Source organism: Candidatus Scalindua japonica (genome assembly GCF_002443295.1).
GTDB lineage: Bacteria > Planctomycetota > Brocadiia > Brocadiales > Scalinduaceae > Scalindua > Scalindua japonica.
Genome location: NZ_BAOS01000034.1, coordinates 1 through 57,671, shown reverse-complemented (window position 1 = coordinate 57,671; position 57,671 = coordinate 1). Strand labels below are relative to the sequence as shown.

At 38.2% G+C, this 57,671-nt stretch carries 51 protein-coding genes and 1 pseudogene (1 of these 52 running past the window's edge); 14 read left to right on the top strand and 38 right to left on the bottom strand.

Features of this window, described 5'->3' with window-relative positions; genetic code table 11:
• The 7 genes and pseudogenes from SCALIN_RS18230 to SCALIN_RS18205 form a co-directional block, all read right to left on the bottom strand.
• On the bottom strand, nt 1-7 hold the start of the coding sequence (locus SCALIN_RS18230) for a hypothetical protein (RefSeq protein WP_096895887.1). It extends 398 nt beyond the left edge of the window; 7 of the gene's 405 nt are visible here — the first part of the coding sequence; the start codon lies at nt 5-7; its stop codon lies off the left edge, out of view.
• On the bottom strand, nt 4-903 hold the full coding sequence (locus SCALIN_RS18225) for a protein kinase domain-containing protein (RefSeq protein ID WP_133112029.1): 900 nt from the start codon (nt 901-903) through the stop codon (nt 4-6). Before SCALIN_RS18225 ends, SCALIN_RS18230 begins: the two co-directional genes overlap by 4 nt.
• Nucleotides 904-913: 10 nt before the next feature.
• Nucleotides 914-1,054 carry a hypothetical protein gene (locus tag SCALIN_RS22400; RefSeq protein WP_162532399.1) on the bottom strand — a complete coding sequence of 47 codons (141 nt, stop codon included), beginning with the start codon at nt 1,052-1,054 and terminating at the stop codon, nt 914-916.
• A 32-nt stretch (nt 1,055-1,086) separates the two neighbouring features.
• On the bottom strand, nt 1,087-3,579 hold the full coding sequence (gene hsdR, locus SCALIN_RS18220) for an EcoAI/FtnUII family type I restriction enzme subunit R (protein WP_096895885.1): 2,493 nt from the start codon (nt 3,577-3,579) through the stop codon (nt 1,087-1,089).
• Between the two features lie 145 nt (nt 3,580-3,724).
• Nucleotides 3,725-4,576 (bottom strand): ATP-binding protein, encoded by an 852-nt coding sequence (locus tag SCALIN_RS18215; protein WP_096895884.1) that lies wholly within the window; start codon nt 4,574-4,576, stop codon nt 3,725-3,727.
• Nucleotides 4,573-5,583, bottom strand: coding sequence for a restriction endonuclease subunit S (locus SCALIN_RS23675; RefSeq protein WP_230406655.1), 1,011 nt, complete (start codon nt 5,581-5,583; stop codon nt 4,573-4,575). The genes SCALIN_RS18215 and SCALIN_RS23675 overlap by 4 nt, the downstream gene beginning before the upstream one ends.
• Nucleotides 5,584-5,760: 177 nt before the next feature.
• Nucleotides 5,761-7,243, bottom strand: a pseudogene (locus tag SCALIN_RS18205) (class I SAM-dependent DNA methyltransferase).
• 809 nt (nt 7,244-8,052) lie between these two features.
• On the opposite strand from SCALIN_RS18205, the gene SCALIN_RS18195 reads away from it, so the two are divergent.
• On the top strand, nt 8,053-8,433 hold the full coding sequence (locus tag SCALIN_RS18195) for a GxxExxY protein (protein WP_096895881.1): 381 nt from the start codon (nt 8,053-8,055) through the stop codon (nt 8,431-8,433).
• Between the two features lie 82 nt (nt 8,434-8,515).
• Here the strand turns inward: SCALIN_RS18195 and SCALIN_RS18190 are convergent, their stop codons facing one another.
• From SCALIN_RS18190 to SCALIN_RS23500, 3 genes are all read right to left on the bottom strand, one after another.
• A complete protein-coding gene (locus tag SCALIN_RS18190; protein ID WP_096895880.1) occupies nt 8,516-9,019 on the bottom strand; it encodes a PIN domain-containing protein in 504 nt (167 codons plus the stop codon).
• Nucleotides 9,016-9,219 (bottom strand): ribbon-helix-helix domain-containing protein, encoded by a 204-nt coding sequence (locus tag SCALIN_RS18185; protein ID WP_034403946.1) that lies wholly within the window; start codon nt 9,217-9,219, stop codon nt 9,016-9,018. Before SCALIN_RS18185 ends, SCALIN_RS18190 begins: the two co-directional genes overlap by 4 nt.
• Nucleotides 9,220-9,313: 94 nt before the next feature.
• Nucleotides 9,314-9,448 carry a hypothetical protein gene (locus SCALIN_RS23500; RefSeq protein ID WP_261341043.1) on the bottom strand — a complete coding sequence of 45 codons (135 nt, stop codon included), beginning with the start codon at nt 9,446-9,448 and terminating at the stop codon, nt 9,314-9,316.
• Between the two features lie 9 nt (nt 9,449-9,457).
• Here SCALIN_RS23500 and SCALIN_RS18180 point away from each other — a divergent pair, with 9 nt between their 5' ends.
• Both SCALIN_RS18180 and SCALIN_RS18175 read left to right on the top strand, forming a co-directional pair.
• Complete coding sequence (locus SCALIN_RS18180; protein ID WP_096895879.1) at nt 9,458-9,712, top strand: helix-turn-helix transcriptional regulator; 255 nt, start codon at nt 9,458-9,460, stop codon at nt 9,710-9,712.
• Nucleotides 9,713-9,765: 53 nt separating this feature from the next.
• Nucleotides 9,766-10,815 carry a tyrosine-type recombinase/integrase gene (locus SCALIN_RS18175; RefSeq protein WP_096895878.1) on the top strand — a complete coding sequence of 350 codons (1,050 nt, stop codon included), beginning with the start codon at nt 9,766-9,768 and terminating at the stop codon, nt 10,813-10,815.
• 173 nt (nt 10,816-10,988) lie between these two features.
• Here the strand turns inward: SCALIN_RS18175 and SCALIN_RS18170 are convergent, their stop codons facing one another.
• The 9 genes from SCALIN_RS18170 to SCALIN_RS18130 form a co-directional block, all read right to left on the bottom strand.
• On the bottom strand, nt 10,989-11,321 hold the full coding sequence (locus tag SCALIN_RS18170) for a site-specific integrase (protein ID WP_338140392.1): 333 nt from the start codon (nt 11,319-11,321) through the stop codon (nt 10,989-10,991).
• Nucleotides 11,322-11,353: 32 nt separating this feature from the next.
• Nucleotides 11,354-12,904: an IS1634 family transposase gene (locus tag SCALIN_RS18165; protein ID WP_096895876.1), complete on the bottom strand. Its 1,551-nt coding sequence runs from the start codon at nt 12,902-12,904 to the stop codon at nt 11,354-11,356.
• An 80-nt stretch (nt 12,905-12,984) separates the two neighbouring features.
• Nucleotides 12,985-13,740 carry a tyrosine-type recombinase/integrase gene (locus SCALIN_RS18160; RefSeq protein WP_096895875.1) on the bottom strand — a complete coding sequence of 252 codons (756 nt, stop codon included), beginning with the start codon at nt 13,738-13,740 and terminating at the stop codon, nt 12,985-12,987.
• Complete coding sequence (locus SCALIN_RS18155; protein WP_096895874.1) at nt 13,737-14,057, bottom strand: helix-turn-helix domain-containing protein; 321 nt, start codon at nt 14,055-14,057, stop codon at nt 13,737-13,739. Before SCALIN_RS18155 ends, SCALIN_RS18160 begins: the two co-directional genes overlap by 4 nt.
• A gap of 333 nt (nt 14,058-14,390) precedes the next feature.
• Nucleotides 14,391-15,377 (bottom strand): protein rep, encoded by a 987-nt coding sequence (locus tag SCALIN_RS18150; RefSeq protein WP_096895873.1) that lies wholly within the window; start codon nt 15,375-15,377, stop codon nt 14,391-14,393.
• A gap of 658 nt (nt 15,378-16,035) precedes the next feature.
• A complete protein-coding gene (locus SCALIN_RS18145) occupies nt 16,036-18,834 on the bottom strand; it encodes a TM0106 family RecB-like putative nuclease (RefSeq protein WP_096895872.1) in 2,799 nt (932 codons plus the stop codon).
• Between the two features lie 636 nt (nt 18,835-19,470).
• A complete protein-coding gene (locus tag SCALIN_RS18140; protein ID WP_096895871.1) occupies nt 19,471-19,896 on the bottom strand; it encodes a hypothetical protein in 426 nt (141 codons plus the stop codon).
• Nucleotides 19,896-20,294 carry a hypothetical protein gene (locus SCALIN_RS18135; RefSeq protein WP_133112027.1) on the bottom strand — a complete coding sequence of 133 codons (399 nt, stop codon included), beginning with the start codon at nt 20,292-20,294 and terminating at the stop codon, nt 19,896-19,898. The genes SCALIN_RS18140 and SCALIN_RS18135 overlap by 1 nt, the downstream gene beginning before the upstream one ends.
• Nucleotides 20,295-20,326: 32 nt before the next feature.
• Nucleotides 20,327-20,734, bottom strand: a complete 408-nt coding sequence (locus SCALIN_RS18130) for a DUF6941 family protein (RefSeq protein WP_096895869.1) — start codon at nt 20,732-20,734, stop codon at nt 20,327-20,329.
• Nucleotides 20,735-21,653: 919 nt separating this feature from the next.
• Here SCALIN_RS18130 and SCALIN_RS18125 point away from each other — a divergent pair.
• The 3 genes from SCALIN_RS18125 (at nt 21,654) to SCALIN_RS18115 (ending at nt 23,783) form a co-directional block, all read left to right on the top strand.
• On the top strand, nt 21,654-22,784 hold the full coding sequence (locus SCALIN_RS18125; protein WP_096895868.1) for a M24 family metallopeptidase: 1,131 nt from the start codon (nt 21,654-21,656) through the stop codon (nt 22,782-22,784).
• Nucleotides 22,785-22,853: 69 nt separating this feature from the next.
• Entirely contained in the window at nt 22,854-23,312 is a 459-nt protein-coding gene (locus tag SCALIN_RS18120) for a cytochrome c (RefSeq protein WP_096895867.1), read from the top strand.
• 18 nt (nt 23,313-23,330) lie between these two features.
• Nucleotides 23,331-23,783, top strand: a complete 453-nt coding sequence (locus tag SCALIN_RS18115) for a hypothetical protein (protein ID WP_133112025.1) — start codon at nt 23,331-23,333, stop codon at nt 23,781-23,783.
• Nucleotides 23,784-23,842: 59 nt separating this feature from the next.
• On the opposite strand, the gene SCALIN_RS18110 is transcribed toward SCALIN_RS18115, so the two are convergent.
• The 5 genes from SCALIN_RS18110 to cimA all read right to left on the bottom strand — a co-directional run bounded on the left by SCALIN_RS18110 (nt 23,843) and on the right by cimA (nt 30,565).
• Entirely contained in the window at nt 23,843-24,082 is a 240-nt protein-coding gene (locus SCALIN_RS18110; RefSeq protein ID WP_096895865.1) for a hypothetical protein, read from the bottom strand.
• Nucleotides 24,083-24,169: 87 nt separating this feature from the next.
• Nucleotides 24,170-24,586: a PilZ domain-containing protein gene (locus SCALIN_RS18105; protein ID WP_133112023.1), complete on the bottom strand. Its 417-nt coding sequence runs from the start codon at nt 24,584-24,586 to the stop codon at nt 24,170-24,172.
• Between the two features lie 242 nt (nt 24,587-24,828).
• Complete coding sequence (locus SCALIN_RS18100) at nt 24,829-26,229, bottom strand: SUMF1/EgtB/PvdO family nonheme iron enzyme (RefSeq protein ID WP_096895863.1); 1,401 nt, start codon at nt 26,227-26,229, stop codon at nt 24,829-24,831.
• A 69-nt stretch (nt 26,230-26,298) separates the two neighbouring features.
• Nucleotides 26,299-28,995: a valine--tRNA ligase gene (locus SCALIN_RS18095; protein WP_096895862.1), complete on the bottom strand. Its 2,697-nt coding sequence runs from the start codon at nt 28,993-28,995 to the stop codon at nt 26,299-26,301.
• Complete coding sequence (gene cimA / locus SCALIN_RS18090; RefSeq protein ID WP_096895861.1) at nt 28,985-30,565, bottom strand: citramalate synthase; 1,581 nt, start codon at nt 30,563-30,565, stop codon at nt 28,985-28,987. The genes SCALIN_RS18095 and cimA overlap by 11 nt, the downstream gene beginning before the upstream one ends.
• Nucleotides 30,566-30,860: 295 nt before the next feature.
• Between cimA and SCALIN_RS18085 the strand changes: the two genes are divergently transcribed.
• The 4 genes from SCALIN_RS18085 (at nt 30,861) to amrA (ending at nt 34,912) form a co-directional block, all read left to right on the top strand.
• Nucleotides 30,861-31,931 carry a radical SAM/SPASM domain-containing protein gene (locus tag SCALIN_RS18085; RefSeq protein ID WP_096895947.1) on the top strand — a complete coding sequence of 357 codons (1,071 nt, stop codon included), beginning with the start codon at nt 30,861-30,863 and terminating at the stop codon, nt 31,929-31,931.
• Nucleotides 31,932-31,940: 9 nt separating this feature from the next.
• Nucleotides 31,941-32,564 (top strand): YqaA family protein, encoded by a 624-nt coding sequence (locus SCALIN_RS18080; RefSeq protein ID WP_096895860.1) that lies wholly within the window; start codon nt 31,941-31,943, stop codon nt 32,562-32,564.
• A gap of 52 nt (nt 32,565-32,616) precedes the next feature.
• The gene (gene amrB, locus SCALIN_RS18075; protein WP_096895859.1) at nt 32,617-34,167 is read left to right on the top strand and encodes an AmmeMemoRadiSam system protein B; all 1,551 of its coding nucleotides are present in this window, start codon (nt 32,617-32,619) and stop codon (nt 34,165-34,167) included.
• 181 nt (nt 34,168-34,348) lie between these two features.
• A complete protein-coding gene (gene amrA, locus SCALIN_RS18070; protein WP_096895858.1) occupies nt 34,349-34,912 on the top strand; it encodes an AmmeMemoRadiSam system protein A in 564 nt (187 codons plus the stop codon).
• Between the two features lie 124 nt (nt 34,913-35,036).
• Here amrA and SCALIN_RS18065 read toward each other — a convergent pair whose 3' ends face one another.
• The 12 genes from SCALIN_RS18065 to SCALIN_RS18010 all read right to left on the bottom strand — a co-directional run bounded on the left by SCALIN_RS18065 (nt 35,037) and on the right by SCALIN_RS18010 (nt 50,435).
• Nucleotides 35,037-35,663, bottom strand: coding sequence for a class I SAM-dependent methyltransferase (locus tag SCALIN_RS18065; RefSeq protein WP_096895857.1), 627 nt, complete (start codon nt 35,661-35,663; stop codon nt 35,037-35,039).
• On the bottom strand, nt 35,650-36,003 hold the full coding sequence (locus SCALIN_RS24145; protein ID WP_096895856.1) for a VanZ family protein: 354 nt from the start codon (nt 36,001-36,003) through the stop codon (nt 35,650-35,652). The genes SCALIN_RS18065 and SCALIN_RS24145 overlap by 14 nt, the downstream gene beginning before the upstream one ends.
• Before the next feature lie 150 nt (nt 36,004-36,153).
• The gene (locus SCALIN_RS18055) at nt 36,154-37,065 is read right to left on the bottom strand and encodes a sugar phosphate isomerase/epimerase family protein (protein WP_096895855.1); all 912 of its coding nucleotides are present in this window, start codon (nt 37,063-37,065) and stop codon (nt 36,154-36,156) included.
• A 340-nt stretch (nt 37,066-37,405) separates the two neighbouring features.
• Nucleotides 37,406-38,662 carry a universal stress protein gene (locus tag SCALIN_RS18050; RefSeq protein WP_162532398.1) on the bottom strand — a complete coding sequence of 419 codons (1,257 nt, stop codon included), beginning with the start codon at nt 38,660-38,662 and terminating at the stop codon, nt 37,406-37,408.
• Between the two features lie 22 nt (nt 38,663-38,684).
• A complete protein-coding gene (locus SCALIN_RS18045; RefSeq protein ID WP_096895853.1) occupies nt 38,685-39,329 on the bottom strand; it encodes a c-type cytochrome in 645 nt (214 codons plus the stop codon).
• Between the two features lie 10 nt (nt 39,330-39,339).
• Nucleotides 39,340-40,821, bottom strand: coding sequence for a c-type cytochrome (locus tag SCALIN_RS18040; RefSeq protein ID WP_133112021.1), 1,482 nt, complete (start codon nt 40,819-40,821; stop codon nt 39,340-39,342).
• A gap of 39 nt (nt 40,822-40,860) precedes the next feature.
• Complete coding sequence (locus tag SCALIN_RS18035) at nt 40,861-42,588, bottom strand: ethylbenzene dehydrogenase-related protein (RefSeq protein WP_096895851.1); 1,728 nt, start codon at nt 42,586-42,588, stop codon at nt 40,861-40,863.
• 19 nt (nt 42,589-42,607) lie between these two features.
• On the bottom strand, nt 42,608-43,381 hold the full coding sequence (locus tag SCALIN_RS18030) for a c-type cytochrome (RefSeq protein ID WP_096895850.1): 774 nt from the start codon (nt 43,379-43,381) through the stop codon (nt 42,608-42,610).
• Nucleotides 43,382-43,444: 63 nt separating this feature from the next.
• Nucleotides 43,445-44,392, bottom strand: coding sequence for a c-type cytochrome (locus SCALIN_RS18025; protein ID WP_096895849.1), 948 nt, complete (start codon nt 44,390-44,392; stop codon nt 43,445-43,447).
• Between the two features lie 65 nt (nt 44,393-44,457).
• Nucleotides 44,458-46,446: a cytochrome ubiquinol oxidase subunit I gene (locus SCALIN_RS18020; RefSeq protein WP_162532397.1), complete on the bottom strand. Its 1,989-nt coding sequence runs from the start codon at nt 46,444-46,446 to the stop codon at nt 44,458-44,460.
• 89 nt (nt 46,447-46,535) lie between these two features.
• On the bottom strand, nt 46,536-47,291 hold the full coding sequence (locus tag SCALIN_RS18015) for a carboxypeptidase regulatory-like domain-containing protein (RefSeq protein WP_162532396.1): 756 nt from the start codon (nt 47,289-47,291) through the stop codon (nt 46,536-46,538).
• 288 nt (nt 47,292-47,579) lie between these two features.
• Complete coding sequence (locus tag SCALIN_RS18010) at nt 47,580-50,435, bottom strand: c-type cytochrome (RefSeq protein WP_096895846.1); 2,856 nt, start codon at nt 50,433-50,435, stop codon at nt 47,580-47,582.
• Between the two features lie 509 nt (nt 50,436-50,944).
• Here SCALIN_RS18010 and SCALIN_RS18005 point away from each other — a divergent pair.
• Both SCALIN_RS18005 and SCALIN_RS18000 read left to right on the top strand, forming a co-directional pair.
• On the top strand, nt 50,945-52,696 hold the full coding sequence (locus tag SCALIN_RS18005) for a radical SAM/SPASM domain-containing protein (RefSeq protein WP_096895845.1): 1,752 nt from the start codon (nt 50,945-50,947) through the stop codon (nt 52,694-52,696).
• Nucleotides 52,697-53,158: 462 nt separating this feature from the next.
• Nucleotides 53,159-53,647: a hypothetical protein gene (locus tag SCALIN_RS18000; RefSeq protein ID WP_096895844.1), complete on the top strand. Its 489-nt coding sequence runs from the start codon at nt 53,159-53,161 to the stop codon at nt 53,645-53,647.
• A gap of 278 nt (nt 53,648-53,925) precedes the next feature.
• Here SCALIN_RS18000 and SCALIN_RS17995 read toward each other — a convergent pair whose 3' ends face one another.
• Nucleotides 53,926-54,624 carry an Lcl C-terminal domain-containing protein gene (locus SCALIN_RS17995; RefSeq protein WP_096895843.1) on the bottom strand — a complete coding sequence of 233 codons (699 nt, stop codon included), beginning with the start codon at nt 54,622-54,624 and terminating at the stop codon, nt 53,926-53,928.
• Between the two features lie 245 nt (nt 54,625-54,869).
• Complete coding sequence (locus SCALIN_RS22395) at nt 54,870-55,064, bottom strand: hypothetical protein (RefSeq protein WP_162532395.1); 195 nt, start codon at nt 55,062-55,064, stop codon at nt 54,870-54,872.
• 621 nt (nt 55,065-55,685) lie between these two features.
• Between SCALIN_RS22395 and SCALIN_RS17985 the strand changes: the two genes are divergently transcribed.
• Nucleotides 55,686-57,257, top strand: coding sequence for a hypothetical protein (locus SCALIN_RS17985; RefSeq protein ID WP_096895842.1), 1,572 nt, complete (start codon nt 55,686-55,688; stop codon nt 57,255-57,257).
• 222 nt (nt 57,258-57,479) lie between these two features.
• Nucleotides 57,480-57,671: hypothetical protein (locus SCALIN_RS17980; protein WP_133112019.1), on the top strand; the 192-nt coding region annotated here is incomplete at its 3' end.

Here is a 57,671-nt window from a genome sequence, read left to right as displayed (position 1 = left end):
TTCTCATAAGTAATTCATTTCCGCATATTTTGCAAGTTTGTTAAATATACTTATATATCTTTGTAAATCAAACTGACCGTAGGACCTTATAAAAGTCTTTGGATTACCCCTCTTATCCGGGTCTGGATGACATAATTCATTAATAATTGAAATTGTTTCGGCAAGAGTTTTTGTGAGATATTTTGACAATTCCGCTTCTAATGCAATCATAGAATCTTGAAAGGCGTTAATTATTAAAGGTAAATCATGAGTAAAATCCTTGCCTAAAGGAATCTTATTATTTGCTTTCTTTAAGTTTAGTGTAATGCTTTGGGTTGCCGACATTTGAAGAAAATACGAAAAGAAAAGACTACCGAGATGATACATATCTATGCTAAATCTTTTAGTGAAATCGTTTGAATATTTTATCTTATAAAATTGTTCGAAAGGTGCATAACCCCTGTCTCCTGGCATACACAACTCGTCATTTGCTGATTCAATCACAAGATCGGAAGCACGGCCTAGATCGGAAATCTTTTCTTTTTCACTTTCAAAAATTAATATATTTGATGGTTTCAAGTCTTGATGTGCTACATTAGAAATATGAAGTTGTTGAATTCCGGTTGCAGCATTCTGAAGTGAACGAAAGCACCATGCCATATCAATGTTGTTTAGATTGCTTAACTGTGACCGAATATCTGTTTTTGCTTTTTCAAAAATAAGGTAATACACTATGGCATCTAAACCCGCAAATCCTGGAACCTGAGTACTTCCCGAAGCAACGGGAAGTGATACTTTTGACAATTTTCTTTTTTTGCACTTTTCTAGTATGTCACGTTCAGCAATAAAAGCTTTAGTCATATTGCTAATTTCTTGTATTGGGTCGGGAGTATGAAGTGCACTCGAAAAGTCAAATGCTTTCAAGAAATACTCTTTATTCTTTTTTTCTACTAGATACTGTTCTGAAAAAAAAACCACCTGTTGCTTGTGCTTGTGGATTAATCCTTTTTACAACCTCATATCCATCAGTTAGTGTTAGTCCTGCTAAACTATCCACTGGCCTTGAATTTGTCATTTTTTTCCTCTTTCATTCGTATCTTAAAATAATTACGCCGCTCTAATTTGATATAAATACTTTTGAAATTCAATGAATGTATTCTTTATTGTTTCAACACCGCCGAGTGCCTCCGCAGCATCTGTAATGGATTGATATTTCAATTCCAGCAAGCTTGGTAATTTATCTTGGTCGAGTTCGCTGACGCCGGTGTCAATATATTTGTTCAAAACAAAATCCAGAAAATCTTTTTGCTTGTAATTTAGTCCTTCAAAAATTTGTGAACTGGCATTCACTACCCGTTCTTCTCTGGTAATGGGCTTGATCGCAAAGGACACATATTCGAGCACATCAAACAAATCACTTTTTTCCGCATTTATCAGTTTTTGCAGATTGTCTAATTCATCTTTACCATATCCGGCTTCTTCCAGTTTTTCCAGGAATGATTTTCGAGTTGCCGGGACAGACCAGATTCTTCTCAGCTCTTCTTCATCCTTAAAAAAATTAGGTAATTCACCGTAAAGACTTTCCAGAAATTCTTCGGCTGATATGGGTCTGCCGTCAGCACTCCAGAAAGAAGTAGCAATCATGTGTTGTATTTCACGCTCTTTTCCATCTCTCAGCTTAATTTTAACTTTCTTTATGCAGACACAAGGTCTTTCTCCGCATTTTTCACAAGGCTGTGGCGGTTCTTTTTCACAAATACAAGGTCGCTGACCACAAACTTTGCAAGGTTTTGGTTCAGGGGATGGTGTTCCAATACACTCGCATACTATTTTACCACAAACCTCACAAGGCAGGGCTTCGCCATCCCAGCCATCATCCTGAAAATGATGATAGGCATCCACAAAATCGTAAATAGTAAAAAACTCTTTGCCATCAAATAATCTCGTACCACGTCCTATAATCTGTTTAAACTCTATCATTGAATTTACCGGACGCATTAAAACAATGTTGCGAATATTTCTGGCATCAACACCTGTTGATAGTTTTTGGGAAGTGGTTAATACCGTTGGAATTGTTTTCTCATTATCCTGGAATTCCCGCAAAAACTGTTCTCCTATTTCACCATCGTTTGCAGTTACACGAACACAATAGTTCGTCTCTTTGTTTTTTTTATATTGATTTACCAAATCTCGAACTGCGGCTGCGTGAATTTGTGTGGCGCAGAAAATAATGGTTTTTTCGTTCTGATTGGATTCGTCCATATAAATCTGAACCCGCTTCGCCTCCCGCTCTTTTATTTCAATAATTTTATTAAAATCTGGTTCTTCGTATATCTTTCCTTCTTCAATCTCTCCTTCAATAATATTGTCATCACTGGTGTATATATAATCGTCCAGCGTTGTCCGGATGCGTTTTACCTTGAATGGCGTAAGGAATCCATCGTTAATACCTTCTTTGAGTGAATAGATATAAACAGGTTCCCCAAAGTATTTATAAGTATCAACATTGTCTTTTCGTTTGGGCGTAGCAGTAAGCCCCAACTGTACGGCTGGTGAAAAATATTCTAAAATCCCTCTCCAGTTTCCTTCGTCATTGGCTCCCCCTCTGTGACACTCATCTATCACTATGAAATCAAAATAATCTTTAGGGTATTCCCCAAAGTTATAATTTGAAGCTTCATATTCTCCTTCTGTTTCAGCTACTTTACTTAATTGATAATCGACAGTTGATAATTGAGAATTATTTTCGTATTCGTTGTAAATTATCGATTTTCCATTATCAATTGATTCTGACATGAAGGATTGAAAAATGGTAAAGAAGATACTGCCGTTGGTTGGCACTTTCCCTCTCTTCCTGATATCTTTGGGTTTTATGCGAACCATAGCATCTTCGGGAAATGCTGAAAATGCGTTAAATGCCTGGTCAGCTAAAAAGTTGCGGTCGGCTAAAAACAGTATTCTTGGCCTTCTCTGTCCGTCACGATTTAAGTTCCAACGGGTTTGAAATAGTTTCCATGCAATTTGAAAAGCAATTGCCGTTTTTCCTGTTCCTGTGGCAAGGGTTAATAAAATTCTGTCTCTGTTTTGTGCCACTGCTTCGAGTGTGTTTTTAATCGCAATTTCCTGATAGTAACGTAATTGCCAGGTTCCGCTTTTGTCTTCAAAAGGAATGTTTGCAAATCTATCACGCCAGTCGTTCTGGTCGGCATAAGTTTTATCCCAAAGTTCTTGAGGAGAAAGAAAATCGGTTACCAAACTCTCTACACCAGTTTTCATACAGATTTGGTAAATCTCTTTACCGTTAGTGGAGTACGTGGTTTCTAAATTTAGTTTGGAAGCATACTGTTTTGCCTGTACCACGCCTTCACCCACTTCCAATTCATCACTTTTAGCTTCAACAACCGCGAGTTTAATGCCTTTGTAAACAAGAATATAATCAGCAATAAGCGGTTTTTTTCTCCCGCCCCCCACTTGTATCCTGCCGTCTGTAATCTTACAAACATCCCGTTCACGGAGTATTTTAGAACCCTCGATCACGCCCCATCCACAGGTTTTAAGTTTAGGGTCTATTAATTCTGCTCTTGTTTCCGCTTCGTTCATAAAGACTACCCTTACACTTTTTTTAGAACCGATATTGCAAATAATTTTCCTTCATCATCACATGACAATCACATAAGATTTTGTTGATAATACAGGAGTTATGTTCTTAAAATCTCCTTTCAATCACATTACCATCACATAAGATTTATGCCCAAAATGGCAAATAACTTGCATATTTTCTTGATTTACTATCAGGATCATCTTCTTTTATTGCCCCGTCAAGTAATGCGTCCTTAATAATTCTAGATGCAATAGAATAATTATGGTCTTCAATTTTAAATCTTTCTCTTAATGATTGGTTTGTCATTTTCTCGTTAGAAACATATTTTAAACAAGCATGCTGATAACAAGCCCTAATCTTTTCTTTTTTATCTAAGCTGTTAAGTGTCTTATAGCCATACATGGTGACTCTTGTTTGATTTTCAGCAACAATTACATTTATAGCCGGTAATTGATAAAGCTCGTTAAAGAAAATAACCTTGTCTAATCCACTTCCTTTTTCTTCACAGAATCCAATTCTACGCATTAAATCAGCTAGTTTTTCATTACGTGATACATAAGCATCAATAAATCTATCCGGAGTAACCAATGGAATTCCAGAATTTGAGATTTCAATTCTATCAGTAAAAATTTCTACCATTGGAAACCCTTTTACTGTGAGGTCTTGATGTATTAACGCATTTGCAACAAGTTCCCTCTCTTTAAAATCTATTTTGGGGTTTATACGTGTGACAAGCCAATGTTCTAAATCTTCATTCCCTTTTTTATGTGATTTTGCTTTAAACGCAGTTCCTTTAATAAGTTGTGTTTGGTCCTCAACCCCAAAAACCAAATACCCAAACGGTTTATTTTGAATGCATGCCCCATTAGCCAGGGCTGAAATCTGTTCACCAATTTCTTCGGGTGAATGAAAATTTAGCTTAAACTCTATCCATTCACTTTCATGGAGCTCCTTCACAAGCTCGTTCAATAATTCTATCAACTGTTTTTTATTCATAGGGCAATCTCTTTTTCGGTTAGTTCACCATTAAAGGCTTTTTGTAATACTGATTTTTTCAACTCTTCCAAATCATCTGCTTTTTGCTGGTAGATGGCTTCCAGTTTTTTTGTTTCGGCTGAAAGGGTGTCAAGCTTTTTGACTATGGTTTGTTGTTCTGTAATACTCGGTAATGCAATTTGCATTTCTTGTATCATTCCTAATTTTAAAAAACGAGTGTTCGCTCCAACTGACTTTTTTTTAAATTCCTTCAAACTATTCAACAACTGAAAATACAAATAGCGATAAAGTACTTTATTCTCCTTGTTAACGGTAATTACATACGTTCTTTGATAAGCATTAAATTTCCCTTTGTGATGTTTTACATTAAAATCGCCACTTGCATTATTTCCTGCCAAAAGGATTGCTTCTAAATCAAAGGCATAATTGTCAATCGCAAATATCTCACGAGAGCAAGTAAAGAATGGATACTTACCGTTTTCAACTGCAGCATTCGCGTTTAGTTTTCCTGTTTTAATATCAACCAAATTGCTTAATGGTTTCTTTTCAGCTTTTATTGATTGCAGATAACTCTCAAAAAGTTCTTTGGCGTTTTTAAGGTTTTGTTCGGCATTGGCTTTTGCTTTGGCTATGGCGGCAAAGGCTTTGTCTAAAATGGCTACTATGCTTTTTTGCACGGAGAGTGGGGGTACTAAATGAAAAAATGTTCTTTGCTTGGTAATAGGAACCTGATTTCTTGTAGCTTGTCTCATTACTTCTGTATACTGATTGACAAAAAAATCAGAAATCATATAGAGAGCTAAATAATCAGGAAACAAAAAAAATTTATTACATCTATAATATGTCAGTGTTGTACTTAGAATGACAAAGTCTAAATTTGTTTTCAAAATTGCGACAGGACCAACCGTAGCATTATGTGCAAATAAAACATCATCATGTTTCGCCACTCCCTTTTTAAAAGTTTTTGCCCTTTTATGAGTTAGATATTTTGTTTTAGTAAAATCAATCTCATTGTCAACTATACAATTGGCTGAAAGATAAGGGACTCCACCTTCTACAAACTCATCTTCTTAGGATATAATCCTCCATGATTCCCATCTAAATGACTTAGAATAATACCTTTATCTAACATTTCTTGAAGATTATATCGCTTCCAATTATTCATTAATTTAATATTCTCTACTCTAACCATCTATCAACTTATAAATGTTATGTAAAATATCAATACTTTCTTTATCAAGAGCTTTCATCTCTTTCAAAATCTCTTTTGGATTTCGTAAAGGCGATTCTTCAGGCGTATTGGGATTCTTAGCAGAAAGATCAAAGGTGGATTGGTCAATCTCCTTTATATTTACTGTCCAGGAGTTTTCGCTTTCGGCCTTTGTTTTTTGCAGTTCTATAAAATCGGCTAAATCGTTTTCGTTTAAAGCATTTGTTTTGCCAAGGTTTCTACCTAAATTGAGTTGATAGAATCAGGTTTTTTTAGTGGAGTTTCCTTTTTCAAAAAAGAGCACAACTGTTTTTACTCCTGCACCTGTAAATGTTCCACCAGGCAAATCCAACACTGTATGTAAATTACAATTGGTCAATAGTTCTTTACGCAACGCAATAGAGGCATTATCAGTATTGCTTAAAAAGGTATTTTTGATTATTACGCCTGCTTTTCCACCAGCTTTGAGTATTTTAATAAAGTGCTGTAAAAACAGGGAAGCGGTTTCGCCTGTTTTTATCGGGAAGTTTTGTTGCACTTCGGCTCTCTCTTTTCCCCCCAAAAGGGGGATTTGCCAAAACAATATCGTAACGGTCTTTTTCCTGAATATCAGCAAGGTTCTCTGCAAGTGTATTCGTATGTATAATATTTGGTGCTTCAACTCCGTGTAATATCATATTCATAATGCCAATAATATATGCCAACGATTTTTTCTCTTTGCCGTAAAAAGTGTTTTTCTGTAACCTTTCTGTATCGGCGGTGGTCAGCTTAGAGACGGAAGATGTTCCGTCTTTACCCTTATTCTTCAAATATTCAAAGGATTCACACAAGAAGCCTGCAGAACCAACCGCACCATCATAAATTTTGTTGCCAATTTCGGGAGCCACCACTTTAACAATGGTTTTAATCAACGGTCGAGGAGTGTAATATTCGCCACCATTTCGTCCTGCATTCCCCATATTTTTAATTTTCGCTTCGTACAGATGACTCATCTCGTGCTTTTCTTTGTGTGTTCTAAACCGAAGTTGATCAATATTGTTTATCACTTCACGCAGGTTATAACCGCTTTGAATTCTGTTTTTCAGTTCGCTGAATATCTCACCAATCTTGTATTCAATAGTATCTGCATGCTCCGCATCTGTTTTAATTTTCTTCAGATAGGGAAAAAGTTTACCGTTTACAAAATCCACAAGGTCATCGCCTGTTAAAGCGTTATGGTCAATCTTGCCACTCTTTAATTTAGGAGCTGCCCATTTTGTCCATTGAAATTCGGGAGAAATGATATTGGTATAGATTTTTCCCGTTAGTTCGGCTGCGGTTGCTTTGTCTTTTTCCAGATCGTCCAGATATTTGAGAAACAAGACCCAGGAAGTCTGTTCCACGTAATCCAGTTCGCTGCTACACCCTGCGTCTTTCCAAAGCGTATCGTCAATATTTTTAAAAGTTTGTTCAAACACGTAAAAGCCCTTTTTGGATTAAAAGAATTTATCTGTTATTAAGTTTCCTCATTGTCAATGTATAGAAACAGGATTCTATAGTATATCAGAATTGTTTCAAGTGTATTCTTTATAGTCACATAGCAGTATATTATCTTTTGTACAAATCCGTATCATCTCTTTTGGATGGGTGAGAATGATTAATTTCAAAATCGCTCAATTTGTGATTAATGTTTCCGGCGGAAACTAGTTTGCACATTATAACTAAATAATATTTTTATATGTGATATTTATCAACATGCTCAGAGGTATTTAATTCTAAATACAAGAAATGGGGGATTAATGAAGAGTACAACCACAAACAAGAACGAACCAGGGAGATTCTTTTGGTGGTCACACTTAGTATCAATTGATGTATTAACTCGCAAAAGCCATAAGCAACCTCCAAAAATTATAAATACGCTTCACATGTTAAGAGATAGCGCTGCATGCCTATATTTATTTGAATTACTTAAAGGGAAATATGATTTTGGAGGCATATTATACAACATGCCTCCAAAGCTTTATAAAAAACAAAAACCGAAAGTCTCGCAATTGTCACATCTGTCAGACAAGGATCTTATTTTGCATACAACTCGGCCTGCAATAAACGATGATAAAAAAAATGACAGGAGGTGGCTATTCAAAAGCGGTTTGGAATTAGAGAATGTAATATTTCAAAACATGAGGAAGTTCTTCATTTATTGCAATAGGCAACGCATTATATTGTCCAAAGAAATGAGTAATTATTCACCGCAAAGTCGCAAAGAGCGCAAAGGAGATCGAGAGTGATGAAAGAAGAAGATAAGTTGTCAAAAGAAATCATAGGTGCAGCAATTGAGGTGCATCGTCACCTTGGTGCGGGGTTGTTAGAATCAGCATACGAAGAGTGTCTTTGTAAGGAATTGGAAATTAGAGATATTGGGTTTGAGAGGCAAAAACCTCTTGCCGTGGTTTATAAAGGAATAACATTAGACTGTGGATATAAATTGGATGTAGTAGTTGAAGGCAAAGTAATTTTGGAATTAAAGTCTGTTAACAAGTTTGAATCAATTCACGACGCACAACTTTTGACATATTTAAAGCTTGCAGATTTAAAATTAGGAATTTTGATCAATTTCAATGTTTCAATTTTAAAAGACGGGATTAAGAGAATAGTCAATAATCTTTAAAGCTTTGCGCTCTTTGCTGTGAACTATTTCTTTTCCGACTCGTTCGGATTACGCATTAGTAATGATCAAAAGTCCGAATAAACTAATTCCGCCGGAATATTGTCTTTAACGCATTTTGTGCATCTTCCATGATATTTTTTGATACCCAAAGTGAAGTCCTGAAAAGTCTTATAAGGGCGTCTCTGGCCTCAATATGGTTTAAATGGCCAACAGCAGCAAGCCATAGCACTATACCAAGTGAGCCATGCACCTCTATACCCAAAGAATTTGCAAAAATTCTTGCTTCTGTGTCATCCGTTAAAAACCATTTTGGATTAAACCTTTTAGCTAAGAGAATTGCTTCCGCCTCTCCTAAATCCAGAAGTCCTGAGAGAAATAAATTTTCTGCTTGTTTCGCTTCATCTGGTAATAAAGATTCAGTATATAACCATTCAGGTTTAAACTTTGTCCAGTGAGGCTGTAGTTTGGTTATTTCAATATCTACCATTTTGGGAATATAGATATCGCCTATTTCTCCAAGCAGTTCAAGAAGTCCCGCTTCCTTTAGATGGACAATTGGTCCAGTATCGCTTACGATAATTTTCATTTAGTGCTTGTTTTTGCTTTTAATGCCCACTCTATGTCTTCTTTCATAAACTGGTCTGTCAATTTAATCCTGTTATGTCGGATAAACTCCTGTAGAGCAGTGCGTAACAACTCTCCTTCGTCAGTAAACCATCCATTCTTAACGTAATTATCAACTTCTATACACAATTTCTCTGGTAAGGCAACCTTAATGGTTTTCATGTCTCTGTTCTCCATTTCTTACGATATAAAATGATCACTTTTAGTGATTACAAAAACGCCAGATTTCTTGCCAAAAATATTTATATTAGCGTGTTTAATCAACCACAACCTTGTCCTCGCTGATGATGCCGCCTTTGCTGTCAGCGTGAATGATTTTCTGCACGTCAGAGTATGATATTACGATATCGGCATTGTATTTTCCATTAATTTCTTTAGCTTTGATTATCATTGGATAAAAATGAAAATCGAATCTGAGCTAGATAGAGAAAGATATGTGGATATCAAAACAGTATCCACATATACCTCTCTCCCGGTAAAGACTATATACGATTGGTCGAATCAGGGAAAATTCCCCTGTATTAAATATGGGAGACGTATTCTATTTGATCTTCAAGACGTAGATAAAGCAATGGCCAACTTGAAACGACCGTATCTTGACCATGAGAATACTATTAATAAAATCATTGGAGACCTTCATAGTAATGGTATATAATACTGCCGATAGCGACATACAGATACAATCAGGCTTCGAGAAAGGATATATAAATGTTTAAACGAAGCGATATCTGGTGGACGTGTATTAGTCATAACGGCAGGAAGGTTCAGAAGAGTCTTGAAACCTCTGACAAAAAGCTTGCACAAGCTATAGAGGCTAAGATCAGGAGTGAGATTGTTGAGGGAAAGTATTATGAGAGATTGACAGGGCAGTGCAAAACCTTCAAGGACATGATGGATAGGTTTATGAAGGATTATGCTCCTACAGTTTCTTTGAATACTCAAGAAGGGTACAAATATTATTTAAAAAATCTTAACAGGTTTTTTGGCAATCCAGGTTTGATGTCTATAACGCCTAAGATTGTAGCAAAATATAAATTGTATCGTAGAGATTACGGAGCAAGCCCTTCAACTGTAAACCGTGAGCTTTATATGCTTTCAAAGGCTTTCAATCTGGCAGTCAAAGAGTGGGAGTGGCTAAAGGATAATCCTGTTTCCAGGGTACAGAAGGAGCGGGAGAACAATGAAGTTGACAGGTGGCTGACAGAAGATGAGGAGAGAAGGCTTCTTGGAAATAGTCCTGACTGGCTACGTGAGATAATAGTTTTTGCATTGAACACAGGTTTACGACAGGATGAACTATTATCCCTTGAGTGGAGCCGTGTAAATCAGCTCCGTAAAACTATTCTTATACAAAAGACTAAGAATAATAAGCCCAACACTCTTCCTCTGAATAGTCTGGCACTGAATGTCATTATGCAGAAGCATGAAGGTAAGGTGAGAAGCCTTAAGAATGATCTTGTGTTTATCAGTATGTCAGGTACAAAGATTGGTAAGCGTAACCTGATAAGGGCATTTGCCCAGGCATTAGAAAATGCGGAGATTAAGGAGTTTACTTTTCATTGTCTTCGTCACACATTTGCCACAAGATTAGCCCAGAATGGTGTAGATATTTACAAAATAGCAAAGCTCTTAAATCATAAAGATCTGAAGAATACGCAACGCTATTCGCACCATTGCCAGGAAAGTTTAATGGTTGGAGTTCAGATTTTGGAAAAGTTTGACTACAATCTTACTACAATGGCTCAAAAAGGTGGTTGAAAGTAGCCCTTATTTTGTCGTAAGTCCTTGTTTGATAATATGGGCGATACTGGACTCGAACCAGTGACCCCTTGCTTGTCGATTAATTCATCTAATCACAAAGTTTTCCAGTCTAGTACTGACTGGTTTATCCTGTCTAGGTTTATGACAAATTTATTGTAACCATTTCCAGTCTATTGCAGACTGTTTTGAAATGTTTTGGTCACTACGTGGTCACAATCACCATCTTCCTGCCTGTTCTGCAAAAGCCTATCAAGGGTATTGACTGCTTTTCGTTTGTGCCCTGATGCAAGATGTGCATACCTCAGAGTCATGGTTAATGATTTGTGTCCAAGTAAATCCTTTACACTAACCAGATCAACACCAGCCATAACAAGATGACTCGCAAAAGTGTGACGACAATCATGGAATCTGAAATCATGGATTCCCGCCTTCCTTAATGCCGTACTGAAGCTATGCTTGATTGACTTGTATGGATTACCATCCCTGTCAGTGAATACGTGGATGCTCTCTATGCTGCCTAAATTGGAGAAAAAAGTTAATAACTATGCAATGTGTCTTCCTGGATGCCGAAAGCATCAAAAATAATTTTTTGTCTTTTGGATAATTCGCTGAGAATCGGATCGTTTTTCTCTATGTGAGTGATTTTTAATTTTTTGAGTTCAGCAAATAATTCTTTTACTGTGTATTTGTTAAATAACTTCTTTTCCTTCATAACTCTTGATGCTTCTGCATAGATAATCAACGCAACAAATTTTATAAATAAACGGCCATCGACATTATATTGACTATGTGCTCGCAACCTATCTCCATTCATTTCATTTTTGTATATATCAAACATTTTTTCAACCTGATCTTTTTGGCGATAAAGATTTAATACTTCCGCTTTGTCCATTTGTTGTTTGTTTGTTATTAACACAAAGCTTCCCATTTTATAAATAAACGATTTTATCTTTTTTGCATTTTTTTCTATCCGCAATGTCGTTTTATTCCATTTAAAATAATCTCTGTATTTTTCTGGAATATTTAACTTTCTATATTTCAGGTATTCCTTAAGCACTTTAAAACTTTTATCCTTAAACTTCTCCTCGTATTCGAATAATACTGAGAAAAAATTATGTTTTTGTTCTACTTCAGATTTTTCATTGAAAAAAATATGTGCGTCAAATTCGTTTCCATCAAATTCAAAAGGTCTTTGCTGGTAATGCAGTATCTCTTCATTGAATTTAAAGGCACTGGAAAGATCTGACAATAATCGTTTATTTTTTTTTATTAAAGTCTTTACTTTTTTTAAGCTAAAAGGCAGTGGCTGAACAAAGGACACTTTGCTTTTGCTGTTATTCATTTCCAATACATTTGCTTTACTAAAGAAACCTCTATCCAGCACAAACAAAATGTCTTTTAGCTTGAATACTTTCAAATACTCAACGCAGTTCTTTAAGGTAGTAACATCTACAATACTTCCAGGGTATAAATTGTAATAAATGGGTAAAGAGTGATTGTGGCAAAATGTTACTCCCATATTTAATTGAGGTAGATTCTCTTTATCACGATTGTAACCCCATTCTATAAAATCAACGTTTGTAGAGTAGCTGGAAATAGAAGTTATATCGTAAAATATCCCGTTGATTGGCTTTAAATGTTCTATCCATTTTTGAACAAACTCTACCCTTTGTGATTGCGATCTTCCCAAAATATCACACAGTTTTGATATGTCAGGAGAATACATCTTTTTAACTCTCGGCAAATTATGCTCATCAAGCCAATAAGGAAACAGGTACAAGGCCGAGGCTTCTATAATTTCATAAAATGCTAATGCTAATATCTCTTGATAGTTATCAGGAAAGAGAGATTTTAAAATCTCCGTCAATCCAAGCTTGTCTGATAAAAATCTTAGCAAAAAGACGTTGCCTTGTCCTTTTGAGACCAAACTGGAACGGATTTGCTTGGTTTTATCCTTATTTACGTTCCGTTTTGGACCGATATAGGTTCTTCGTTGACGTGATTGCTTTTTTGCTTTATCCCAGTAACTTTCTACCTTGTAGAGGTATATCCTACCTTTTATTTTCTGCTCTACAGTATAAGCCATAGTATTAACTATTTAATAACTAGTAAATAGCCGTATAGTACGGTATATACAGTATTAATGCAAATATTAATTCATGGTTATTAACTATTTCTCCAATTCAGGATGCTGTGTGGCATCTCACTAAACATCTCCTGAAGTGTGTCATCTATCGGGATCTCCTTACGTTCACCATTCTTTGTCGTATCAAGCAGGATAAAACCATGATTCAAATCCACCTGCTTCCATTTCAAGCCTAGAATCTCTCCACGCCTCATTCCGGTATGCAAGGCTACAGTTACAATCGGCTTTAAATGATCCGCACAACAATCAATCAGTGTTTGACACTCTTCAATGGTTAAGAACCTGAGACGTCTGTTGTTCTCTTCCAATGGCTTTACCATACGCACAAGTTTCAATGCTTCCTCACTTGCCATCTCCCACTGTACACCTTTATTGATCATGTGCTTTAAACAGCCCGTAAGGCGATTTACAGTAGAAGGCTTATTGTATTTAAGCCTTACACTCTGCCACTGCTCAATGATCCTAGGATTCAGATCCTTCAGATAAAGATTACCGAAAACCTCAACCAGCTGCTTGACCCATATCTTCTTCGTCTTATGTACTCTCTGTCTCTCTGTCCACTTCAGATATTCCTGAGCCAGCTCTGCAAGTTTACATTCATTCACTCTGTTCTTAATCTTTGGCCTCTTCGCTTCACGGATTTCCCGTTTACGGCTATCCAGAATAAGCTCAGCGTCACGCCTCTTCGTTGTGTTGGTACTCTCTCGATATCGCTTGCCATTAAGCCTGTAATCAATGTAGTACGTCTGACCACGTTTGTATAAACTGCCATTCATATTTTATTCACCCCCTTTCCAATATATCTAAGGTTATAATGACTCAAATCGGGATGGTACGGATTGTCTATCCAAATGTCAATATCCCTTTTCCGGAAGCGTGGAAATTTCCCTATCTTCTTAAATGGTATTTCCCTTGTATGGATCTTTTCGTATACCCATGATTCTTTAACTTTTAATTGATCTGCTAACTCACCCACAGTCATTAATATATTTCGTTCTGAATCGCGAGAGTTACCAAGCAGTGGTTTAAGCCTTGCAACCACCTTCTCAACGATATCATTTATCAGTTGTGAATTATCAATTTCAATCTTCATAGTTAATATTAATCAAACGGCTAATTTCGCTATTCCCACACCTTTAGTCATAGTCGTATTTGTAAAAAGTTTTTTTGTAGATTATCCTGGAGTTAAAAACATATTACAAATACTAAGACTCACTGCATTCCTGACTTTTACGTAAATCCCTTTTCAATATTGATATTTCTTACAGTATGAAAAACCACGCCAAAGATAAGGCGTTTTTGTCATGCCTTTACATACTTCCAGAAACCTTTAGTTTAAAAGCATTATAAAAAAAGCGTAAATGAAAAGGGTTTGTGATTTTCCTTTCCGTTTTTTTACTAAAGACTCAGGGAAGTAGAGATCACATTAAGATGTATCATTTTTCACGCTTTGGAAAGGTTCAGGTTTATAGTGTGCTGACCATAACTCTATAAGACCGATCTTTACCGCCCCGAGTGCATAGCCAACCAAGTCACCATCAACGCCAGTCTCTTTAAAGCAGTTATCAACAACCTCCTTAATAGTTCCTAACGTTTCATATTGATCTTCCTCTTGTGGTGTAAGTTCTTCTATGTCTTTCAACCCATAACAATTGCCAAACCTTGACACCATCCGCTTTCCCTTCATATCAACAATTATCTCTTTAAGTCTATCTTCATCAATATCAAGGCCAAACTTCATAGAATACTTTGAAATCTCTTTTCCATATCCTTCGGTTACTGGCCTGATATCAGAGATAGAACCAAGACCAACTTTTTTAAGAACATGTTCAAGGTCTCTCTTAAGTGGGTCTAGAAAATAACCATTCTCTGTAAGCTGCATATTTTCAACCTTACGATCAACGGCCAGATCAACTAACATATGAGAGTGAACGTGCCAGCCAGTTTCTTCTTTGTATGTAATCTCTATATGTTCTACACCTCCCCGGATATACCTTTTCCACCAAGACCTTTCCTTCTTAATCAGACTTGTTGATTTCTTAAAACACTCAACAGCAGTTTTTAAACTATCTCTGTTTAATGTATTCGCCGTTATTGTCAGTAAATGAGGGTTTTCCATATCTTTACCAAGTTTTTCTACCTTTCGAGAAAGAATAGACGCACGGTATGAATTACATACTGGACAAACCCTGTCTTTACAACGTAGTTGTGGTTCATATAAAACATTGGATGGATCTCCCTTCTTAACTTTTACAAAAATAGTATTTCCACATATACCCATCCTTTTGGCTCTTTTCTCCTGTCCAATTTCACGGATATATTTTTCGATACGCCAAAGAGCTCTTAGTCTCCAGCTATTTTTAACGATCATAACTTTAGATTTTTCTTCTTTTTTTACTGCACATTTACACATAATTTTGCTCCTGAAAAGGCTATAAAAACGGTCAAAAACTGCTAATTTGTAAGTCATTGATTTTAAACATCTTAAAAAATCGTGTTCCGGTTGTTTCTTAGTATCAAGTCATAGGGATTTCCCAATCTGAAACCAAAAAAAACCAGTGTTTGCGTGCGCTTGGTGGGCGTACTCAACACTGGTTTTTGTAGTTGATATATTATTAATTTTAACTAAGCTATTGTTGTTATTCTTTTTCATTGGTGAATGGGAATAATGTTCTGGAGGATATAAGTTGCCGCTTATGTCCTCCTTTTTTTATGTAATAAAATATCTATAACAAATATTTATAAAAAGTAAAACGGTGTATTACCGTAATTCAAATACAGTATCTGATTATTCAAAAATAATACAGAGGTGTTCCACCTACTTTCTACAAAGAGAAATAATTCCTATTGTATCATCTATTTTTTGTTTGAAGTTATAATCTCATAACTTTTTTTTAACACATTAATATCTTATGGGGGTATAAAATGCTAATAAGTTTCCGGCGGAAACATTAATCACATATTGAGTGATTTTGATATTAAGCATTTCCATGGATAGTTTAGAGGCTTGTCTTAAATACAAACACCGGGGTTGAAATATCTTTGGGTTAAACGCTACAGTAGCGTTCTAATCACTTGCTTTTGTTAGAGTTTGGATACTTTTCATCTCGTTTCAATTCAGAATTTACGTTGACCCTTTTCTTGCTAACAACTTCTGATTTTGCCTGACGTCTGGGTTGTTTAAACAGATCAACATTGATTTCTTGTGATAGCATAAACCGTAAAAAAGATTTATCCTGAAAACGACATGTTTGAGCAATACCCAGTAAAGTGAGATATTGTGGGGCAACCCTCTTATGAAAATAGCCAGAAATTTTTCTCTGCACAGCTATATGACGAAGTGCTCTTTCGGCAGTGTTATTATTCCATGGAATGTCATCTCTATTCAGAAATGTAAAAAGTCCAGCCCTATACTTCTGAAAACGTTTTTGATACTTTTGTGTAATCTCATAGTCATAGGCACTTTCGTCAATATATTTGTGATAAAACTTATCGAGAGACTTTTCATGCTTACGAAGATGGCGCTTTTTTAAACCGTATCTACCAACATCAGCAAAAACCGGATTTATCAATTCTTTAAAATTATTGGCAAAACTTTCAAGTTCAACATTAAATGGGTTTTTCCATAGATCATCATTCAAGTCACGAATAAGATGCACTAAACATTTCTGATGTAGGCATGTAAACGAATCAAATCCGGGATAGAAATCGGTTACGAGAACACCACTGTAAGAGTTAAACCATTTTTCAAGATGTATAGTTTCTCTGGTTTCTGTCATTATGAAATAAACATGAACACCATTTGTAATCCCCCAGACGAAATTATCGACACCTTGAATATTAATTTTCGTTTCATCGACATGAATATAAGGACTATCCAGTATCCGAGTAAGAAGTTGTTCGTTGGTTTTACGATAATATTTCTCTAGATAATTAAAGGCATTTACAACAGTTCCTTGCGTCAAACGTTCTCCGAATAGATCATCCGCAGTCTGTGAGATTACATTGTACGGCAAGCGCAATACCACCCTTTGGTAACCCATCCACGCTAAGAAACCATGGTCGTAAAGCCTTCCTGCAAACTTGGATATTTTTGGTGGATGAAAAATGCGGTGACAAGAAGTGCAATATTTTTTCTTCCCAACATATTTAGTGATTATTTTTCGACATCCGTTGCCAGTAAAAACAAGATCAATAGTTGTATATTCAGATTCATCTTGCATTGTTTCCAGAGACAAACTTGGGTGCCGAGTACAGTTTTGTTTAGATCGCACTTTGACTAGCCTATTGGCTCGTTTCGGAACAATCCGGCAGTATGCGAGGTGTCCTTTCTGACCTCCTGGTTTAATTTGTACAGGTTTTATATCGTTCTCTTCAGAACGTAAAGAGATCCGACGTTTTTTATATGTGGCATGAGCGGATTTTAATATTCCTTCAAAATCATGATGAATGTCTTTCCCAAGCTTACTTGACTCAACCTTCGGTTTGTTAGCAAAATCAATGTCAGTACGAGAATCTGAAAATTTACAAATATTCTTTAGTTCATCGCACAACATTCTAAGAGCGTCACAATCCTCTCTGTTATACGTAATCAGCACTTCCTTTAACGAAGGATCTTTGGTTTGTTCCCATCGATATCTCCAAACCAATGACTGTAATCCAGATGCATTATGATGGCTCCAAGTGGCTCCAATTACTCGACCTAGATCTTTGAGATTGTTTGATCTTACCGGAAAGTATATTTTTCCAAACACAAATGAGGTTACATTAATAAGTCGTTTTTGAATTGTCTGTATATCTAACTCAAACTTCTTCGATACCTTTTCTAAGACTTTAGGTTCAAAATTTCCATAATGGAAAATCGGTGCTCCTGCTTCTCCATTCAAGAGAGATATCACTTTAGAAAATACGACTTCTGTGTCTTGGTAAGAATCTACCCAAAAATTGTAACGCTCTATGTATGCATCCTTACAGATATGAATTCCAAAGAGATAGTAATACTGCTCATCCGTTATGCCTTCTATATCTAAGTAGATTTCTATCGGATGTTCATGTAAGTCTGGTGTTTCATGCAAGTATATTTTATTTGTTCGAATTGCTAATGCCTGCAATTCAACTTTAAATGTTGTTGGTAAAGGAGTGGAACGCTTTTTTCTTCGCCTCGGCTTAAATAAATATGAAAGCTGATTAACTGTAAAAATACCCTTGTTATGGTATTGGGATAGCATCTTTGGTGTCATGCGGTCAAGCAAAGCCAAATCGTCCTTACTTTCAATTTCTTCAAAACACTGCATACGGAATTCGCACAGAGAGCAATGTTTATTTCGTATCATCGGAGGGCATTTAGAATTGGCATGTCCAAATCTGCGCAAAACTTTCAATATTTTTTGAATAGTTGTAATTAGTTTTTCAAGTTGAATCGAACGTGTTTCTAATGCTTTTGTTATAATCTGACCAGTTAATAATTTTTTATGGTAACATTCATTTAATATGTAACCAACCAAAGCTAGATGAATCTTATGTTCTTTACTTATGAGATGAGTTCCTACAACAATTCGAGGTTCATAATGATTTTTTCTTAGTAGATCGCAGGTAACTTTTAAGTCTTCAAATTTCAAAGTTACGTTGCATAGAAAATCCGCATTATCATGATTGCTGTCGAAGTCGCCTATACTGTAGCCAGCTTTTCTCAAGTCTGAGAAATAATCGGTTCGAGCGGCAACAGCCTGTTCTCGAATTATCTCTACGTATTCATGCAGTCCTCCAAGTGCTACTTTATTGTGGAGTAAAAGAAATGCTTTTCTAGAACATAAAGAATAAGCAACCACTGTTTCATCTGTGATCTGTGGTCGTTCATTAATATTTTTCATGACACGGGTAGGTTAGATATGGCATATATAAAATTTTATAAACAGCATGAAACCTTTTGAATCTTACATCCCTACCTGTTAAAAGCTCAAGTAACTGGTAACATCACTATTGTGGTTTTATCCAATTTGACAACCAAGACAAGACATCGTGTGTGTTAGAATTGAACTTTATAAATACATACAAGATTGGTATGTCAAGGATGTTACTTAGTTTCCGTCCGGAAATAGTTTTTTTGGGAGTATCAACTCCTCTTAAAGTGTTAAATTTAAGGGTTTCGTTTCTGGAAAAAATTATATTTTCGGACAGAAACTAAGATAGAATTGTTTGAATCTATTGGGTTGAAATAGAGGTAACAATCCCTCAATTTCCAAGGCAAAACGGGAAACCAGTCTAATATCAAGAACTCATAATTTTACTATATTTCACACTTTTTTACCTGAACCAAAACACTGAATAAAAAGAAGGATGAATTGCTTATAGTAGATTGTTGCAATACTGTGGTTTATAATACTCAAGTGCTTATCAAAATCAAGAGGAATTGTGAATTTGGTTTCAGGGAAGAAGTCACACCTGCCCAGGAGGAAGACAAGGGAAAAGATAAAATATTTTTTATGATTCTAAGGCTAGCGTATCTTTTATAAAAAGTCTAGATTTACAACAGGCACTTTTGATATGCCATTATTTTTGATAATTTCCACTACACAGTCTCGTACAGTATTAAATCTGGGCAAAATCCTTTTTTTTATAATTCTTTCTTCAAATTTCTTCCCTTCGTAACGGGCATCTCTACTAGCTTCTTCAATTTTACGGTAGTCATTAAAAATGGGACGTAACTCATCACGTTCATTCATTGTTTTACGTATTGTAAAATGATTTTGTACGTCTAAACCAAATATTGAACATACTGACTTTAAATAAATACAACTTATGTAAAAGATTATAGTGACTTGCCAATCAGAAAAATCCACATCTTTATAACTACCGGAAGGTTTTTCAGTTATTAACCGAAGAAGATTGGAGTTATGTTCGACTAGATTTAGATATTTATCAATATTGACCATTAAGAAGAAGTTTCAAATTTTTTTCTATCATAATAAACAATTGAACAATTTTCGATATCTTCAATACTTTCATCTTTAGAAATTACTCTTAACCTCAAGTCAAATGTATGATTTTTAAATTTGTCATACATTTCTTGTTCAATAGAAAAGATGCTATCTGCAAGATCATCTGTATCATCATCTACCACAACAACAATTTGCAAGTGATCAGTTTTCTTTTCTTCTCCTACAAAACGTACCAAAGAGTTAATCTTAATTCTTTCTGCAAGATAGAAACCCGGAGTCATCCACTCAGCATTATAATTTTCAGTTAGTGAGATTTCGTATGCTTTGTTTTCATATGGTCTGTTTTCTGTGTCAAAGAAAACTGCACTTTGTTCTTCTGTTTCTGTTATCATTGCGTCTCCTTTCATTTCTTAGAAATAGGAAATCATTTTACTTGGGTTTTCTCAACTAGTATGGCTTCTAAAGGAATGCTTATCTCCGCAAGCTCATCATTGAAATAAATTAGAAAATTATATTTTCCCGGCTTTGGTAATGGCAGGTTATAAGTTTGAATTCCTATCTCTGGCGAAACTAGTCTATTATGAATGTTTATTTTTAATCCTTCAAACGCTGCTAATATAGCATTCTTATCATCGCAAAATTCAACACGTATATTAAATTCACCATCACCATCAGCGAGGCGAACATATAAGGCTAGACTATGATGTGTACAAGGAAAACTAAACGTAAATATTTTTTCAAATATTCCTATCACACTCCATTTATTTGTATTTTGCTCGCGAATGACCGTATCCGCTATAAGAAAAGATTTAATTTTAGGTGTTACAGACACATTGTATCCTTTTATATACGATTATTCTTTTAGAATAAGCATTTTATCTTTAATAAGTCCATCTAGCAACAATTTTATATTCCAGCATAATACATGCCGATTACTTGCTTTAGTGGGATAGATTTAGTATGAAATTGCCGACGCAGGATGGTAAAAGAACTGATTCAACTTCGCCATATGATGGGGGATGGGTGTTCAAAAAGTATCCATACTATTCAAAAAAATCAATTTATTCAACAATTATCAATTGTATTCAACAGTACTTAAATCTTGTTATATCAGGAAGATACTTGATATTCTTAGACTTAGAGAAAGGACAGAATTAGAACTCATAATCTGGAGACCAAATGTTCAAGTCCTGTTACCAACTCTCTCTATTTTATTTAAACTCTTGATAATAAATGGTTGAGTAAATGTCGAAGCTGGAAATCAAACCCTTTACATTAGTATAAAAAAGGGGCATGGTAATTTGCTCACCATACCCCTTAAAATTTTGGTCACAAAATGGTCACAACCTACAGGATTCATTCATCTACCACTTGTCATAACTCTTTATATAACAATATGGGCGATACTGGACTCGAACCAGTGACCCCTTGCTTGTCGAGCAATGGGTCACTGGTTCGAGTGCTGTATAATCAAATATTTGCTATGAAATCAGAAAGGTTTTTAAGTATGTGAGTAAACGGGAAGAAAAGGTTCTTTACTCCCCGATCAAAAACTTAATGGCAATAAAAACCACAAAACCACTGTAGCCACCTATTGAAAAGTATTATCAAAACATAATCAACTCCATCGTAGTCAGCAGGAATCAACAGAATTAAATTGAAATTATGACTCATTGTGTTATAAAGTGATAATGACATAACAGACACTGTATCAGCTAGTTATTACAAATTAATATAATGATATATTTCTCATGAGTAACAACAAAGCAATTCTGATAGTTGCAGACAGCGAGCGGGATTCGAATATGTATTACGCGACAGGTTTTTCTGCACCGGATACTTTTGCTTTTATCCAGAGGAGCAGTGAAAGGTTTATTATTACCAGTGATCTTGAGTTGGACCGTGCAAAATCTCAGTCCAAAGCTGACACGGTACTCTCTTTCTCTAAATACGAAAGGATAGCAAAGAAGAGAAATGGAAAGGCAACCGGCCTTATCGATATAGTTGCCGTGGCTCTGAAGGAAATGAAAATAATAAAGCTACAGGTTCCGGCTAATTTCAGTATAGAATATGCTGACTTTCTGAGAAAAGATGGTTTCAAGCTGGAAGTTAAAAAAGATCCATTCTTTGATTCCAGAGAGGTGAAGAATGATGAGGAAAAAGGGGACATTGTTGCAACTTTACGTAATACGGAAAAAGCTCTTGAAAAGGCAATTGACTGCGTAAGAAAATCGATTGTTAAAGATGGTTTTTTGTTCTCCAGCCGTAATCGCCAGATTACCTCTGAATCGATAAGGAACATAATAAATGTAGAATTGATGAAGAAGGGATGTACGGCAAAGCATACCATTGTATCCTGTGGTGAACAATCCTGTGAACCACACAATGTTGGACACGGTCCGTTAAGAGCAAATGAATCTATTATTTTTGATGTTTTTCCGAAAGATGAGAAAACAGGCTATTATGCGGACATAAGCAGAACAATTGTTAAAGGCAAGGCATCAAGGCGATTAAAAAAAATGTATAAGGCAGTAGCATCTGCACAAGAACTGGTTTTCAAGTCTGCCGGGAACGGAATTAGTGGTGACACCATACACAGGAAAGTCATGAAGCACTTAACATCCCTGGGGTTTAAAACTGGCAAGGCCAAAGGAAAAATGCAGGGATTCTTTCATGGAACCGGTCATGGTGTTGGACTGGACGTCCACGAGCCACCCCGAATATCAAAGGTAAAGTGTACGTTACAGACAGGAAATATCGTAACCGTAGAACCAGGGCTCTATTATCCGGGTATTGGTGGAGTGAGGCTTGAGGATATGATACTTATAACAGATGATGGTTGCAGAAACCTGACAAAATCACCAAAGGTACTTGAAGTGTAGACTATAATTTCCCCCGGACAAACAGCGCCAAGGGCAAGTAAAAGGCAAGAATTTAAACTAATTAAAAAAATGAGACAATTAATACTACTTATAATCATATGTACATTATTTTCTGCCCTTACTTCCTGTAATAAGGTAGAGGAAGTAAAAGTTGAAAAGCTTTCTACATCTCAAGGAGATGAAACTTTAGGAGACGCGATGAAAAGAGCATCTAGAGATTTAAGAAGATTATCAAGCTCTGTTGAAGGCAGAGACTGGGTCGAGATAGAGATGTGGACGAAAGAGCTGAAGGAAGGAATTGGTTACAGCTGTGTAGAGCTATATATGGCTGAACATCGTGGTATTTCAAGTGAATTTGTCATACTGGGCAGTCAATTTTACGACGCGGTAAGAAAACTGACAGAGTCTTGCAAAGAACACGATGTTGAAGCTATAGATTCTAAGTTTGATCGATTGATAAAGACCTGTGATGATTGCCATGATATATATAAAGAGAAAGAAGGTCTGCCATTAATGTTACAGCACTAAAATGTCAATTATAGAAACATGAAAGCGTTATTGATTCTATTTCTATTTCTATCGGTAGCGCTAACGGGATTGATTTCCTGTAAAAAGGCAGAGGAGAAGGCAGTCGATGATGAGGAGATACAGGCGTATATGTCAGAAGACAAAACATTAAAACTGGCAATGAAAAAAACTTCCCGAGATACCAGAAGACTGGCAAAAGCTTTAGAATCCAGGGATTGGATAGAGATTGAGATGTGGGCAAATGAGCTAAAACAGGGAATCGGAGTCAGTTGTGTAAACTTGTATATAAAAACCCATCCAGGCGCATCGGGCGAGTTTATTATATTAAGTGACAGGTTTTATAACGCAACAAACAGGCTAATCCTGTCTTGCAAAAAACAAGACAGTGAAATTGTCGATGTACAATTCGGAAAGATGATAAAGTTATGTGAATTGTGTCACGAAGGATACAAAAAAAATGGTGACAGATAAGGCATTCTATTAATTTCCATAATTTCGAAATATTAAAGAACATTTTCTAATATTTTGAGTTACTCCTCATCTTCATCATCATCATCTTCTTCTTCTTCGTAATCCTCTTCATCTTGTTCTGCATCATCAGTGGCCACTGTAGCAGAAGCAGGTCCTTTCATTGTAGATAAAACACTCTTTGCACCAACAAGAAACCCAAGCCCTACCAAGACGACGGCAAGCAAACAGACTAACCCTCCAACTTTCCGTACTAAGTCACCCGTCATTATGTCATCTAGTTTTTTAAAAAAGTCACCCATAAGAATATCTCCTGATTTAATATTACCCGAATTGTATTGTTTGTGAAAATTATACAAACTTAACAGCGAAATTCAAGGAATAATTCTTCAAATACCATTTGGTATGATATTAAGTGTATCATTAAATTTCAAAGCTATACGTAATTTATTACCACGGTTTGTCACCTCCATTATGTCACTCCTGACAACGACTCCACTACCATCAAGTTTGATTTTTCTTTCTTCAAAGCCAGGCGTGGTAGTGATAGCAGCGATTTTAATTGGAAGAGTTGTGCCAACAGTAAATGCTTCTATATCATTTGTTATTACTTCAAAATAAACGCCGCTCGTACTAATATTTATCGTCTTACCAAGATTCTGGTTTTTAAGTAATATTTCTAAAGAAAGATCTAACCGTGTATCATTTCTTTTGTCAGAGCCTATTTCTTCGACCTTCATACTATCTCCAATATCGTATGAGTGTAACGTGTGCCACGTAGTATTATTCCACTTTAAACTATCCATGAACATGTATAATCTTTTATATATTTTGTGGATAAAACACAAAGCATTAAACTACTGAGTATTTATCAATCTTAGCAATAAATTGTGTTCATATCCATGAAATTATTTTAAATAACATGAACAATTCCCCAAAACACCACATCTTCTTACTGTACAAAGATTTAAACAGGTATGTTTTTGTATAATAATAGTATTACCCGATCTCATTAAGCTTTTTTACGATTTTCACTGATATTTATCATTTATTTTACACACCGAAACCCCACACTCCTATTCCCGATATTTGGATGCATAGCTTTTCTTGCCGTTGAACGTAGCAATAGCCCCATTGTGATAAATCGTGAACCACCTCTAATAATCTTCTTTTCTCCTTTTTCAGGCCCTTTTGGATTTCTCTTAGGACTTTTTACATAATAATCCATATTGGCCCAATCAGCACACCACTCTGCAACACTTCCAGCCATGTCATGGCATCCGTAAGGGCTTTTACCGTCTTCGTGTGAACCAACCGGTTCAGGATCCCCAACATTATATTTTGAATGGTCCCATTCATTACCCCAGGGCCATTTTCTTTCATCAGTCCCTCTGGCGGCCTTTTCCCATTCTGCTTCAGTCGGTAATCGTTTACCGACCCATCCGGCATAAGCACAAGCATCGTACCAATCTATCCTTACAACAGGATACTCCGGGTGATTATAGTAATCATTTTCCCAATTATTGGGTTTATGGTCTTTATTAATTGGTTCATCTTCCCTGCATTTACTATGATCATTTGTTTTTTCTATATAGTCCAGAAACTCATAATATTGAGCATTTGTTACTTCATATTTATCAATATAAAATGCATCAACATAAACTGTGTGACTTGGGCGTTGCTCTCTTTTTATACTATTGTTTCCCATCACAAAATTACCTGCAGGAACAAAAACCATACCACTCTTTTCTTTAATACCCGGCAACGCTTTAGTCATAACTTCATTTCTATCTTTATACTTCTTTATGAGCCTGTTCTTTTTGTCTAAAATACCCTGCAAAACAGCAATCTTGGTTAATACTTTATCTTTATCCTCAGCATCGGGTGACAAATTACAATATTTTCTCAGATGTTTGATTGCGTTTTTATGATTTCCCAGCTTTCCGTACAGTAAACCTATATTGTATTGAAGTTTCGGTATATCCTCGTATAATGCAACTGCTTTTTTGAATTCTGCCAGTGCTTTACCATAATCTTCACTATCCAGAAATGTAATACCCTCTTTAATATGAACAAATGCCTTCTGTCTATTTTCAATAAGCATTTGTTCGTTTACCTTTATCTCTTCAACAGTTACAAGCCTTTCTCCATCGCCTCTGCAGAATACTTCTCCAGGAACGCCTTTTTGTTTACATTTAGGACATATTGAACTTTTCTGTGTTTCTACTAATTTACTCCCATCCTTCCCACAAAACTTAATATCATATGAATATTTCGCTCCACATTCCGGGCATTCATTATGCAATTCCTGTTTAGATGACTCTACCTCTGCAAGTGATGTAGCAGAAACAGATATCCAACACAAAATTAAACTACTACACAATAAAACCTTCTTCTTATAGGAAGTATTTTGTAAAAACACGATATACTTATTCAAAAATTCTAACATTAATATTCTCTCCAAAAGTAAATCTCCACCTGGATGATATTGTCATCTGATCGGAGTAAAAAATCTAATTTAATCATCTTTATCTAAATCCTGTAAGATACTCTTTATTTTAATAATTTGCCCTAAAAGCTCCGCCTCTTTATCCCTTTCCGCGTTAACAATGTGTGCGGGAGCATTTTTAACAAAGTTCTCGTTAAAGAGTTTTTTCCGTACAATTTCCAGGTGCACATTGGCCTTATTCAGATGTTCCTGCTGTTTTTCTTTTTCTGCATCCTTGTCAATAAGACCTTTTAATGGGACAAATATCTGTATATCGTTTACTACCTCGCTTGCAGATGATTCCGGTTTTTCCAAATCAATACCCGTTTCCATGCCATCAAGATTTGCCATCTGGATAATAAAATTTTGATGATTATCAAGCCTGGTTTTAACTTCGTTATCACGGACTGAAATAAGAGCATTCAATGATTTTTTGTTCGGTATATTCATATTACTTCTAATATTTCGTACTGCCCTTACCAGATCTTGAAGTAATGGCATAGTTTCTAATACATTTTTATCAATCTTTGCAGCACCTTTTTTTGGCCATTGGCAAATCATCAAGCTTTCATTTTTCATTGAACCAACAGAAATAGCACTGTTTTGAGCAACCATGCTTTTTAAGTGTTGCCAAATTTCTTCAGTCATGAACGGAGCAAAAGGGTGCAGCAAATGAAGCGTATCGTTAAGAACATATACCAAAGCCTTCTGTGCCGCCATCCTACTCACCGTATTATCCGTATTGTAAAGCCTCGGCTTGATTATCTCCAGATACCAATCACAAAAATCATTCCAGATAAATTCATAAAGAGCTCTTATTGTCTCGTTGAACCTGTAATTCTCCAGGTAGTTTGTGCAAATTTCTGTAACTGAATGAAGACGACTGATTATCCAAATGTCTTCAAAATGATAATCGTCCTCAGTGACTTGCGTATCTGAGAAGCCATCAGGTTCCAGATTCATCATCGCAAATCTGGCGGCATTCCATACCTTATTAATGAAATTCCTACCCATCTCAAACCTGTTTTCATTGAGCTTCACGTCCTGGCCCTCAACAGTTAACATGATTATTGATGTTCTGACCGCGTCAGCTCCGTACTGATCAATCATTAACAGAGGGTCAATTCCATTACCCAGAGATTTGCTCATCTTTCTCCCCAAATCATCGAGGATGGTACCATGTACGTAAACATTTGAAAAAGGGACTTGGTTCCTTATTTCCAGGCCCATCATCACCATCCTTGCCACCCAGAAATATATAATGCCACGGTCAGTAACAAGTGTAGATGTAGGATAGTAATATTTTAACTCCTCAGTCTCTTCAGGCCATCCCATTGTAGAAAAAGGCCATAATGCAGAACTAAACCATGTATCCAGAACATCTGTCTCTTGAATCAACGTATCGTGACCGCATTTAGAACATTTCTCAGGCGCTTCACGAGTAATATTTATCTCATCACAGCTTTCACACTGCCAGGCCGGAATCCTGTGTCCCCACCATATCTGCCTTGAGATACACCAATCCCTCACATTTTCAAGCCAGCTCATGTAGACCTTTGTCCATCTTTCGGGGTAGAAACTGAGATTACCGCTTTTTTGTGCTTTTATTGCAGCTTCTGCCAAAGGTTTCATCTTAACAAACCACTGATCAGAAAGATAAGGTTCTATAACCGTCCTGCAGCGATAACAATGTCCCACTGAGTGGGAATGCGGTTCGACCTTTACAATATGCTTTTCCTGTTTAAGTTCCTCAACCAATGCCTCTCGGCATTCATACCTGTCCATACCGATATAATTATCCGCGTCTCCTCTTATAGATCCATCTTCGTTCATAATTATAACGTGGTCCAGATTGTGTCTCCTGCCGATTTCAAAGTCATTCGGATCGTGTGCGGGAGTGACCTTTACAGCGCCCGTACCAAATTTGGGATCTACCGCTTCATCTGCAATTATTGGTATTTCGCGCCCAACCACTGGGAGAACCAGCATTTCTCCTATCATATCCTTGTATCTTTCATCCTCAGGATTTACAGCAACAGCGACATCACCCAGCAACGTTTCCGGGCGAGTCGTTGCGATATTGACAAACAGATGCGGAGCATCCCGAAAAGGATATCTGATATACCATAGATACCCCTCATGATCTTCATGCTCTACTTCATCATCTGAAATAGCAGTAAGGCATCTTGGGCACCAGTTAGTTATGTATTTTCCCTTGTATATAAATCCTTTCTCATACAGTTTAACAAACGCCTCTTTTACGGCTTTTGATAAACCCTCGTCCATCGTAAATCTTTCTCTTTCCCAATCACACGAAGAACCAAGTTTTCTAAGCTGTTTCAGAATTTCCGAACCGTACTCTTTTTTCCATTTCCACACCTCTTCGATAAACTTCTCTCGTCCAAGCTCATGACGGTTTGTACCTTTTTTCGCCAATTTCCTCTCAACGACATTTTGTGTAGCTATGCCCGCATGGTCAGTTCCCGGCATCCACAGCGTATTAAATCCCTGCATCCTTCTCCACCTTATCAGTATATCCTGTAAGATGTTATTGAGCGCGTGCCCCATATGCAAAACACCTGTAACATTCGGAGGTGGAATTACTATCGTATATGGTTTTTTGTCAGGACCAGGTTCACAATGAAAGAAATTACCTTCTTCCCAGTAACGATACCATTTATCCTCGATCTCCTTCGGGTTGTATTTTGTTGGTATTTCAGTCTCCATCTTCATCCTTTAAAAGTTTATATTCAATACTTTCTACAAGGGCCTGCCAGCTAGCCTCAATCAGATTTTCCGATACCCCTACAGTGCCCCAGGTATCTTTGTGATCACGTGATTCAATTATGACCCTTACCTTCGCGGCAGTCGCCTCTTTAGGATTAATAACACGTACCTTAAAATCGACAAGATGCATATCAGAAAGAGATGGATAGAATTCCTTAAGGGCTTTCCGTAATGCGCCGTCCAGAGCATTTACAGGCCCGTCACCATCGCTTGCAGTCAATTCCTCTACACCATTAACCTTTATTTTAACCGTCGCACGGGTAATAGAGTTCCCATTTTTTCCTTTTTCTACAATTACTCTGAAATCTTCCAGATCGAAAAAACCTTTATGTTTACCCAGCACCTTCTTCACCAGGAGATCAAAGGAGCCTTCCGCGGATTCAAAATGATACCCCTCGTTCTCCATATCCTGGACTCTATTCAGGATCTTTCGCATTGTTTTCTGATCGTGTTCTATCTTATATTTTTCTACCTTCTTTAGAATATTTGAGCTTCCGGAAAGCTCCGAGATCAGGATCCTTCTCTCGTTGCCGACTGCTTCCGGTTCTATATGCTCATAAGTACTCCTGTTCTTTTGTATCGCATTTACGTGCAGACCGCCTTTATGCGCGAACGCGCTTGAACCTACAAAAGGTTGATTAGGCATGGGCACAAAGTTTGCAATTTCATTAACATACCTTGATATCTCAGTAAGCTTTTTCAGTTCCGAATTACCAATATACCTGCATCTGAATTTACTCTTTAACACCAGGTCAGGTATTACCGAACAGAGATTCGCGTTGCCGCATCTCTCTCCAAGCCCGTTAATCGTACCCTGTACATGCCTGGCACCGGAATTAACGGCTGCAAGTGTGTTGGCCACTGCCAGTTCGCCATCGTTGTGTGTATGTATACCCAGTGGAACTTTTATCTTACTTATGACATTTGCTGTGATCTTTTCCACTTCATGTGGCAAGCAACCTCCGTTAGTATCACAAAGAACAATTGAATCCACCCCTGAGTCCTGAGCAGCCTTCAACACTTTTAATGAATATCTGGCATTATTCTTGTGCCCATCAAAAAAATGTTCAGCGTCAAGGATTACCTCTCTATCATTTGTTTTCAGATATTTGACAGTTTCAGACACCATTTTCAGATTTTCATCCAATGACACATTGAGAACATCAGTTACATGAAAATCCCAACTCTTAGCTACGATTGTCACCACAGGCATCTCTGTTGCGAGCAGGGCCTTTATTCCCGGGTCTTCCGATGCCTTTTTATTCGCCCGTTTTGTACTCCCAAATGCCGCAATCTTAGCATTCTGTAATGAATTCTTCCTGATCTCTTTGAAAAAACTCTTATCCTTAGGATTCGACAAAGGATATCCACCCTCAATATAATCTACACCAAGATCATCAAGCTTAAGTGCAATTCCAATCTTATCCTGTAAGGAGAATGAGATACCTTCGGTCTGACTGCCGTCACGCAACGTTGTATCATATATTATTACTTTATTTCCTGTTTTCATAACATCCGCATTTATGATTAATTAGATATTTTTGTATTTGAATTTATATAAACATAAGGGTAAAATCGTTAAGCTTACGCAAAATTTTAATATTACAGTGCTAAATTGTCTTGTCAAGAACAAACAATTTAACACATTTTATCAATAATGTAGAATACTGGGGGCAAGAATGAAGGATCATCACGGTAAGGGTTCAGGTCATCCCGGTATGCCACATGGCATGCCGGAGGGTACTATAAAGGAAGTATATTCACAAATAAAAGACCATGAAGATGGCAAAGTTTCTCGGAAATATATGAGTAATATGCAAAACCAGCTTCGACTTGTCTTCTGGGAAACAACAGCCGGCTGTAATCTGGAGTGTATTCATTGCAGGAGGCTGGATGTGAGTACCCAGCTGATGAATGATGATTTGACCAAAGAAGAATCCTTCGAACTCGTCGAGGCAATAGCCGAAGCGGGTAAACCTATCCTTGTCTTAAGCGGAGGAGAACCGCTTTTTCGTCCCGATATATTCGACATTTCGAAACACGCGGTAAAACAGGGTTTAACAGTGGCACTGGCTACCAATGGCACATTGGTAGATGAGGCCATGGCAAAGAAAATTGTAGACGCGGGAGTATCCAGAGTATCAATAAGCCTTGACGGCGCGGATGCAGAGACTCACGACATGTTCCGCAAACTAAAGGGATCGTTCAACCAGGCCATAAAGGGATTTAATCATTTGAAGGACCAGGGGATGGGTATGCAGATTAACTGTACTATTGCAAAACATAACCAGGACCAGCTTCGCGACATGTATAATCTTGCCGTTGATCTGGGTGCCGAGGCGATTCATATATTTATGCTCGTTCCGGTAGGTTGCGGTGTTGAAATTGCCGACGACCAGATGCTACCAGCGGACAAGTATGAGGAGCTCCTTAATCTTTTCTATGATTTATCCAAGGAAGCGGTTATACAGACAAAGGCGACATGTTCACCTCACTATTTCAGGATAATGCGAGAACGGGCAAAAGAAGAAGGTGTCAAAATTACACCAAAAACCCATGGAATGGCAGCAATGACAAAGGGCTGTCTGGCCGGAACAGGAGTCTGTTTTGTCTCTCACAAGGGAGAGGTTTTCCCATGTGGATATCTGCCAGTTGAAGCGGGACATATCAAGAAACAGAAGTTTGTAGATATCTGGAAAGATTCTGCTGTCTTCGCCAAACTCAGACAACCTGACCTGCTTGGAGGCAAGTGTGGCCTGTGCGAATACAAAAAGGTTTGCGAAGGTTGCAGAGCACGTGCGTTCTACGAGACAGGGGACTATATGGCAGAAGAACCGTATTGTATCTATACGCCCAAGTTGGCGAGCAAAGGGTAAGCTGAATAGGTGGAATCCATCGAAAAAGAGCAGATCACGAGAAAGGCTAATCATATAAGAAGGCTCTATGATTGGACAATACATTGGGCAGAAACACCTCACAGTACCTGGGCACTCTTTATACTCGCGTTCTGCGAATCCTCTTTTTTCCCAATACCGCCTGACGTTCTATTAATAGCGTTAGCAGTTGCTTTACCAGGTAAATCATTTAAATACGCAATAATATGCTCTGTCGGATCGATATTAGGTGGATGTTTTGGTTATTTTATTGGCTATCAGTTTTTTGAATTTGTCGGAAGGCCGATTATCAGCTTTTATAACATCACTGATATATTTGATACAGTAAGTACACAATATCATAACAACGCATTTTCGGCAATTGCAGTGGCGGGATTTACTCCAATACCCTATAAAGTATTTACCATTGCAGCCGGAGCCTGCAAAATAAATATCTTTACCCTGATCCTAGCATCGGCTTTAAGCAGAAGTGCAAGATTCTTTCTGGTAGCTGGGCTGTTTTATGTATTTGGCCCAAAGATAAAAACGTTTATAGAGAAATATTTCAACATCCTGTCCATCATATTTGTTATATTATTAATCAGTGGTTTTATTGCTGTGAAATATCTCAAATAGTTTAACTTTGTTCCATGCAGTAGTTGCATTTTCATATACAAGGAGAATTATCATGCATAAAAACCTTTTATTACTTTTTTCCATTTTTTTTATTACTTTTTCTTCAATCAGTTACGCGGAAGATTATTTTGTTGGAGATGTACCGGGTGAAGAAAAAAATGTACGTGAACCTGCTGTCTCGGGACGTTTTTATCCCGAATCTGAAGCCGAGCTCTTAAAAAAGATAAACAGTTATCTTGACAAGGCATTGATAGAAAACCTGCCGGGTAAACCAGTAGCAATTATATCACCACATGCCGGATACCAATATTCTGGAGCAGTTGCTGCTTACGGGTATAAAGCCATAAAGGACTACGGATTTAAAAGAGTAATTGTACTTGCTCCAAGTCACTACTCCAGATACAGGGGAGCATCAATACTCGATGTTGAAGCCTATAAAACACCGTTGGGACTTGTGAAATTGAACCAGGGTATTTGTAACAACCTTATAAACAATCCTCCTTTTTTTGGAACATTTAAGAATGCCCACAAAAGAGAACATTCCCTTGAGACTCAATTACCTTTTCTGCAAGTAGTCCTGGGAGACGACATTGAACTGATTCCAGTGCTTATAAGCAGGCTCCATAACGAAGAGTTTGACTTTATTGCCGATAAATTAAAACCATTAATAAACGAAGACACACTGATTGTGGTAAGTTCTGATTTTACTCACTACGGTTACGGTTATGATTATGTCCCTTTTAAAAATGATGTAGAGGCTAATATAAGAAAGCTTGACCACGGTGCATTTGAACGTATCCTCGCCCTGGATATTGACGGGTTCTTCAAATATAAAAGGGCGACCGGAATAACTGCATGCGGGTTTATGCCGATCGCGCTGTTGATGAAACTCTTGCCTGGTAACGTACAGGGAAAAATACTGAAGTATGATACATCAGGCAGCATACTGGGTGATTTTAACAGTTCTGTGAGCTATGCTTCAATAGTGTTTACAAAAGACAATGAACCCCCGGATATTATTGGTAATAATAGTTTAAATAACGAAGAAAAGCTGACCCTACTCAAGCTCGCGAGAGATACACTTGAATGCTGTATTAAGGACGGGAAGAAACCTGATGTAAACTCAGGAGAATACACATTAAGTAAGAACCTGAATGAAAAAAGGGGTGTATTTGTAACCCTTAACAAGAACGGTAATCTACGCGGTTGTATAGGCCACATCCTGCCCAGAGAACAACTTTTTAATGCTGTGATAGATAATGCAATAAATTCTTCAATAAACGATGGACGTTTCAGCCCTGTCAGTGAAGATGAACTACCAGATATTGAGATAGACATCTCGGTACTCAGTCCCATAAATAAGATAAGCGGTGCTGATAAATTCATACCTGGAAAACATGGAATTATCATACGTCTTGGAGGCATGATGGCAGTATTCCTACCTCAGGTAGCTACGGAGCAGGGTTGGGACAGAGAAGAGACACTTACCCACCTATGTAACAAAGCGGGTCTACCATCATTTGCCTGGAAGGACGAGAAGATGGAGTTTTTTGTTTTTACAGCAGAAGTATTCCATGAAGATAAATGCCTGGCCATGAAATAACACTAGATACGGCACATGAACTCAGTGCGAAAAGCCCTACCTGCCGGACGAAGAGTGGGTGCCTTTTGTATGGGGAAGCAAGTGAAATAACGATGCTTTCGCGAGAAGCCAGGGGATAAATAAATAAATTTATTTGCGTGTGCAAATCATCTAAATTAGCGACTGATTGGGCTAATTTATAATGGACAAAAAAGACAAAAAAATACTACTCTCAATAGCAAGAGAGAGTATCAAATCATCAATAACAAACACTCCAGGCGAACATATACAAATTGAAACAACCAGTCCCTCGCTGATCAAAAAGAGCGGTGCCTTTGTAACATTAAAGTCACACGGAAAACTACGAGGATGTATAGGGAGAATGGATTCCAATATACCACTGTACAAACTTGTCTCCGAGATGGCTGTATCGGCTGCCAAAGAAGACCCAAGGTTTAATCAAATCCAACTGTCGGAATTAGAAGACCTGGAAATAGATATATCTGTACTGACGCCTTTACAAAAAATTGATGACCCACTTGACTTCGAGCTTGGCAGGCATGGAATATACATTAAAAAAGCCTTTTCAACCGGATGTTTTTTACCTCAAGTCGCTACTGAAAACGGATGGACAAAAGAAGAATTTCTGTCCCAATGCTGTAGTATGAAAGCAGGCCTCTCACCGGATGCGTGGAAGAGCAAAAACATTGATATTTATATCTTTACATCAGAAATGATATCTGAAAAAACAAATAAGAACAGTTGAGCCCTCATTTATTCTGAAAAACACCTGACACTCTTCATGAGCCACCTCTCCAGCTCCTGGAGTTTGAACTTCTGATCTACTATGCCGCTTGAAAACATCTCGCACGACAACGAGGAATTTGCCTCTATTCCGAGACATACTTTTGAGGTACTTTTTTGAATACAAGCAGGTACTGATCATAACAGGTAGTCGGCTCATCCGTTAACTCAAAACCGGCTTTTACCATTTCCATTATTACCTGTTCTGATGAAACGGTATGGCGTACCTGACCTGGAACCGGAGCCATATCTGCAATCGCAACTACTGTTTTATTCTGTATATAAGGATAAATTTTTTCACGAAAATATCTTACAGGAGTATTGAAATGAAAGTAGGTATATCCGACAAAGAGTATATCAATTTCAACGTTTAGTTGATCAAGTCCCGGGTCGTTTTCCGTTATCTTATGAATGGATACATTATCCATAGAGCCCCTATTCTTTCTCTCTTCCATCCATGTTATCAGTGAAGGTTCAGGGTCAAGTGCAATGATCTTTCCTTCAGGCAATTTCTTGGAAAACAGGTCTACAAAGTACCCTGTACCTGCCCCAAGATCAACTACTGTCATGCCAGGTTGAGTGATCAGCTTACCGACAATATCTGGCCTCTGCCAGTTCTCTCTGTTTGTATCCATTATAGCGGCACAAAGATCAGCATCGCCATAGGAAGGAATACAACCCTTGAAACGCCCTGTATTATTATTTGATTCCATTTCTATTAAAGTGTTTATTTATTATAAAATAATATATCATTACACCCACGATTGTACCCAATAGGTTTGCAAGCATGTCTAAGATATCAAAATTTCTGTTCGGTATGAGGTATTGAATGCATTCTATAAAAAATGAATAAATGCAACAGATTATTATACATATCAGATAATTTAATCTGAAGTGTACTTTTTTTATTAAAATAACTAATAACAGATAAGCAGTAAAATGTGGCAGCTTGTCCCATATACTTTCAGAAACTTTATACTGTACCGGAGTAAGAAAAAAATAGGTTAGAATTAAAAGATACAGAACATAAAAGCTGATTAATAATTTTCTCATATGTATGCTCTTGTTGAAATTACTCAATAATTTAGTACAACAAACACTCCCCTGGACAGACAACGAGAAACTTAATCCCCCTGCTTGTTAAGGAGTGGCAAGGAGTGGTTGTAAATACAAATTATCCTCAGTTTATTTAGTAATTAATTCTTATTCAAACCCCATATTCCTTAAAAAATCAACGCCACTCATTAAATCCTTTTCTGTTTCTCTTGGATGAATTTCCAGTATCTTTATTGTATTTTTCTTAGTATATTTTTTTAACAATTCAAAATCAACATCACCTATTCCCGGAACATGGTGGTCAGAATACCCCTTTACATCATGAAGATGGAAGCCGATGAGAAATTTGCCATAAGAGTCTAGAAGGTCTTCTACCCTCACAAAACCTAAATTTTCCTGTACCTGCGCATGTCCGGCGTCATGCCAGTACCCGATACGTCCATTTCCGAACTCTTTAAAAATTACAGCCATCTCTTCGAAATCTGGACACTCCTCGAAGAAGTATCGGTTTTCTATGCCAATATTAATATCATATCTCTCTGCAGATTTCTGTATCTCATCCATACTCAGCAACATCATATCTAGTGTCTTTCCTTTTTGTATATCTCTCAGCACCCTGATCTGATCAAGCTTACTCACGTATATGTCAGAACCCACCATACCTGTATCATATAATCTGAAAAGCTCCTGGCTCAGCATATCCATTTTTACTCTGCCAAGATGTAAGACAACCGCCCGGGCTCCCATATCAGAAGCAATTTGAATAGTCTTAATGGCATACTTAACAGCCAGAGATCTCTCTTCAACGTCATCTGATGAGAAATGAAATATATCCGCCCCACCTGTTTCATGAATGTCAGGGATAGGAAAGAAGTTGTGTATACTAACTATATTTGTATCCTTCCGGGTTTTCAGAAATTGTTTAATTTCCTCAAATGTATCCTCTGAAATTCTGTATTCCAGCTCTATTTCCCTGAATCCAAGTCTGGTAAGGCTCTCCATGAGTTCCTGACCATTTTTACATTCTCCGGACTTCCAAACAGTAGAAATTCCCAACATGAGAATTCATTCTCCTTTTTTACCAATCAAGTCGCTATTGCATCATAAACTATTTTTCAATATCGAAATGCCTATACTGATATTCAGACAAAACCAACAAGACAAGCACTATGATAATAACTTAAAAGATATAACGGTTCATGACAATTAAAGTATTTACTATTATTTACTAGGATGGGAATATAAATCTAAAGCCTCCAGGTAACACACCGTTTAACAAGCAATTGTATGCAGTTTCAGGCTATATAGCTATATTAAAAACCTTGCAGATCAGAGGTTTAGTAGTTTTGATTTGAAAAAAGAAGTGATTTAAAAATCAGTATATCTATGTATAAAGTACTCAAGAATAGTTCATTGAGTCAGCCCACTTAGACTTTACCTCTTCAACTATTTCTCTTGTAATCTCACGACTGCCTTTCGTTCTTGCATAATTCTCAACTTCACCAACAACCATAGGCCTTACAAAAGCAGGAACTTTTGAGATTAAGGTGTTTGCGTCTTCGGTCCAGGAAACAGTCTCTGTGGTTATAGCCTGTTCCTCTGCCTGCTCCTTCATTATTTCCCTCTTTACAATTTCCTCATCCTGGTAAAATGGATTTGTCTCCACTTTTTGCCTGCTCTTAGTAATAAGGACATTGCAATTTGCATTTCTCAGAATATTCTCTGTAGCACTTCCCAGATCCAGACCATCGATAGCATGAATACCAGTACGGCCCAATACCAGAAGAGAAGGCTTTACTTTTTCAATATACTTTAATATCTGATCATATGGCTTACCTTCAAGAAGTGTAGTCTTTAATTGTAACCCTGATTTTATTACTTTGTTTAACGCGCTTTCAAGATGTCCTTGATAAATCTTTTCAAGCCCCTTATCTATTACATCCTCATGCAGTTTTTCCTGTTCATCAGACTTGAATACTTCTCCCATTTCACCGGAAAGTATCTTAGCGATTCCGTTAAAAGCTACACGGTGATAGTGTGGATCATAGACTGACACAGCTTCCAACTCAAGATTATTTTTTACAGCTAAATCAGATGCCATCTCAACTGCCCGAAATGACTGTTCGCTGCCATCAACAGTCACGATTACCCGACCTGAAAGCGGCCTTTTATTCTTTACTATTAAAACATCTGTATTAATTCTCCTGACGACTCTTTCACAGACACTACCTATTGCATTGCCTTCCACCTCACCAAGGCCTCTGACACCAATAATCACTAAATCATAATCATTATTGTTGATATCCTTTACCAACTCAATGTAATTTTTCCCTTCTTTAATATTTCTTTTAAAGGGAATGCTTTGCTCTTTGCTTTTTCTTTCGAGGCTATCCAGATATGAATCTGAGATCATTCGAAGTCCGCGACCTATCAAAGAATTGTGATATTCTCTCTGTTTTTTAAGCTCGCTTTCTTCTTTATATTTTTCAGGAAGTCCGACTTCCATCTCTTTGAAACGTTTGTGATGCAGACTGGCGGCATATACATGCCCCCCTACAAGTTCAGAATTGGATTTCTTCGCAATAGATATTGCAATATCTTCACAAAAGTCGGAATATTTTGAATTATCCAGAGGAATGAATATTTTCTTGTACAAAATCAACTCCCAGCATTAATAGTTATTTTTTCTTTGAGGGGCCTTCTTTAGCTAACTTCTTCCACTCTCTAGCCGCACCGATAGCAAAGAAGGCACACAAGAATGCCAAAACGCTCCATATAACTGCCTGCGGGGTTCCTTGATCTGTTACCTCTGCAACAACTGCAGCATCCACCTCTTCTTTATCAGAAGCATTCGTACTTTCTTTCGATTTTGCAATAGTCAGGCTTCTCAGATAACCTATGATACCCTTTATTGTTCCTTCATCAAGAGTTTTACCCCAAGGTGGACATAGCGTAGATTTTTCCATGGCTGCAGAACCTTGAGTAATAAAGTTCAGAAGATAATCGTCTGTCAGAGCTGCCATATACTCTACATTTGTCAGATCTGAGGGGCTTGGTTTCAGGTCTATAGTAAAATAGATTCCCTTTCCATTAGCCTTTTTACCATGGCATGGACTGCAATAATAAAGAAATACTTCTTTAGGTGACGTCATGTATATCTTTGCCTTTTCAATCAATTCATATTTCTTATCAGGTTCTTCAGATCCAGCTTGTGCATTCTTTGTTGATTGTCCCTCTGAACCACCTACATGATTAATTGATGTGAATCCGACAACAAAGAAACATATGATTACTATTATATAATTTTTTATCAATATATTCATGATTTCCAGGTTATTTTTTGTCTTTACAAGACATCAGGTAATGTGTTAACGCGGTTGCTTCTTCGTCAGTAAGTTTATAGTCAGGTTCAACAGAATCAGGAGTTTCATGGTGAGGATCTTTTAAATGGAAGAAAATAAAACCGTTTTCCATTCTATCACCAACCCTTTTCATATTGGGACCAACGATACCACCCACCTGAATGGTATGACAGGTTTTACAGCCCTTAGCTGCATAAATCTCTTTACCCTTGTTAATCTGCTCTTCCGTTGGCTCTACATTAGCAAAAGAATCTAAGTCAATCTCATCACTCACAAAATACTCTTCTACAAAATCAGCACCGGTTTGCGCCTCATCTGAAGTCAGGTTAAACTTCGGCATCTGTTTTAGTAAGGGACGAATAATATCAGGCGTCTCTATAAACCCCTTTATCCACTCACCCTTCAGCTTACTGCCTTCATGAGTAAGCTCAGGTGCAAATAAGCCACCGTGCCCTTGTATATTGTGGCATGTCATACATCTGACATCATTTAACAATTTCTCAAATTCGTTATTTGTTTCACTCTCACTTTTCTGGTTTTTAACAGGGAGCAATTCAGAAACACCTTCTATTTCATGACAGACAAAACATCGATTGAATTCAATAATCTTTTTCCCTCTCTCGGCTAACGTACCCTCTATATTAATCGATGGTTCAACATCAAGTGTTTCTACAGATTCAGATACCTCTGAAGCCGCAACCTCTTCTTCTTCACTAGCGTCCTCATCCGCTTCCTCAGGTTTAAAATCCCAATCCTGCATCAAGTATTCCACAAGTTTTCTCAAGTCACCTTCATCTAGCCTATATCTTGACATCTGTGTTTCATGAAAATAGCCTCTAGGCTCCTTAATCCACTGATATAACCAGTCACGATTGACCTTATTTGCGACAGCACCAAGATCCGGACCGACTCCTACAGCTCCGCCCTTTCCCTTGACAGGATGACATATGTTACATCTTGCGCGTCCCCAGACACCCTTTCCGCCAGATACCAGTTCATCCATAAGCTCGTATTCTTCATCTGTCATATCGTCCTCTGGTTTTAGCAATCCAGCCTCCCACTCCTGTTTTGGAAAGCTACTGTCGGCAATACTTTCAAGATAAGCAATAACAGCTTCAATATCCTCCGGGCTCAGCATAAGCCTCGGCATTCTAGCATTTGGAATCATGGCACTGGGATTATCAATCCACTTCTTAATCCATTCCTTATTTGCCTTATGAACAACATTTTTAAGAGTTGGTCCATTTTTAGATCTCTTATAAGGGTCTTCAAGATCAAAAGGTAGTTGCTTGTAATCCTTATCTCCTCTATATATAGATTCCAATTCAAGAAAAAGCGGATCAGGTTCCAGCGATTGCGCAATACCTGGTTGTTCACAAGCCAGTACAAATCCTAATACTACACAAATAACTACTATAATCGATGTATAATTTATTTTTTTCTTATTAATCATTTTATTTACTTTAAGTTTCAACTCTAAAATGTCTTACAATCACTCTTCAGGAATTTCAGTCGGGAATCTTCGTATCCTTGCTACCACCCAGAATTGAATACAGATTGCCATAATAACGGCAACAATTGCATAAATGTAAACGCTATTTGGCGTTGTCATCTCCAAAGTAAGATAATACCACGATGATATCGCTTTCTGTCCTTTAATCTCTGAGTTTGAGCCATCCCACACTGCTAAAGCGTAAGGAATTAATTTACCCTTCTCAAATTGAACATCTATTTTCTTGTCACGAGTAAAAAGAGGCCTTGTAATCATAACCTGCCATTTACCATTCTTCCAGTGACCTTTACCCTTAGAATTCTGGCTAGCATCTGGTTGTACTGATAGCCTTTTAAAGCCCTTGGCATTCATCTCTTTTATCGAAAAAAAGCCCTCAAATTCTTGCATGGCTGAACCCTCTGATACCAGTTCATCCTCCTGTTCTTCATCAGCAGTTTCTTCACTTTCTGCTTCATCAGGCTCATCTTCAGCTTCAGAACCACCATCTGCTTCCGTCTCTATATTATCTTCTTCAGAGCTTTGCACAGTAAGAACAGATTCATCATACGCTTTCCAATGCAAAAGTTCTACACCTTTGCTGGAGTCGCCCATTGCAAAATAGGGCTTTTTTAATCCTTCTGGAATCTTTGTAGGAAATTGCAGAGCGACTGCATCACTATATATCTCACTCTGCTCATTTGTCCTGTCATCCCACTCTACAAGAAACGCAATATTTTTATCGTTGTAAAAAGATCTAATTCTTATAGAGTTTGCAGATGGTGTCCAGAATCTTGGACTTGCTACAATCTGACCAGCCAAAGGCAGTTCAACGGCCTCTAAAGTATCCCAGGCAACATCATCAGGTCCTTTCGGGAGATTTCCTTCTAGCAGCTTCGACTTAAGCACAACATCTGTTTTCATATCATGAGAAATAGACTTCACATAATGCGAAAGGTGCCATCTGTCATCGTCAGTAAGATAATCAGCATATGATCCCATTGGGGTTTCATTCAGACCGGTTGTTATCGTTCTGAAAATATCACCTTCAGTGTTACCACCTTTATACATCCAACTTTGTGTAAGATCTCTCGCCTTAAATTGAAGATCCCATTGCTTCTTTAGCGTTGTTGTAATGGGCCCCTCTCCTCTACCATCTTCACCATGACACAAAATACATTTAGCCTCCTTAAACAACTTCTTTCCTCGTTTTATAGAATCGGGGCTTGAAGCAGTTCCGCCAGCTAAGGATACTTCAGATCGATCACTCTTATTCTTAAATTCCGGATTGAATGTCTTTATGTAAAAGATCACCTGCCATCTCTCTTCAGGTTTTAACGTATTCCAGAAAGGCATCGCTGAACCCTCAACACCACTGGATATAATCCTGTAGAGATCTTCGTCGGTAGGAAGAACTCCCGGACCTGTAGAACGTATCTTGTATTCATTTCTGGTAAAATTTCTTGGTTTTGGATCAAGTCGAGGAGCATCGGAACCATTTCCGTCACCTTTTATTCCATGACAATAGTAGCATTTGATCTCATATATTTTTTTTCCCGCAGCAACAGCTTCAGATGTTTCCGCTATTTTCCCTGAAACTTCGGTACTATAGACCCTGAATAGCTGCGAAGTCTGGGCATCACTATCTCTCAGACACATAATAACAAATATCCCCGCAAGCATGCTTATAAGAATGTTCCTGAGAACTGATTTATTTTTTATTTTGCTCATATTTATAATCCAAACTATGTTAGTGTTCCATCTCTTCTCTTTGACGTGACTGCACTCCTGCAGTCACATATTCACCCATTATTATCTTCCATATTTGTGTATCAGTTAAAACATCTTTCCAAGCTGGCATTGCTGAATCCCATGGAGTTGATACCGCCGGAAGCCCTGGTCCACCTTCTTTAATTCTCCAGAAAGCAAAATTTTCTACAACTGTTGCAATTGTTCCAGGATCGGTAAAATTAATTGGTCTTAAACGGAAAGCATTGGCAAATGGTCCATTACCGTCTGCTTTAGATCCATGACAAGGGCGACAGTTCTGCTGATAAAGATGTTTACCCTCTTCAATACACTTTCTTTTAGTTGCTTCGTCAGCATTCGCAAAAGGATTTTCAAGTTTCTCAAACTCTTGCAGCAACGTCGGATGCTGGATTCTCAATTCTACTGGAGACGCCGTACCTGGAACAGTCCCGGAATAAACAAACCAACCAACAAGTAATGGGAATGCAATCACCATCATCTTCTGGAAAAGAGCTTTAAACTTATCATCACCCGCAGGCAATATAAAGCTTAAAAAATTTGCCCACTTCAGATCACTTGTTGAAACATATACAAGTGATGCAAGCACTGCCAATACCATGTACCAGAGCAACAACGTACTTGGAGTAGGCATAGTATGATCTTTTGCCAGCAAAATCATGAAAACGTATGGTGCAATTACTTTGATAATGGCAAATACAATTAGTACTGATACTATTACCATTATCATCGAATACGAATTTTTATTTTTTGCCATCAAGTTACCTTTCCCACAATCTACTAACTAATTTCTCTTTCTCTGGTTATTCTATTATTAAATTTATTTCTGGCTCAAAAGATACAAAATTACACCATAAAATTCTTTTGTTGTAAGCATATCCCTGAAATTACCTGGCATAATTGATACGTCCTGTTTCTGCATCTGAGCTATTTCATCTGGATAGAAAACATATTCTTCCATAACTCCGTCTTCATCAACCATCAAAACTACTTCTTCTTCATCCTGACTGACAAGGAGCCCGTTATACGCCATTCCTTCTGTTGTCATAAGATACATAGTTTCATAGCCTTTTACTATTACTTCACTAGGCTTAAGTACCGATTCAATAAGGTATTCCGGTGTCTGTACCGCACCAATACCTGTTAGATCTGGCCCGACTTTAGAGCCTTTTCCGTTTAAAACATGACACTTAGAACATGTAACACCCCTTGATTCATCAAAGAAGACCAACTCTCCCTCTTTTATATCTACATCAATTGGAGGCACCCAAGGAGCAACTTGTTCACCTGATGCCTCTGGTATCTTTTCTGCAAATTTGGCTACCGCCTCAACATCCGGCTCACCTCCCAATGTCTGAAGATAGACCAGTACGGCTTGTATCTGTTCACGACCTAGCATAATAGGAGCTTCGTAAACCTTAGGCATAATATTGTCATAACCTTCTACTACAAAGGACGATGGATGTACGATTGATTCCACCAGGTATTCAAGGCCAGAAGAGAGTCCAGCTGCCTTCGCCCTTTCCTCAGCCCTTGATGCGAGACCCTCCTGGTTAGGCCCTCTTGTCGCACTACCGGATGTACCGATACTGTGACATGTATGGCATTGACCATCTCCCCAGTAAATCTTTTCACCCGCTTCAGGACTTATCCCGGTGGCTCCACCTCCGCCACTGCCGCCGGAAAGCCCAGTTACGTAAATACAAACATAAGCAAAAAAACCAAGAACAGACAGTGTAAACGCTACTGCCTTTAAGAAACTTTTCATTATTTATTTTTTCCTAAATATTTATTATTGCAACTACGTTTAATTCAACCAGCGACGAAACCGTCTTAGACACTCTTCTTCTTACCAGCAAGACCTGCCAGCCAGAATACAGCAGCTACCATAAACAAAAAGAGGAATACAATCAAAGAAACTACCCAACCCATATAAGCAATACTGGGTGTAAACGCACCTGCAGACTTATCCTGCATATATCCGTAAATATGCCAGTTCATCCTGAGACCTGAACGTATGAAACCCATCAAGCCCATAAGTGTAACGATAGCAACACAGAGAAGCAACAGTGCGTATTGTGCCCTGTTTGGTATTTTACCCCACTGAATTCCACCTACTTCTTTTGCGTCTTTAAAAAGAAAAACATCAATAACCGTGTTAACTATCAAAGTTGAAATCACTATGGACACCTGCGTTACTGACAAAAACCTTAATACCATGTTTGCCTTTTCCATAACAACAAAACCATAATACCAGAAGTATACAACAGATATTGAGACTGTCACAACAAACAGCAAAGTCTGCGCAAGCTTGCCTTTATTTGCAAAAGTAAGAAACAGCGCACCAATCAGTGCTATAATCTGTATCGTAATACACTTGAGAAGAGGCGACAAGTACGGCTTTACTGCCGCGTCCAAATCCTGCCCCTTAAGACCCATTGCATACCAGATCAGGTACATTACTGTCAGACCGACAGTAATAATCATCGTAACTCTCGCAGTATTACCATGACTCTTAAACGGCTTTGTTTCACCCTTATTAGCTCTTTTATACAACAGGAAACTGAAGAATGTAGAAAGAATTAGGAGGTTTACAACCGCATTTTTTGCAGCCATAACTCCGAAGAATTTGGAAAATGGATGATATTGCTCTCCAATAAGAGCCCTCTCTTCTCCACTAAGCGGAAGATTATGAGGTGTTAGCCAAACGGCAAAGCAGAAGAATATAACTATATTTATATACTTAATATAAGGAGTATAGCGCTCAGCACCTTTTATCCTGCCCATACCGTTCCACAAATAATAGTTTCCGCCAACGAACAGCATACCGATAAGAATTGCCTGTATAATGAAAGTCCAGGAAAAAGCCCCTCCCATCATGATATTACCCATAACAGGACTGGCACTGTAAATTTCTCTTCCTAGATAGTAACCGGCAAAAGGCAACGGAATAAACGCAGCCAGACCAATGAAATTACCTATATAACCCATCCAATCATAGTGTGCTTTATCTTCTTCAGTTTTCGCCCCCATAAACTTAACTGCTGCATATGCCCCCACTACAAAACCGCCGAAGGCCACATTGGCTATAATACGATGAATGTTAACAGGCATCCAGAGAAAATTAAAGAACGCTGCAGACCGGCTTAATATCGCTCCGGTTTTCATATCTATTCCCGCTGGCGCCATCATAAATGTTGCCCAGGAATTAGCGAGCATCATCAAGGTTGTACCGAAAACATTCAACATTACACCCAGAAAAATATGAACCCACTTCCCCATACCTTTATTTAATAAATTCCATGAATAATAGTAGGCATAAAGAAAGAACACCTCACCGAAGAAGCAGAGCGCATACACATACATATACGGATGAAAAACATCAGTCATGTACCGCATAAAACCTGGATAGCAACCGTATAATGCAAAAGCCAGAAGCCCACCAAGTGCGGCCGTTGTAGCAAATGCTGTTGACAATAGCTTCGTAAGCTCATACGCCAGATTATCAAATTTTATTTGATTCGTCTTTGCCCCAATCATCTCAATGATAACCACAAAAAGTGGTACAGCCAACACAAAGGCCGCGAACATGAGATGTAACTGAGAAACTATCCAGACAAGAAGCCTGCCATCAATACCAAAGAAGTTTCTGTATTCGACAACTTCAAAAGGCACAGATTTTTCTTCCTCTTCTGCCGTCTCACCGGTATCCACTGATGCCTCTACGGCATCTGACTCACCGCCACTTTCATTAGCTATCCCAGAGTTAACTGCCAGCGCAACAAAAAAGATTGCGAGAAAGAGAGCAAAAACAATTTTCAAATTCAAATTTTTTAAGTTCATTCTTTATATATAGTCTAAAATTAGATTCAGCTAATCCTTATAAAACCAATTCAAAAGCAACAACCAACTTAATGCTTTTTTCTTTTTCTCTTTTTCTTTGCTTTCTTTTCCAGCCCAAAGTCTGCCTTGACTTCGCCACCAGCAGTTACTGTAACTTCCTGAGTTTTCTTTCCAAGTGACTCCTGCCATGCCTGAACTGTATATGTACCAGCAGGCACCCCTTCAAGCTTATAGTTTCCATTTGCATCTGTTATAGCATAGTAAGGATTCGCCTGCACTATCAGCCAGGAAGTCATCCACTTGTGAACATCACATGTCACCTTGACAGTTTCAGGAAACTCAAATGTTTTGGAAATATTTCCATGGGCCGCAACTCCTTCGTTAAATGCTGTATTTTTCATGGACCACGAATGAAGATTATGCATAACATCATCGCTGTTTAGCAGCTTAATAGAACTTCCCTGAGGAATCATAGCAATATGAGGGATAAAAACACACCCTTTCTGATCTAATTCCGGGGTACCGCCTTCAAATTTTTTACCTTTAGAGATGTTAGTAATAGAGACTACCGCATTCTGTATAGCACCATCTGAAACCATCAATGCTTCTGATGGAAGATCATCATGCCCGCATGTAGACTGATCTTTGTCCACTTTCAGTGCTTTTACTGCTGGCACATCGCCAGCAATCTTCACAGTACCGGTTATTGTACCGCCGTTAGATACATCGCCACCCTCGTATGCCGCCAGAGTATCTCTTGAATTACCTACCACCAAAACTAGTGAAAGCAATCCTACTGCCAGGTAACAAACGCAATTCTTCATAAACTTATCCATCTTAATCCCCCCAATCTATGTCAAGATCTTTTAGGTTATCTATTTGATAAATAAAATTGATAAATAAAAATAATTTGATACAAAAAACCAGAAATCAGCAAATCGATAAATATACTTTACCAGATAATCTATTCAATAAATCTGGTATTTACCTTCTTTTGAAGAACCCAAGAAATGCTGAAACCTCAAAGGTAAAACTTATATCAGAAAAACTTTAACATTTCAAATATAAATTACTACATTTTAAAAAAAAATTTATAACCCCTTCTTATCCACTTATTCAACTAAGGAATCTGCCGAGTCAACTTCCTCCTGTTTCAACATCTCCTCCGGCAGATTCATCAATAAATCCTTTAATGCAACAGCCTGTTCCTCCGGTGTTCCGGGGAATATATCCTGAAATTCACCTTCCCTGAAAAACTTAGGCATCTTTGTACCAGGCTGCTTTATTTGTGGATCTAAAAGCCAATCCACTATCCAGTCAGGCTTTAACCTGTTCCGAGACACTGACAAATCAGGGGCCCAATCTGAAGGATCACCTTCAGGTGTGATATCTCCTCTAACATGACATGACGCACAATTTACATCTTTGTGCTCGAATAAATGCTGAGCCATAGCAAGATATTCGGGATTCTCTTTACGTTTCTCGTTTAAATAACTCTCTTTAGTCTCAACAATAAACTCATAAGGGTACTCTTCCTTTTCCAAAACCGCAAAGTATCTGGACAATACCGTAGCTTCATTTTCAGTCATTTTAAAAAGAGGCATTCGAACATCAAGCCACGGCCTCAAGGTCTTCGGTTCTTTGAGAAAGTCAAAAAGCCACGCACCCTGCACCTTTTTGCCCTCTTCATACAGCACAGGAGGAGTAAATACCTTAGCCTCTTCAGGAAAACTCCCCTCTACCTCTACATGGTAGTCTATAATAAACGAACTGATATCCCCTCCTTGCGACGAGACCCTTCTCTCTATCTCTTCATCCATTATCTGGACAGTATCTCCCGCCTTTTTACCAAGCCCTTCATTATCTACCCATAATTGAAAATAGAGACCATCTTCCTCCTCAAGCTTGACCATCCCTTTAACCTCAAGCCCACTCTTCAAATACAAAGTATCTATGGTAAACTGATGACACCCCATACAGTTGTATTTATCAATTACTCTTTCACCCTCCATCAAGTAACTTTTTTCATCAGATAATTTCGCGATATAACCCTCAGGCAACCCACCCTCTTTCATCCCTGTCAACAGAATAGACAACGTCTCTATCTCTTCCGCAGATAAACCGAAATCAGGCATCTTCAATTTGTCTTTGGGCCTCTTATAACGACCTTTATCAAACTGCCTTGGATCACTTAGTTTCGCCGCAAACCATGCGCGCCTTGCCTCTGAAATGTTTTCATGCGCATTATTCAACCCGACCCTACCAAGTACCTCCTTCTCCAACAAACCAAAGTCAAACAGATGAATATGCTTGGAACCCACCTCACTCAACTCAACACCTATCTTACCCATCCCTTCCATTCCCATTATCTTATGACAGCCGAAACAACCATACCTGCCTATCAACTCTTCTCCTTTTTCAGCAGTTTCTTTATCATTTAACCAATCTGAACCTGATAAATTTTCATACCCTCCTTCGCCCTTCAAACTCATCAAGTACGATGCAATGTACTGCGCATCTTCCTCATCAAGTTTCATGTCAGGCATCCTTGTCTTCGGCTGATGTGATTTTGGAACAAGAAGCCAACTTACCAGATACTCGTAATTTGCCTTGTCACCAATCCGGGAAAGGTTAGGCCCGTGGACCCTCCCATCTTCCTCTATTTCACTATGACACGCGAGACACCCTATACTCTCAAATAAATATGCACCCTCGTCTATCGTTTCATCATCAAACTCTTCCGGCTCACCGGGATCAAAACTTTCCGAATTCTGCCAGAGATATGAGGTTATAGCCATCGCGTCTTCCTCCTCCAGCCTGAAATCAGGCATCCTTGTACTTGGCCTGAAATGTTTAGGGTTTTTCAACCACTCCAGCAACCATCCCGAATTTACCTTGCTGCCTATCTCAGTCAAGTCAGGCCCTATCATACTGTTCCGGTCTTCTCCGAACCCTTTTGCCTCATGACAACCAAAACAACCTAATCCTTCAAACAACTCTATCCCTTTCGCGATATCCTCTCCCCCTACCAACTTTTCACCTTTATTGTGACACTTGACACATGAAGACTGAGCTACATTGCCCCTGTGAAGCGGAGTCAACCAGTACTCCACTTCACCATGTGCCTTCTCCGGGCTTATGGTCGCCCTTCCCTGCCCCTCATGGCATAATACACAACCAAACTTCTCAGGAGGATGATTGCCAAGATAGACGTTTCTCCTTGAATGGCCCGCGTACGGCTGCTCTTCTGAAACACCCTCTTTCCTGTTAATACCAACATGACACGACATGCACCGGTCCGCCTCATTAATATCCTCAAGGTGAACCTGGTGGATCTGCAACGACGGCCTTTTTGACTTTAATATTGCCATTGCTTCCTGATATCTATTCATATCACCGGTAAACGTCTTCAATTCATCTGCATACATATTTATACCACGCCTGGATTCATCCAGATAAGCTTGTAATTCTGCCCTCTTTTTCTCAATTTGGCCTATACTTGCCGCCAACTCCTTGCCACGCTCCTCCAACGCCTTAATCTTCCCCTCCGACTCATCACTCCTGTGTACACCATACCGGTACTCCTCTTCCATCATCTTATTTCGCGTTACCATCGCTTCAAACTTTAAAGGAGACAACTTCTCTTTATCCAAAACGCGCAACTCTCTGAATGTTTTCCTGTATTTCTGCTGGACTTCCGGTGTATTAAACCTGCCCCATGCCACAGCAAGTTTTTCCTGGATTTCTCTATATTTTTCCTGAACTTCAGGTTGACTAAACTCCTCCATCGCTTCACCGTAGTCCCCCCTGACCTTATCTTTTTCTAACTCATGAAACCTGGATTGATACGATTTCCATGGCCTTTTTGTAACTACTTCATTCCAGACAGCCCATGCTATCGTTAAGGTAAGTATAATACTCAGAAACAAGTACAAACCTGCATATGATTTTTCTTCTTCTTTTTTCATGATGAAATCCCCACGCCTACTAGATAATAATAGGAAAAATATGACAAAAGAGTCTCTATTTAAATAACACAAAAAACATGAAATTAACAAACACTATATAATCAGAAAATCACTGTTTTTGCAACCATAATGCCAAATAACTCAAGGAAAAACGGACGTAACTGTCAATTCTGTAAGTATATCTAAATACAGCAGGATAAAGACATTCGACAACATACTACTTCATTATTACTCTACCCTAACCAATCACGTATAACACCATTAAATGTAAAAGGCAAAATTTGAAACTCTTGTCAAAAAAATCACTCATGAGCATATTAATCTTGCAATTAAATTAACCTTGATCTATCATATTTTAAGCATATTTTAAGTTTTCCTACATTATTGAGTTACTTGAGATTTTTTTCAATATTTTATCACCCGCATATCCCCTCCTTTTCTATGAGGGGACTAAAGAAGGTTTTTCATCTACCTGTTAAAAACTAACCATTTATAATATATTTTTTATAATGAAATCCATACCTCACGTAATTTCCTGGAACCTCACAAAAGCATGCAACTTACTGTGCACCCATTGTTACCTTCTGGCAGATAATGTTCAACCACCAGACCAGGAGAATACCAGCCTGCCCGGCTACACACCCAGCGAAGACACTCTTGACTTTAATCAGATACAATGTGGAACAGGCAGTACCGCTGATGAACTGGACACTGACACCGCACTGAAGGTTATAGACGAAATCGCGGAACTAAACCCAAACCTGATCCTGATTCTGACAGGCGGAGAACCGCTCTTACGAAAAGACATCTTTGATCTGTCCCGTCATGCTGCGGGGAAAGGCATGATGGTCCTCCTCGGCACCAATGCATGTCTTATTGATGATAAAATGGCTAAAAAGCTGAAAGATAACGGTTTTTCCGGGATTGGCATAAGTCTCGATTCCATTCATCCTGAAGTACATGACTCAATTCGAGGCGCAAAAGGTTCATGGGAAAAGGCGGTCGAAGGGATGAAGGCGTGCAGAAGAAACGGATTGGAAATCCAGATACAGACCACAGTTTTTAAAAAGAATTATGACGAAATTCCCCAACTGGTTGCCTTCGCGAACAACATGGAAGCAAGGGTCTTTAACCTTTTCTTCCTCGTCTGTACGGGAAGAGGCCAGGACATAACCGATATTACATCAGAACAATATGAGGACGCGTTGAAACAGATCTACAAACTCCATAGTCAATATGAGGGAAAGATGCTCGTCAGCGCAAAGTGCGCTCCACATTACAGAAGGATAGCATACGAGATGGACCCCGAGTCGGCATTAGTCAAATACTATTCAGGCGGATGCCCGGCTGGCACAAACTACTGCAGGATTACACCCGAAGGTAACGTCACCGCTTGTCCCTATATGGAAACATCCTGTGGAAGTTTACGGGAAAAGAGTTTTGCGGAAATCTGGAACAACTCCGGGATACTGAATGAATTAAGGGAAGCGGACCTCAAGGGCAGATGCGGTGAGTGTGAGTTTGAATCAATGTGCAAAGGTTGCCGCGCAAGGGCCCTCGTTACGACAGGAGATCAGATGGAAGAAGATTCTTGGTGTGATTATGAACCAGGAAAATATGGAGGAAAGAAGTTGTCGTTTAAAGAAGAGAACACATTTGGTTTAGAGAAGAAGTTTGAGCTCTCATGGAGTAAAGACGCAGAGAAGCGACTGGGCAAAGTACCCTCCTTTGGAAAAGGAATGGTAATAAAAAGGGTAGAACAGTACGCGAGAGAAAAAGGGTATACCGAGATCACTCCGGACATCATGAAAGAAGCAAAGGAAAAGATGGCAGGCGACAAGAAGGCTATGTTCCCTTTTATGAAGCTGCTTAAAAAGAAACCTGCCAGGAACGGTAAGATTGAGTGGGAGACCGAGGCGCTGGAGCGTGTTAAAAACGCCCCCGATTTTGTAAGGCCCGGAATTTACAAGCTGATGGAAATACGCGCCAGGGAAAAGGGATACAAAACAATAACCTCAGCATTTCTCTCTGAGATAAGAGATGAGTCCATGCAGTTTGCATCCAGAAGGATGAAAAAACTTGGGTTCGACAAACTCGACATGGGAGCATTTGATACAGCAAAATCAAAAACAAAAAATCAAAAGAAGAGAGAGGTTATTGACGACATTAAGGAATTTCTTGCAAATAGAGATGTGAAGAATACTGAGATCATCGACAAGTTCCGGAAATATATGTCACACGTGCCAGAAGACGCGAATTAACACAAATTTGCACTAATTTACCAAAATCAGTATAATTCGTGATATTTGTGTCTCTTGACTGTTCGACCGTTCTACTATCGAACACAAGACTTTTTACCTCACACTAATAGTAAATTGAGCCAACCTCTTTTTCTTTCCTTTCAGACGGGTAGGCAAGAACACACTTTACCTTCCTTAAACATTATTACATTAATAAATGCAACCAGACAGTGAATCTGCCCTGAAAAATACTTGCATAATTTCCTCTTGATTCTACAATCAATACCTCATAGCTATTGTTGTACCAGCCAAAACAATAAGTACGTCTCATTTATATTATATTTTCAACTCCTGTAGCCCACATGAATTCCAGCACTGAAGCAATAACTCTAATTATCCAGAGTGAAGTCGTGAGATGGTTCTAATATATTACCGGCAAAGAAACTTTACTTGAGTTTTATAAAGTGAAAGGAAATTCGTATTATGAAAAAAACCATTCAAATCTGTATAGTTTTACTTTACCTGTTCGTTCTTACTACCAGTGCTGGTTCTTTTGTCAATAGGGCATATGGAGAAGACAGTGTTGAAAAGCATGGTACAGAAGCTACCAAAATTGTGATGCATGCGATAGGTGCATCTATGACAAAAATACTGGAAGGAATATTGAATGCTGATTTCGATATAGTCTTCAAAGAGTCAAATAGGATATCCAGAATCAGTGTAGACATGGTGCATCTGTTTTTCCCGGATGATAAATGGGGGTTAGAAGGACGTAAGTTCAAAATGTCTGACAATACGATGAGGAATAAGTATGAAAAATACACAAAAAAACTTGCAGCAGACTCCAAAAAGCTTGCTGAGATTTCTAAAAACATGGATTCTATGGAAACATATGAATTCTTTGATACAATGCTGAGAAACATATGCTTTGCCTGCCATATAGATTCACGAGGTGATTGGCCTGTACCATAAGACTTAATACGATAATCAGGTAGAGAAACATTTTACGTAGTAGTGATATCCTCTTAAAATACACCAGTCAAATCTGATGCAATCCAGAAATCTGCTTTTCAAGCTATGTCGATATTCCAATCTTTCTGACTGATAGAGTTATGAAAAACACTGAGATTATCGACAAGTTCCGAAAATATCTATTGCATATTCCCAAAGACACAAATTTACCAGAATTAGAACAATTCGTGTAATTAGAGAAATTTGTATCTAGTAATCAAATATTCAAATGAATTACATCAACGAACTGATCGAATATAGCCGTCGCTGGTAAAGTCGAAGTAATCGTTGACGTAGGTGTAGCAATTACCACTGACGAAATTGACAATCCAGGGGAGAGAGGCGTTGTTCTTGTCTGAAGTCCAGATCCACCTACGCGTATTATCAAATACTGCGGCTATATGCAAACCACCGCTCTTTTCTGTCGACTCCATAAGGGACATTGCCTCCTCAAGCGTGGGCAGGCGCCAGTCGTTGTATCCGGCAAATTGATCACTATTTAGTTTTAGAACATATCTCTCAGCTTCATCAAAGGAGACATCTCCGGCTGATCCGGACTGCTGCCACATGAGTCCGCTGGCACGGTCTAAGACAACTTTACCATTACTCTGCAACTGATAGTCATTGGGAAATCCGGATGCAGAGCTATTCCAATCCCTATCATAAAAACTGTTATCCTTGAGCATGTTTACTACTGACTTTCCGAAGAAATTCTCTTTTGAAATTAACCGGAATTCTGTTTGTGTAACAATAGATGCTTTAATCTCTTTGTTATCTGCCTCCCCGAAAGTCTGTCTCGCATAGATTAATATCGGTATTACCACACTGATCATAATAAATGCATTATATACTCGCACTGGATCATTTACTTTTATATACTCATCTATTGACGGCGGAAGGAATGTTTGTTGTTTTCTCTCTCCTACTATATAAACCATTACTTACTCCAGGTTTTAATCATTAATAGAATAATTCAGGCTATATTATACTGATGTTGAACTTGAACTACGATACTCATTTAATAAATTCTCATTTGACCCAGCTTGAGTGTCCAGTTGTTAGCGGTGCATGGAATGCACCCTACTTGTCTACAAAACTTTATCACGGATCATATGCTCCCAGAATCTCCTTTGCCAAATTGTGGATTCATTTCGTTTCCGTTTTTGGTGCATTCGTCCAATCATCACGGCGTTAGTCCGGACCACATCATTTTGTCATGAAACATTTTATCATAGCCCAGCAAACACCAAAGTTTGAATCGTCCTCCGGCAGCGTCCATATACAGTGAAGCTGATCCGGTAACAAAAATCGTAGGGTGCGTTTTACGCACCAGAAACATCCCAGCATAATTAAATATGTGTGTAATATATAATACCATTGCCATATCCAACGTTGTTAGCGGTGCATGGAATGCACCCTACTTGTCTTAATCCACCCTGTAAGTATATAGTTTTAAACCGGTGTAATGATACAATTAAAAAAATTAAAAAGTATTTGACATAACCGAAAATTTTTCTAGAATATTGCAAATGAGACTTAATCTCAACAAAGATGTCTGTTTTCCTATTTGTACATACATTTCATTTGAAGATTTTTAACCATTTAACCTGAAAAGAAATAAGAACTATTTCTTTAGACCCATTGGTTGAGATTGAGTCTGAATTAGATTTATTTGATCAAAAAAGGCTATCAGCTTCGCTCGGAAGGCATTAACTGATAGCCCGGCACGGAAACGCGGAAGGGGTATATACCCCTTTGCATTTGGCCTTTTTTCATTATATCGACAGCTCTTTTCATGTCAAATGGCAAAAACAAATTGGCTTAGGTGCAATCATTTCGTGTTTTTAACGCATTGAGAGCTCTTTTTTCCTACCTCTTAATGTTTCGCAAATGAAGTTGGCCGTTTCAGACAGGTTCTACGGGGCGGCGTAATGGAAGTTGTACATTCAGTTCGCCTCTAAGTTAATTATTTTGCAAAAAAAGAAAGGAGCAGAAAAAGATGAAAAAAAAATTCTTGTTAATTGGCTTAGCAGCCTTTTTTTTTGTGGGGATGCTATTTGCAACATTTCCCACTGTTTCAGAGGCTATTCCACCTTTTGCGAGAAAATATAAGACTGCGTGTACAACCTGCCACTGGGGAACTTTTCCCAAGCTCAACGCATTTGGCAGGGCATTCTTCGCTAATGGTTTGAGAATGCCGGGAGGTGGTGATGAAGTCTTTGTAAAGGAAGAACCTGTTAAGATGGGAGCTCCAGCATGGTCAAAATTATTCCCTAAGGCAGTATGGCCCGGTTCAATACCCCATCTGCCTGCTATTGGTTTTAAGATGGTGTCTGAGTTTGCCATTACACGTGAAAGGCCGAAAAATCCTAGAGGAGGAACTCTTGGAAGTCCTGAAAGGTCCCAGGATACCTCATTTACAGGAATAGAGTCCCTTGAGGTGCTTTTTGGAGGAACGTTTGGAGAGACACTATCTTTCTTTGGCGCCGGTTCAATTGATGAACTGGAGAGGGCATATTTAAACTATGCTCCTTACTTGTTTGGAGAACAGGGTCATTTTAATTTCAGGTTTGGAAGGTTGGATATGCGGGGCACGCCAATGTCCAGCCACAGAAAACAGCTTTCGTTATCAAATTACATGATGGATGTGATGCCTACAATATCGGCCGGTAACTTCTTTGGTTTCCACCCGGCCCAGAATGGAATTGAGATCTGGGGTAGTTGGAATGGGCCTAAAGGCAGAGGTGGTTTTGAATGGGCGGCAGGTATCGTTAATGGTGAAACAGGAGAAGGATCTGAACTGTTCGATGGTTCCGGTGATATGGATACTATAATAACAAACATGGTTGGCGACGATGGAGTGCTTGGTGGTATTTTTGGAGGAGAGATAAATAAGAGCAAAGACTGGTATGTAACGGTATCGTATAAGATAGGCGGTATGGGCGTACTAGGTGAAGAGTCTGTAGACGATTCGCTGGCAGCAAAAGAGAACTGGCGTGACGATTCTGTCAGGATAAAGGGTTATTATTATCGAGGTGTTACCGGAGCATATATTGATGATCCTACATCAGGCGCTTTTGGCAATCCGATTGATGGAGGTCTTTTCGATTCCGAGGCAAACAGGTTTGAACGTTTTGGTGTTCTTGTTGACGCAAACTGGCGTAATTTTAATTTTATAGGGGCCGCGTCATTTATGGAAGATGATATAAAGGGAACAATAACTTACGGAGCAGGTACATTCGGTAGTAATTTAGCCCAGGAGTCAGGTTCATCATTTCATACATCTATTTACACGGCAGAACTGCAGTGCGTCGTCCTTCCATGGCTTATACCTGCTGTCAGGGTAGAAAATGTTAATCCTGATTATGATGTAAGGGATATCGGGTCATTTACGAAATACTCTTTTGACGCAACAATTGTTCCCAGAGCAAATTTCAAGGTAGTTGCCGGTGCACACTGGTCAGATTATCAAGACGAACAAACAGGAACTGACGGCAACGAGGCAGATAGAGTTGATCTTGGAAGTTTTCTGGATACTACCTACAGACTTGGCGTAGATATCGCATTCTAAGCTGTTGGCAACAGTCAGTATGTTACATAGCATTTTGTTAAGAACATGTAGTACAAAATTTTTTGAATAAATTACTATGTTGATAAACAGAAGCCCGGGCCAGATATAAACCTCCCCGTTTACCATTCAAGCCCGGGCTTCTGTCATTTATAGCCGAAAGTCTACATTCGTGCAGTGTCATGGATGATGTCTTATTATGACGGGAAAAGGAGATTTCAATTTATGAAGAGATTATGTTTAACAGTACTCGCATTTTTTGTTTTATTTCTACTTGCAACTGACTTGAGGGCCCAGGATGAATCCCAGAAAATGAAGGAGAAACTGCAAAAGGCCATGCGGGAATTAAAGAATGAGATAAGGCTGGATGTTGGGGTAGAGAATCCCGGTATTATAACAGGTAAAGTGAAATGCAGG

Excerpts from the sequence above, each read along its gene's own strand:
- SCALIN_RS22400 (WP_162532399.1), bottom strand. The coding sequence starts at position 1,054 with ATGACAAATTCAAGGCCAGTGGATAGTTTAGCAGGACTAACACTAACT.
- hsdR (WP_096895885.1), bottom strand. The coding sequence starts at position 3,579 with ATGAACGAAGCGGAAACAAGAGCAGAATTAATAGACCCTAAACTTAAA.
- SCALIN_RS18215 (WP_096895884.1), bottom strand. The coding sequence starts at position 4,576 with ATGAATAAAAAACAGTTGATAGAATTATTGAACGAGCTTGTGAAGGAG.
- SCALIN_RS18195 (WP_096895881.1), top strand. The coding sequence starts at position 8,053 with ATGAAAGAAGAAGATAAGTTGTCAAAAGAAATCATAGGTGCAGCAATT.
- SCALIN_RS18190 (WP_096895880.1), bottom strand. The coding sequence starts at position 9,019 with ATGAAAATTATCGTAAGCGATACTGGACCAATTGTCCATCTAAAGGAA.
- SCALIN_RS18185 (WP_034403946.1), bottom strand. The coding sequence starts at position 9,219 with ATGAAAACCATTAAGGTTGCCTTACCAGAGAAATTGTGTATAGAAGTT.
- SCALIN_RS23500 (WP_261341043.1), bottom strand. The coding sequence starts at position 9,448 with ATGATAATCAAAGCTAAAGAAATTAATGGAAAATACAATGCCGATATC.
- SCALIN_RS18180 (WP_096895879.1), top strand. The coding sequence starts at position 9,458 with ATGAAAATCGAATCTGAGCTAGATAGAGAAAGATATGTGGATATCAAA.
- SCALIN_RS18175 (WP_096895878.1), top strand. The coding sequence starts at position 9,766 with ATGTTTAAACGAAGCGATATCTGGTGGACGTGTATTAGTCATAACGGC.
- SCALIN_RS18165 (WP_096895876.1), bottom strand. The coding sequence starts at position 12,904 with ATGGCTTATACTGTAGAGCAGAAAATAAAAGGTAGGATATACCTCTAC.
- SCALIN_RS18160 (WP_096895875.1), bottom strand. The coding sequence starts at position 13,740 with ATGAATGGCAGTTTATACAAACGTGGTCAGACGTACTACATTGATTAC.
- SCALIN_RS18155 (WP_096895874.1), bottom strand. The coding sequence starts at position 14,057 with ATGAAGATTGAAATTGATAATTCACAACTGATAAATGATATCGTTGAG.
- SCALIN_RS18150 (WP_096895873.1), bottom strand. The coding sequence starts at position 15,377 with ATGTGTAAATGTGCAGTAAAAAAAGAAGAAAAATCTAAAGTTATGATC.
- SCALIN_RS18145 (WP_096895872.1), bottom strand. The coding sequence starts at position 18,834 with ATGAAAAATATTAATGAACGACCACAGATCACAGATGAAACAGTGGTT.
- SCALIN_RS18140 (WP_096895871.1), bottom strand. The coding sequence starts at position 19,896 with ATGGTCAATATTGATAAATATCTAAATCTAGTCGAACATAACTCCAAT.
- SCALIN_RS18135 (WP_133112027.1), bottom strand. The coding sequence starts at position 20,294 with ATGATAACAGAAACAGAAGAACAAAGTGCAGTTTTCTTTGACACAGAA.
- SCALIN_RS18125 (WP_096895868.1), top strand. The coding sequence starts at position 21,654 with ATGAGTAACAACAAAGCAATTCTGATAGTTGCAGACAGCGAGCGGGAT.
- SCALIN_RS18120 (WP_096895867.1), top strand. The coding sequence starts at position 22,854 with ATGAGACAATTAATACTACTTATAATCATATGTACATTATTTTCTGCC.
- SCALIN_RS18115 (WP_133112025.1), top strand. The coding sequence starts at position 23,331 with ATGAAAGCGTTATTGATTCTATTTCTATTTCTATCGGTAGCGCTAACG.
- SCALIN_RS18110 (WP_096895865.1), bottom strand. The coding sequence starts at position 24,082 with ATGGGTGACTTTTTTAAAAAACTAGATGACATAATGACGGGTGACTTA.
- SCALIN_RS18105 (WP_133112023.1), bottom strand. The coding sequence starts at position 24,586 with ATGGATAGTTTAAAGTGGAATAATACTACGTGGCACACGTTACACTCA.
- SCALIN_RS18100 (WP_096895863.1), bottom strand. The coding sequence starts at position 26,229 with ATGTTAGAATTTTTGAATAAGTATATCGTGTTTTTACAAAATACTTCC.
- SCALIN_RS18095 (WP_096895862.1), bottom strand. The coding sequence starts at position 28,995 with ATGGAGACTGAAATACCAACAAAATACAACCCGAAGGAGATCGAGGAT.
- cimA (WP_096895861.1), bottom strand. The coding sequence starts at position 30,565 with ATGAAAACAGGAAATAAAGTAATAATATATGATACAACGTTGCGTGAC.
- SCALIN_RS18085 (WP_096895947.1), top strand. The coding sequence starts at position 30,861 with ATGAGTAATATGCAAAACCAGCTTCGACTTGTCTTCTGGGAAACAACA.
- amrB (WP_096895859.1), top strand. The coding sequence starts at position 32,617 with ATGCATAAAAACCTTTTATTACTTTTTTCCATTTTTTTTATTACTTTT.
- amrA (WP_096895858.1), top strand. The coding sequence starts at position 34,349 with ATGGACAAAAAAGACAAAAAAATACTACTCTCAATAGCAAGAGAGAGT.
- SCALIN_RS18065 (WP_096895857.1), bottom strand. The coding sequence starts at position 35,663 with ATGGAATCAAATAATAATACAGGGCGTTTCAAGGGTTGTATTCCTTCC.
- SCALIN_RS24145 (WP_096895856.1), bottom strand. The coding sequence starts at position 36,003 with ATGAGAAAATTATTAATCAGCTTTTATGTTCTGTATCTTTTAATTCTA.
- SCALIN_RS18055 (WP_096895855.1), bottom strand. The coding sequence starts at position 37,065 with ATGTTGGGAATTTCTACTGTTTGGAAGTCCGGAGAATGTAAAAATGGT.
- SCALIN_RS18045 (WP_096895853.1), bottom strand. The coding sequence starts at position 39,329 with ATGAATATATTGATAAAAAATTATATAATAGTAATCATATGTTTCTTT.
- SCALIN_RS18040 (WP_133112021.1), bottom strand. The coding sequence starts at position 40,821 with ATGATTAATAAGAAAAAAATAAATTATACATCGATTATAGTAGTTATT.
- SCALIN_RS18035 (WP_096895851.1), bottom strand. The coding sequence starts at position 42,588 with ATGAGCAAAATAAAAAATAAATCAGTTCTCAGGAACATTCTTATAAGC.
- SCALIN_RS18030 (WP_096895850.1), bottom strand. The coding sequence starts at position 43,381 with ATGGCAAAAAATAAAAATTCGTATTCGATGATAATGGTAATAGTATCA.
- SCALIN_RS18025 (WP_096895849.1), bottom strand. The coding sequence starts at position 44,392 with ATGAAAAGTTTCTTAAAGGCAGTAGCGTTTACACTGTCTGTTCTTGGT.
- SCALIN_RS18015 (WP_162532396.1), bottom strand. The coding sequence starts at position 47,291 with ATGAAGAATTGCGTTTGTTACCTGGCAGTAGGATTGCTTTCACTAGTT.
- SCALIN_RS18010 (WP_096895846.1), bottom strand. The coding sequence starts at position 50,435 with ATGAAAAAAGAAGAAGAAAAATCATATGCAGGTTTGTACTTGTTTCTG.
- SCALIN_RS18005 (WP_096895845.1), top strand. The coding sequence starts at position 50,945 with ATGAAATCCATACCTCACGTAATTTCCTGGAACCTCACAAAAGCATGC.
- SCALIN_RS18000 (WP_096895844.1), top strand. The coding sequence starts at position 53,159 with ATGAAAAAAACCATTCAAATCTGTATAGTTTTACTTTACCTGTTCGTT.
- SCALIN_RS17995 (WP_096895843.1), bottom strand. The coding sequence starts at position 54,624 with ATGGTTTATATAGTAGGAGAGAGAAAACAACAAACATTCCTTCCGCCG.
- SCALIN_RS22395 (WP_162532395.1), bottom strand. The coding sequence starts at position 55,064 with ATGGTATTATATATTACACACATATTTAATTATGCTGGGATGTTTCTG.
- SCALIN_RS17985 (WP_096895842.1), top strand. The coding sequence starts at position 55,686 with ATGAAAAAAAAATTCTTGTTAATTGGCTTAGCAGCCTTTTTTTTTGTG.